The 56441-nt window shown below is 72.4% G+C and carries 50 protein-coding genes and 1 tRNA gene (1 of these 51 running past the window's edge); 32 read left to right on the top strand and 19 right to left on the bottom strand.

The genetic code is table 11. The features are described 5' to 3' along the window. The 3 genes in view from ACWCP2_RS29840 to ACWCP2_RS29830 are tightly spaced (each overlapping or abutting the next) and all read right to left on the bottom strand, a layout consistent with a single transcriptional unit that may run on beyond the window. Positions 1–361 carry the 5' end (the start) of an ABC transporter substrate-binding protein gene (locus ACWCP2_RS29840; protein WP_450911662.1) on the bottom strand. It extends 476 nt beyond the left edge of the window, so 361 of the gene's 837 nt are visible here — the first part of the coding sequence; the start codon lies at positions 359–361; its stop codon lies off the left edge, out of view. Continuing rightward, positions 298–1206, bottom strand: a complete 909-nt coding sequence (locus tag ACWCP2_RS29835) for a metal ABC transporter permease (RefSeq protein WP_450911661.1) — start codon at positions 1204–1206, stop codon at positions 298–300. The genes ACWCP2_RS29840 and ACWCP2_RS29835 overlap by 64 nt, the downstream gene beginning before the upstream one ends. Next, positions 1203–1826 carry a metal ABC transporter ATP-binding protein gene (locus ACWCP2_RS29830; protein WP_450911660.1) on the bottom strand — a complete coding sequence of 208 codons (624 nt, stop codon included), beginning with the start codon at positions 1824–1826 and terminating at the stop codon, positions 1203–1205. Before ACWCP2_RS29830 ends, ACWCP2_RS29835 begins: the two co-directional genes overlap by 4 nt. A gap of 268 nt (positions 1827–2094) precedes the next feature. Here ACWCP2_RS29830 and ACWCP2_RS29825 point away from each other — a divergent pair, with 268 nt between their 5' ends. The 6 genes from ACWCP2_RS29825 (at position 2095) to ACWCP2_RS29800 (ending at position 8238) form a co-directional block, all read left to right on the top strand. Further along, on the top strand, positions 2095–3588 hold the full coding sequence (locus ACWCP2_RS29825) for a vanadium-dependent haloperoxidase (protein WP_450911659.1): 1494 nt from the start codon (positions 2095–2097) through the stop codon (positions 3586–3588). A 218-nt stretch (positions 3589–3806) separates the two neighbouring features. Further along, positions 3807–4337, top strand: a complete 531-nt coding sequence (locus tag ACWCP2_RS29820) for a DM13 domain-containing protein (protein ID WP_450911670.1) — start codon at positions 3807–3809, stop codon at positions 4335–4337. Positions 4338–4395: 58 nt separating this feature from the next. Next, positions 4396–5448, top strand: coding sequence for a PucR family transcriptional regulator (locus ACWCP2_RS29815; RefSeq protein WP_450911658.1), 1053 nt, complete (start codon positions 4396–4398; stop codon positions 5446–5448). A gap of 125 nt (positions 5449–5573) precedes the next feature. After that, the gene (locus tag ACWCP2_RS29810; protein WP_450911657.1) at positions 5574–6083 is read left to right on the top strand and encodes a hypothetical protein; all 510 of its coding nucleotides are present in this window, start codon (positions 5574–5576) and stop codon (positions 6081–6083) included. Positions 6084–6177: 94 nt separating this feature from the next. Further along, complete coding sequence (locus ACWCP2_RS29805) at positions 6178–7689, top strand: flotillin family protein (RefSeq protein WP_450911656.1); 1512 nt, start codon at positions 6178–6180, stop codon at positions 7687–7689. A gap of 78 nt (positions 7690–7767) precedes the next feature. After that, positions 7768–8238 (top strand): SRPBCC family protein, encoded by a 471-nt coding sequence (locus tag ACWCP2_RS29800; protein ID WP_450911655.1) that lies wholly within the window; start codon positions 7768–7770, stop codon positions 8236–8238. Positions 8239–8282: 44 nt separating this feature from the next. On the opposite strand, the gene ACWCP2_RS29795 is transcribed toward ACWCP2_RS29800, so the two are convergent. The 3 genes from ACWCP2_RS29795 to ACWCP2_RS29785 form a co-directional block, all read right to left on the bottom strand. Beyond that, positions 8283–8356, bottom strand: a tRNA-Pro gene (locus ACWCP2_RS29795). Between the two features lie 40 nt (positions 8357–8396). After that, on the bottom strand, positions 8397–9110 hold the full coding sequence (locus ACWCP2_RS29790) for a Pr6Pr family membrane protein (RefSeq protein WP_450911654.1): 714 nt from the start codon (positions 9108–9110) through the stop codon (positions 8397–8399). Positions 9111–9141: 31 nt separating this feature from the next. After that, the gene (locus ACWCP2_RS29785; RefSeq protein WP_450911653.1) at positions 9142–10080 is read right to left on the bottom strand and encodes a metallophosphoesterase; all 939 of its coding nucleotides are present in this window, start codon (positions 10078–10080) and stop codon (positions 9142–9144) included. A gap of 79 nt (positions 10081–10159) precedes the next feature. On the opposite strand from ACWCP2_RS29785, the gene ACWCP2_RS29780 reads away from it, so the two are divergent. Next, entirely contained in the window at positions 10160–10621 is a 462-nt protein-coding gene (locus ACWCP2_RS29780) for a GatB/YqeY domain-containing protein (RefSeq protein WP_399381154.1), read from the top strand. Positions 10622–10795: 174 nt separating this feature from the next. On the opposite strand, the gene ACWCP2_RS29775 is transcribed toward ACWCP2_RS29780, so the two are convergent. Beyond that, on the bottom strand, positions 10796–13075 hold the full coding sequence (locus tag ACWCP2_RS29775) for a transglycosylase domain-containing protein (protein ID WP_450911652.1): 2280 nt from the start codon (positions 13073–13075) through the stop codon (positions 10796–10798). 386 nt (positions 13076–13461) lie between these two features. On the opposite strand from ACWCP2_RS29775, the gene ACWCP2_RS29770 reads away from it, so the two are divergent. Then, positions 13462–13812, top strand: a complete 351-nt coding sequence (locus ACWCP2_RS29770; RefSeq protein ID WP_450911669.1) for a WhiB family transcriptional regulator — start codon at positions 13462–13464, stop codon at positions 13810–13812. A gap of 29 nt (positions 13813–13841) precedes the next feature. Here ACWCP2_RS29770 and ACWCP2_RS29765 read toward each other — a convergent pair whose 3' ends face one another. After that, a complete protein-coding gene (locus ACWCP2_RS29765) occupies positions 13842–15149 on the bottom strand; it encodes an ArsA family ATPase (RefSeq protein WP_450911651.1) in 1308 nt (435 codons plus the stop codon). A gap of 26 nt (positions 15150–15175) precedes the next feature. After that, the gene (locus tag ACWCP2_RS29760) at positions 15176–16156 is read right to left on the bottom strand and encodes an ArsA family ATPase (RefSeq protein WP_450911650.1); all 981 of its coding nucleotides are present in this window, start codon (positions 16154–16156) and stop codon (positions 15176–15178) included. A gap of 76 nt (positions 16157–16232) precedes the next feature. Between ACWCP2_RS29760 and ACWCP2_RS29755 the strand changes: the two genes are divergently transcribed. The 5 genes from ACWCP2_RS29755 to ACWCP2_RS29735 all read left to right on the top strand — a co-directional run bounded on the left by ACWCP2_RS29755 (position 16233) and on the right by ACWCP2_RS29735 (position 19153). Next, positions 16233–16397, top strand: a complete 165-nt coding sequence (locus ACWCP2_RS29755) for a DUF4177 domain-containing protein (protein ID WP_112447450.1) — start codon at positions 16233–16235, stop codon at positions 16395–16397. Further along, positions 16394–16867: a RidA family protein gene (locus ACWCP2_RS29750; protein WP_450911649.1), complete on the top strand. Its 474-nt coding sequence runs from the start codon at positions 16394–16396 to the stop codon at positions 16865–16867. The genes ACWCP2_RS29755 and ACWCP2_RS29750 overlap by 4 nt, the downstream gene beginning before the upstream one ends. Before the next feature lie 173 nt (positions 16868–17040). Then, positions 17041–18036: an NUDIX hydrolase gene (locus ACWCP2_RS29745; protein WP_450911648.1), complete on the top strand. Its 996-nt coding sequence runs from the start codon at positions 17041–17043 to the stop codon at positions 18034–18036. Further along, on the top strand, positions 18033–18878 hold the full coding sequence (locus tag ACWCP2_RS29740; protein WP_450911647.1) for an MBL fold metallo-hydrolase: 846 nt from the start codon (positions 18033–18035) through the stop codon (positions 18876–18878). Before ACWCP2_RS29745 ends, ACWCP2_RS29740 begins: the two co-directional genes overlap by 4 nt. After that, a complete protein-coding gene (locus ACWCP2_RS29735) occupies positions 18875–19153 on the top strand; it encodes a hypothetical protein (protein ID WP_450911646.1) in 279 nt (92 codons plus the stop codon). Before ACWCP2_RS29740 ends, ACWCP2_RS29735 begins: the two co-directional genes overlap by 4 nt. Here ACWCP2_RS29735 and ACWCP2_RS29730 read toward each other — a convergent pair. After that, positions 19150–19968: a nucleotidyltransferase domain-containing protein gene (locus ACWCP2_RS29730; RefSeq protein ID WP_450911645.1), complete on the bottom strand. Its 819-nt coding sequence runs from the start codon at positions 19966–19968 to the stop codon at positions 19150–19152. The two genes, ACWCP2_RS29735 and ACWCP2_RS29730, sit on opposite strands and share 4 nt — an antisense overlap. A 192-nt stretch (positions 19969–20160) precedes the next feature. Continuing rightward, entirely contained in the window at positions 20161–20835 is a 675-nt protein-coding gene (locus tag ACWCP2_RS29725) for a Crp/Fnr family transcriptional regulator (protein ID WP_003981529.1), read from the bottom strand. 397 nt (positions 20836–21232) lie between these two features. Between ACWCP2_RS29725 and nth the strand changes: the two genes are divergently transcribed. From nth to ACWCP2_RS29710, 3 genes are all read left to right on the top strand, one after another. Further along, entirely contained in the window at positions 21233–22042 is an 810-nt protein-coding gene (gene nth, locus ACWCP2_RS29720; RefSeq protein ID WP_450911644.1) for an endonuclease III, read from the top strand. 227 nt (positions 22043–22269) lie between these two features. Then, positions 22270–22968 carry an NUDIX hydrolase gene (locus ACWCP2_RS29715; RefSeq protein ID WP_450911643.1) on the top strand — a complete coding sequence of 233 codons (699 nt, stop codon included), beginning with the start codon at positions 22270–22272 and terminating at the stop codon, positions 22966–22968. Between the two features lie 13 nt (positions 22969–22981). Then, positions 22982–24184 (top strand): MarP family serine protease, encoded by a 1203-nt coding sequence (locus ACWCP2_RS29710; RefSeq protein ID WP_450911642.1) that lies wholly within the window; start codon positions 22982–22984, stop codon positions 24182–24184. Between the two features lie 414 nt (positions 24185–24598). Here ACWCP2_RS29710 and ACWCP2_RS29705 read toward each other — a convergent pair whose 3' ends face one another. The 5 genes from ACWCP2_RS29705 to ACWCP2_RS29685 all read right to left on the bottom strand — a co-directional run bounded on the left by ACWCP2_RS29705 (position 24599) and on the right by ACWCP2_RS29685 (position 32501). Next, positions 24599–25567 carry an alpha/beta fold hydrolase gene (locus ACWCP2_RS29705; RefSeq protein ID WP_450911641.1) on the bottom strand — a complete coding sequence of 323 codons (969 nt, stop codon included), beginning with the start codon at positions 25565–25567 and terminating at the stop codon, positions 24599–24601. Beyond that, a complete protein-coding gene (locus ACWCP2_RS29700; protein ID WP_450911640.1) occupies positions 25564–26022 on the bottom strand; it encodes a phage holin family protein in 459 nt (152 codons plus the stop codon). The genes ACWCP2_RS29705 and ACWCP2_RS29700 overlap by 4 nt, the downstream gene beginning before the upstream one ends. 59 nt (positions 26023–26081) lie before the next feature. Continuing rightward, positions 26082–27563, bottom strand: coding sequence for a Na+/H+ antiporter NhaA (gene nhaA, locus ACWCP2_RS29695; RefSeq protein ID WP_450911639.1), 1482 nt, complete (start codon positions 27561–27563; stop codon positions 26082–26084). 218 nt (positions 27564–27781) lie between these two features. Continuing rightward, on the bottom strand, positions 27782–29737 hold the full coding sequence (gene acs / locus ACWCP2_RS29690; protein ID WP_450911638.1) for an acetate--CoA ligase: 1956 nt from the start codon (positions 29735–29737) through the stop codon (positions 27782–27784). A 310-nt stretch (positions 29738–30047) separates the two neighbouring features. Then, positions 30048–32501 carry a SulP family inorganic anion transporter gene (locus ACWCP2_RS29685; protein ID WP_450911637.1) on the bottom strand — a complete coding sequence of 818 codons (2454 nt, stop codon included), beginning with the start codon at positions 32499–32501 and terminating at the stop codon, positions 30048–30050. A gap of 236 nt (positions 32502–32737) precedes the next feature. Between ACWCP2_RS29685 and ACWCP2_RS29680 the strand changes: the two genes are divergently transcribed. Next, positions 32738–34087: a hypothetical protein gene (locus ACWCP2_RS29680; protein ID WP_450911636.1), complete on the top strand. Its 1350-nt coding sequence runs from the start codon at positions 32738–32740 to the stop codon at positions 34085–34087. On the opposite strand, the gene ACWCP2_RS29675 is transcribed toward ACWCP2_RS29680, so the two are convergent. Continuing rightward, positions 34041–35051, bottom strand: a complete 1011-nt coding sequence (locus ACWCP2_RS29675; RefSeq protein ID WP_450911635.1) for an ATP-binding protein — start codon at positions 35049–35051, stop codon at positions 34041–34043. The two genes, ACWCP2_RS29680 and ACWCP2_RS29675, sit on opposite strands and share 47 nt — an antisense overlap. A 109-nt stretch (positions 35052–35160) precedes the next feature. Between ACWCP2_RS29675 and ACWCP2_RS29670 the strand changes: the two genes are divergently transcribed. Further along, complete coding sequence (locus ACWCP2_RS29670) at positions 35161–36033, top strand: oxidoreductase (RefSeq protein ID WP_450911634.1); 873 nt, start codon at positions 35161–35163, stop codon at positions 36031–36033. Between the two features lie 434 nt (positions 36034–36467). Here the strand turns inward: ACWCP2_RS29670 and ACWCP2_RS29665 are convergent, their stop codons facing one another. Next, entirely contained in the window at positions 36468–37337 is an 870-nt protein-coding gene (locus ACWCP2_RS29665) for an HAD family hydrolase (RefSeq protein ID WP_450911633.1), read from the bottom strand. A 491-nt stretch (positions 37338–37828) separates the two neighbouring features. On the opposite strand from ACWCP2_RS29665, the gene ssd reads away from it, so the two are divergent. From ssd to ACWCP2_RS29630, 7 genes are all read left to right on the top strand, one after another. Beyond that, on the top strand, positions 37829–39082 hold the full coding sequence (gene ssd / locus ACWCP2_RS29660) for a septum site-determining protein Ssd (protein ID WP_450911668.1): 1254 nt from the start codon (positions 37829–37831) through the stop codon (positions 39080–39082). Continuing rightward, positions 39079–40227 carry a TadA family conjugal transfer-associated ATPase gene (locus ACWCP2_RS29655; RefSeq protein WP_450911632.1) on the top strand — a complete coding sequence of 383 codons (1149 nt, stop codon included), beginning with the start codon at positions 39079–39081 and terminating at the stop codon, positions 40225–40227. The genes ssd and ACWCP2_RS29655 overlap by 4 nt, the downstream gene beginning before the upstream one ends. Continuing rightward, positions 40224–41108 carry a type II secretion system F family protein gene (locus ACWCP2_RS29650; protein ID WP_450911631.1) on the top strand — a complete coding sequence of 295 codons (885 nt, stop codon included), beginning with the start codon at positions 40224–40226 and terminating at the stop codon, positions 41106–41108. The genes ACWCP2_RS29655 and ACWCP2_RS29650 overlap by 4 nt, the downstream gene beginning before the upstream one ends. Further along, positions 41108–41884 (top strand): type II secretion system F family protein, encoded by a 777-nt coding sequence (locus tag ACWCP2_RS29645; RefSeq protein ID WP_450911630.1) that lies wholly within the window; start codon positions 41108–41110, stop codon positions 41882–41884. The genes ACWCP2_RS29650 and ACWCP2_RS29645 overlap by 1 nt, the downstream gene beginning before the upstream one ends. A gap of 252 nt (positions 41885–42136) precedes the next feature. After that, complete coding sequence (locus ACWCP2_RS29640; RefSeq protein WP_450911629.1) at positions 42137–42352, top strand: DUF4244 domain-containing protein; 216 nt, start codon at positions 42137–42139, stop codon at positions 42350–42352. Beyond that, positions 42339–42692: a TadE family type IV pilus minor pilin gene (locus ACWCP2_RS29635; protein WP_450911628.1), complete on the top strand. Its 354-nt coding sequence runs from the start codon at positions 42339–42341 to the stop codon at positions 42690–42692. Before ACWCP2_RS29640 ends, ACWCP2_RS29635 begins: the two co-directional genes overlap by 14 nt. 59 nt (positions 42693–42751) lie before the next feature. Beyond that, the gene (locus ACWCP2_RS29630) at positions 42752–43051 is read left to right on the top strand and encodes an Rv3654c family TadE-like protein (protein WP_450911627.1); all 300 of its coding nucleotides are present in this window, start codon (positions 42752–42754) and stop codon (positions 43049–43051) included. Between the two features lie 216 nt (positions 43052–43267). Here the strand turns inward: ACWCP2_RS29630 and ACWCP2_RS29625 are convergent, their stop codons facing one another. Continuing rightward, positions 43268–45739, bottom strand: a complete 2472-nt coding sequence (locus ACWCP2_RS29625) for a DEAD/DEAH box helicase (protein ID WP_450911626.1) — start codon at positions 45737–45739, stop codon at positions 43268–43270. 81 nt (positions 45740–45820) lie between these two features. On the opposite strand from ACWCP2_RS29625, the gene bldG reads away from it, so the two are divergent. The 7 genes from bldG (at position 45821) to topA (ending at position 56326) form a co-directional block, all read left to right on the top strand. Further along, positions 45821–46162 (top strand): anti-sigma factor antagonist BldG, encoded by a 342-nt coding sequence (bldG, locus tag ACWCP2_RS29620; protein ID WP_069920854.1) that lies wholly within the window; start codon positions 45821–45823, stop codon positions 46160–46162. A 101-nt stretch (positions 46163–46263) separates the two neighbouring features. Then, the gene (locus ACWCP2_RS29615) at positions 46264–46704 is read left to right on the top strand and encodes an ATP-binding protein (protein ID WP_450911625.1); all 441 of its coding nucleotides are present in this window, start codon (positions 46264–46266) and stop codon (positions 46702–46704) included. Between the two features lie 776 nt (positions 46705–47480). Then, positions 47481–49898: a sodium-translocating pyrophosphatase gene (locus tag ACWCP2_RS29610; RefSeq protein WP_450911624.1), complete on the top strand. Its 2418-nt coding sequence runs from the start codon at positions 47481–47483 to the stop codon at positions 49896–49898. Positions 49899–50171: 273 nt separating this feature from the next. Further along, positions 50172–50738, top strand: coding sequence for a small secreted protein (locus ACWCP2_RS29605; RefSeq protein WP_450911623.1), 567 nt, complete (start codon positions 50172–50174; stop codon positions 50736–50738). A gap of 294 nt (positions 50739–51032) precedes the next feature. Continuing rightward, positions 51033–52586, top strand: a complete 1554-nt coding sequence (locus ACWCP2_RS29600; RefSeq protein WP_450911622.1) for a DUF7059 domain-containing protein — start codon at positions 51033–51035, stop codon at positions 52584–52586. A 191-nt stretch (positions 52587–52777) separates the two neighbouring features. Further along, entirely contained in the window at positions 52778–52975 is a 198-nt protein-coding gene (locus ACWCP2_RS29595; RefSeq protein ID WP_450911621.1) for a hypothetical protein, read from the top strand. Positions 52976–53503: 528 nt separating this feature from the next. Beyond that, on the top strand, positions 53504–56326 hold the full coding sequence (topA, locus tag ACWCP2_RS29590; protein WP_450911620.1) for a type I DNA topoisomerase: 2823 nt from the start codon (positions 53504–53506) through the stop codon (positions 56324–56326). Positions 56327–56441 lie beyond the last annotated feature (115 nt).

Here is a 56441-nt window from a genome sequence, read left to right as displayed (position 1 = left end):
CGGCGGCCTCCTTGATCTTCGCGGCGTACGGCTCGAACGGCGCGTAGAGCACGAAGTCGGCCCCGGCGACCGCGGCGAGGTCGGAGGGCTTGGGGTCGTAGTCCGGGGCGTGGTGCACGGACTGCGGCACGATCACCTTGACGTCCTGCGCGCCCGCGGCCTTGGCGAAGGCGCCCTCCCAGGTGGTGGTCACGACGACGGCCGTCCGCGAGGGCGCGCCGCCCCCGGCGGAGGCGCCACCGCCCCCGGCCCTCCCGTCCTCGGTGCCGCAGCCGGCCACCAGGGCCAGTGCCGGGGTCAGTGCGAGGAGGAGGGCGATGCGGGCCGGGCTGCTGCTGCGGACGCGGGTTCGGGGCGCCATGAGCGGATTCTCCGTTCGGGTACGAGGTGCACCGCGAGGACGAGCGCCCCCGCGGTCAGGACGAGGACGGGCCCGGGGGGCCAGTCCAGCCGGAGGGCGATGAGGAAGCCGGTCAGGTTCACGAAGACGCCGATCCCCACCGCCCAGCCGGTGATCGATTTCAGTGAGGTGCCCAGCCGGCGCGCGGCCAGGGCGGGCAGCAGGGTCAGCGCGTCGACCAGCAGGGCGCCGGTGAGCTTGATGGCCCCGGCGACGGCGACCGCGACGAGCACCAGCAGGACCGTGGTCAGCGCCCGCACCGGCACGCCCGAGCACTGCGCGAGCTCGCGGTCGTACAGCAGCAGCGCCACCTCGCGCCGCCGCCACCAGAACAGGCCGGGTACGAGGACGGCCAGGACGCCGAGCACGACGAGATCGGCGGAGCCGACGGACAGGATCGAACCCCACAGCAGCGCGAACGCGCCCGAGGCGTTCACCCCGGACACTGCGAGGAGCAGCAGCGCGGCGGCGATCGCCAGGCTCATCAGCAGCCCCATCGCCCCGGACAGCCCGTCCGGGGTCCGGGCCAGCGGGGCGACCCCGGCTCCGGCCAGGGCGCAGGCCACCAGCGCGCACAGCATGGGGTCCAGCCCGGTGAGCAGTCCGACGGCGATGCCCAGCAGCGCCACGTGCATCATCGCGAAGCGCACCGGCATGATGTCCAGCCCGACGATGACCACACCGATCACGGGCAGCCCGACGGCGGCCAGCAGCAGCGCGAAGCCGGCCCGCTGCACGGGGGCCAGCTGCAGCAGGGTGCCGAGGTCGGCGCTCGCGAGGGAGGCGGCCGCGAGGGTGGCGCTCACCGGACCTCCCGCAGGTGTCCGGCGGCCATCTCCAGGACCCGGTCGCAGCGTTCCGCGAGCGCCCGGTCGTGCGTGACGACGACCAGCGTCACGGGCAGGGCCGCCAGGACGTCGGCGGCCTCGTCCTGCCCGGCGAAGTCCAGCGCGGCGGTCGGCTCGTCGGCGAGCAGTACGCCGGCCCCCGCGGCCACGCAGCCGATCGCCCGGGCCAGGTACATCCGCTGCAACTGCCCGCCCGACAGGGTGTGCAGCGGCCGCCCGGTCAGCGGCCCCACCCCCAGCCGGCCCGCGGCCTCGGCGGCTGCGCGCGGGTCGCCGCTGCTGGCGAGGAGTTCGCCGCCCAGCAGCGGGAAGCGCCCGGCGGCGGGCTTCTGCGGGATCCACGCGCACGCCCGGCGCCGCCAGGCCGGGTCGCCCGCGCGGCCGCCGACCAGGATCTTCCCGCTGACCTGCGGGTGCAGTCCGAGCACGGCGCGCAGCAGGGTGGTCTTGCCCGATCCGTTGGTGCCGGTCAGTGCGACGCGTTCGCCCGCGGCGATCTCCAGGTCGACGCCGGACACGGCCTCGACCCGCCCGTGCCGGCAGCCCACCCCCTCCATGCGCACGTCCAGCCCGCCCATCCCACGCCCTTCCGCTGTCACCGGTGGTCCCTCCGCGTGGAGTTGGTCGGGCGGAGGGGCCCCGCGGTTCCGGCGATCGGCGAGTTCTGCCGGCCGCGGCCGTCCACAGGTGCCGGAGCGGTGGCGGGTTCGCGCCGTCCAGCCGGGCGGGACCGGCCATTCCGCACGGCCCTTCCGATTTCTACAAGCGCCGCGGCCCACCTGCGGCCATGATCACGCCGCCACCTACGTGGTGATCAACTCGCCTGTGAATCATGGGAGTCGAGCCATGCACGAGCACGTCCGCACCTCTCGTCGCACCCCTCTCAGCACTCCTCTGCGCACCGTGCGCGGCGCCACCCGCCGGGGCGTGCTCTGGCACCGGGCCCTGGCGAGCGCCGTGGTCCTGGCCGCGACCGGAACCGTTCTCGCCGCCTCCCCGCAGCCCGCCCACGCCGCGCTGCCGGCGCAGTCGATAGCCGACCCCGTGCACTACTGGAACGACGTGCTGCAGAACGTCTTCCGCCGGGTCGGCGGCGGGCCCGTCCCGATGGCCAGATCGGCCGCGATGATGAACGCCGCGATCTACGACGCGGAGTCCTCGTACCAGCTGAAGTGGAAGGGCAGGATCACCTCGGAGCCGTACATCAAGGCGGAGAACTACGCGGGCTGGGTCGAGGGCCCGGACGAGGAGGAGCGCGTCATCGGCCGCACGGCCTACAACATCCTCCTGAACCTCTACGGCAACAAGCAGAGCCGCTACGCGGACCAGACGCAGTACCTCGACGCGCGTTTCCGCGAGCGGTTCGGCACCGAGCCCACCGCCGGCGACTTCCTCGACCTCTCCGTGGTCGGCGCGATGGTCAAGCAGATGACCGACGCCCGCACCGGCGACGGCTCCGACAACCCGCAGGTCTACGTGGGGGACAACAAGCCGGGCGCCTGGCGGCCCACGAGCTACCCGGACATGCCCGACTCCTCCTGCGACGAGGACAGCGACGCGGTCAGCCCGTTCTACGGCCAGGTCAAGCCGTTCTCGCTGGCCTCCGGCTCCCAGTTCCGCCCCACCACCCTGACCCAGTACGGCTCGTACGAGGCCCTGGTGGCGAGCGACGAGTACAAGCGGCAGGTCGCGGCGGTCCGTACGGCCGGCGCCGACAAGCCCACGGCCGCCACCCCGGTCGTCAACCGGACCCCGGACCAGCTCGCGGCGGCCTGGTTCTGGGCCAACGACAACAACGGCACCTACAAGCCGCCGGGCCACATGCTCCAGGCCACCCGCGAGGTCTCCAAGGCCCGGGGTCTCGGCGTCTACGCGAACGCCCGCCTCTTCGCCCTGGTCTCCCTCGCCATGGCCGACACCGGGATCGCGGTCCGCGACGCCAAGTTCGCCACGCCCATCGACCTGTGGCGGCCCGTCTCGGCGATCCGCGAGGGCGGCCTCGACCCCCAGTGGAAGCCGCTGCTGAAGAGCCCGACGGGCGTCAACGTCAGCCCGTGCTTCCCCGCGTACGTCTCCGGGCACGCCTCCTTCGGCGGCGCCTGGGCCGGGGTGATGAAGCGCTACTTCGGCAGCGACAACATCTCCTTCGACCTCACCACCGACGAACCGCAGGCCCTGGTGAAGACCCGTCACTTCACCAGCTTCAGCGCGGCCGGCAAGGAGGACGCCGACAGCCGGATCTGGCTCGGCGTCCACTACCCGTGGGACGCCGCGGACGGCCTCGTCCTGGGCGACAAGGTCGCCAACCAGGTCTTCACCTCGAAGCTCCGCACCCTCTGAGCCACCCTCACCGGCCGACCCGCGGGCCCGATACGACGGGCCCGGCCTGACGGGTACGGCCCCACCCGGCCGGATGACGTAAGCCTTTCGTCATCCGGCCGGGCCTGGTCCGGCCCCGCGCCCGCGCGTTGAATGTCCACGACGGCCGGCCGGCCGTCCGTACGCGGAGAAGGGCCCGACGAGTGACGCAGAACCCGAAGCGCGGGGCAGGCAGGCTCCTGAAGGTCCTCGCCCTCCCGGTGGCCCTCCTCCTGGGCCTCGGCCTGTACTGGTTCCAGCCGTGGAAGCTCTGGCAGGACGCCACGGTCAACGAATCCCTCCCGGTGGCGGCCCCGGCCGCACCCGCACCGCCGGCCACGCTGCAGGCCACCCCGCCGGCCACGCCGCCGCCCGCACCCCGGACCCTCGCCCAGGGCACGCTGATCAGCCACGAGCACACCACGACGGGCACCGCGAAACTCATCCGGCTCCCCGACGGCTCCCACACCCTGCGCCTGGAGAACCTCGACACCAGCAACGGCCCCGACCTGCGGGTCTGGCTGACGGACGCCCCGGTGAAGGAGGGCACGGCGGGCTGGCGGGTCTTCGACGACGGCGCGTACGTCAGCCTGGGCAAGCTGAAGGGCAACAAGGGCGACCAGAACTACGCGCTCCCGGCCGGCGTGAACCCCTCCGCGTACACCAGCGTCACCATCTGGTGCGACCGCTTCGACGTCTCCTTCGGAGCGGCGGCCCTCACGAGCGTGTGACCCTTGTCCCCGCACCAAGGACGCGACAGCACGGGCGCGCCGGGAACGGGGGAAGAACGTGGCGGAACCGCAAGCACCGCAGGACCACCTCTCGGGGTACGCCGACGTGCTCGTCGCCGCCTGCGCCACCGGGCGCCGGCTGACCCGCGACGAGCTGGAGTCACGCCGTGCGGAGGGGGAGCGGGCGGCGGAGGCCGGGCTGGCCCTGCGCTCCCTGATACGCGATCACCTGGCCGCGGCGCAGCACGTACGGCCCCTGCCCGCGCCGGGCCCGCTCCTGTCGGCCGTCGAACAGGCGGTGGACGCCTTCGTCGAGGGCTACGAGCGCGCCCAGCAGCAGGCGGTGCGCCAGGAGGAGGCGGCCCGCCGGGAGTTCATCGACGACCTCCTCTACGGCGGCAGCGACCTGGGCCGGCTGGCCGAGCGCGCCGAGCGCTTCGGGCTGCGCCTCTCGCAGTCGCACGGGGTCGCCGTGGCCACCGGCCCCGAGCCGTACGGCGACGGCTACCCCGTGGCGCGCGGGATCGAGTCGGCGGTCCTCACCCGGTTCCCGGGCCGGCAGATCCTGCTGACCACCAAGGACGGACGGCTGATCTGCGTGGCCCCCGGGGACCAGCCCGAGGTCCTGGCGTACTTCGCGAAGCAGGCGCACGCGGCCACCGACGGCGGCCGGGTCGGGATCGGCCGCTCGCACCCGGGCCCGGGCGGGGTCGTCCACTCCTACGAGGAGGCCTTGAACGCCCTCGACCTGGCCCGGCGGATGGACCTGGACGGCCCGGTGCTGCACGCCGCCGACCTGCTCGTCTTTCCCGTCCTGACCCGGGACCGGCAGGCCATGGCCGACCTGGTCGGGAGCACCCTCGGCCCCCTGCGCGGGGCCCGCGGCGGCGCGCGGCCGCTCCTCGACACGCTCACCGCGTACTTCGACAGCGGCTGCGTCTCCACCGAGGCCGCCCGGCGCCTCTCGCTCAGCGTGCGCGCGCTGACGTACCGGCTGGACCGCATCCACACCCTCACCGGGGCCGATCCGGCCGATCCCCTGAACCGCTACACGCTCCAGACCGCCGTGATCGGAGCCCGCCTGCTGGGCTGGCCGGACGGCGACGCGTGACGTAGACCCGTGCGCTGCGTCAAAGAGGCGTAAAAACTGCCGACATCAGGCAATGTGCGCGGCCCCCCTCCGGTGACACGATGCCGGTGTCCGGCGCAAATGCCGCGCGGGCGGGAGGTGTGTTCATGGGTTTGTTTCTCGGTCTCGGCATGGCGGGGATCGTGCTGCTGGCCCTCTCCCTGCTCCTGGACGGCGTGCTGGAAGGCCTCTTCCACGGCGCGCTCGCAGCGCTGTCCGACGGCTGGCTGTCCCTTCCGGTGCTCGCGGGGTTCGTCTCGATGTTCGGGTTCACCGGGGCGATCGTGCTCGGGACCACGGGTTCCGGCCCGGTCCCGGCGACCGCCGCGGGCACGCTCGCAGGGGCCTGCGCGGGCTGGGCGACGTACCGCCTGAGCCGCGCCCTGATGCGGGACCGCAGCGGGGCCGCCCCGCACCAGGACTCCCTCGTCGGCTCGACCGGGACGGTGGTCACCGCGATCCCGTTCCCCGGCTACGGCGAGGTCCTCCTGCGCCTGGCCGGCCAGCCCGTGAAGTACGCGGCGACCGCCGAGGGCCCACTGGCCCGCGGCGCGGAGGTATGGGTGACGGCGGCCCCGTCGTCCACCTCCGTCACCGTCTGCCCGGTGGACCACTGAGCCGGCCACCCCCACCCCACCCCACTCCACCCCACCCCACCCCCACTCCCACCATCACCGATCTGCTCCCACGGGGAGGCAGGGAGGATCCGCCATGAGTCCAGTCGTCACCGCGGTCGTCGGAGTCGCCGTACTCCTCGTCCTGCTCGCCCTGGTCGTCGTCACGCGCTACAAGGTCGCGGGGCCCAGCGAGGCGTTCATCATCACCGGCCGGCGCGGCAAGCGTTCCACCGACCCGGAGACCGGCCGGATATCCACCGACACCACCGGCCAGAAGGTCGTGGTCGGCGGTGGGGTCTTCGTCGTCCCCTTCGTGCAGCAGCGCTACACCCTCGACCTCTCCAGCCGGCACATCCCCATCGCCGTACGCGGCGCCGTCACCCTGCGCGGCATCAAGGCGAACCTCGAAGGCGTCGCGATCGTCAAGGTCGGCGGCAACGAGGACGCCATCCGGGCCGCCGCGCAGCGCTTCCTGCAGCAGCAGGACGGCATCGTCGGCTTCACCCAGGAGGTGCTCTCCGGCGCCCTGCGCGCCATCGTGGGCCGCATGTCGGTGGAGGACATCATCCGCGACCGGGCCGCCTTCGCGGGGCAGGTCGCCGAGGAGGCGGAGGCCAGCCTGTCCGGGCAGGGCCTGGTCCTGGACGCCTTCCAGATCCAGGACATCACCACCGAGGGCTCCTACCTCGAAGACCTCGGCCGTCCCGAAGCCGCCCGCGCGAAGCAGGAGGCCGACATCGCCGAGGCCAACTCCCGCCGTGCCGCCGAGCAGGCCCGCCTGAAGGCGGAGGAGGAGATAGCGGTCGCCGAGCGCACCCTCTACCTCCGCCAGGCGGAGATCAAGGCCGAGACCGACGCGGCGGCGGCCCAGGCCAACGCCGCCGGCCCGCTGGCCGAGGCCGACCGTCAGCAGCAGATCCTCGGTGAGCAGGAGAAGGTGGCCGAGCGCCAGGCCGCCCTGACCGACCGCCAGCTCGACACCCAGGTCCGCAAGCCCGCCGACGCCCGCCGCTACGAGGCCGAACAGGAGGCGGAGGCCAAGCGGGTGGCCCGCGTCAAGCAGTCCGAGGCCGAGCGCCTCGCGGCCATCGCCGCCGCCCAGGGCGAGGCGGAGCGCGCCCGCCTCACGGGCGAGGGCGAGAAGCAGCGCCGCTCCGCCCTGGCCGAGGCCGAGGCCATCGAGGGCGCCAAGCGGGGCGAGGCGGAACGCGCCCGCCGAGCGGCGATCGCGGAAGCGGTCCGCCTGGAGGGCGACGCGGAGGCCGCGGCGATCCTGGCCCGTGGTTCGGCCGAGGCGGAGGCCATGCAGAAGAAGGCGGAGGCCTTCGAGACGTACGGCGACGCGGCCATGATCCAGATGATGGTCGAGGCCCTGCCGCAGGTCGTGGCCAAGGCCGCGGAGCCCCTCTCGGCCATCGACAAGATGACCGTGATCTCCACCGACGGCGCGAGCAAGCTCTCCCGCACGGTCACCGACAACGTCGCCCAGGGCATGGAGCTCCTGAGCTCCACCACCGGCGTGGACCTGCCCCAGCTCCTGAAGTCCTTGACCACCTCGCCCCCGGAGACCCCCGCCCGCAACGGCAAGATAGAAATCACCGGCTGACCCAAGAATCTGCAGCGGGCCGAGCCACCGCCGAGCCACCGCAGTGCCGCCGCATCGCCGTCGCGGGAGACTGGCCCCATGACCACTCCCGCGACCCCGATGGACACCGTCACGCTGGAGCGCCGCATCGCGGCCCGCCCGGAAGCCGTCTTCGGCTTCTTCACCGACCGGGACCGGTGGCTGTCCTGGATGGGCGACGCCGAGGCCACGTTCTCCTTCGAGCCCGGTGGCCCGTACCGCACACGGGTCAGCGGCGAGAACGTGGCATCCGGCCGCTTCCTCACGCTCGACCCGCCGGAGCGGCTCGTCCTCACCTGGAACTGGGAGGGATCCCCACCCCTGACGCCGGCCGGCCCCACCCGGCTGGAGATCACCCTCGCCCCCACACCCGCGGGCACGGTGCTCCACCTGACCCACAGCGGCCTGCCCACAACAGAGTCGTGCGAGGCACACGCGGAACTGTGGCAGCACTACATCGACCGCCTGGCCCAACGCGCCGAAAACACCGACCCGGGCCCGGACCCCTGGTCCCCCCACACAAACAGGTGAGGGACCTACCGAAAACGGTAGGTCCCTCACCTGATGCCACGAAGTCGGGGTGGCGGGATTTGAACCCACGACCTCTTCGTCCCGAACGAAGCGCGCTGCCAAGCTGCGCTACACCCCGATGTCCACCCTTGCAGCGCTTGCTGCCCTGGCGACATCGATTACTTTAGCGGACCCTCGGCCGGAGACGAAATCCGGTTTTCGCGTGGTGGGCGGTAGCGGTCCGCCGTGACCAGGGCGAGGCCGAGGGCGTAGAAGGCGAGGCCCAGGACCACGGCGTTCAGCGCGACCCGGGCGTAGCCGTACTGGGCGGCGTCGATGAAGGGGTACGTGTACCGCGTCGGGACGTCGGGGGAGAGCAGGGCGCCGCGGATCAGCGCGAAGGCCACGTAGAGCAGGGGGTACGCCAGCCACTGCGCGGCGTAGCGCGGGCGCAGGGTGCGGGGGGCCGTCAGGAAGAGGAAGTCCAGGACGGCGCCGATGGGGGTGACCGTGTGGAGGAGCTGGTTGGAGACGGCCTTCGCGCCGGTCAGCTTGTCGAGGTCGTCGAGCACGTTGAAGGGGCTCGACGGGTTGGCCAGGACCAGGTGGAAGACCAGGCCGGTGACCAGGATGAAGAGGAGGACCCCGCCCCGCCAGAAGGGGGCCACGTCCGGCTCGCGCCGGTGGACGCGGTGGGCGGAGAGCCCGAAGGTGATCGCGACCAGGATGTTCGTCCAGATCGTGAAGAAGCTCAGGACGACCGGGACGCTGCCGTACGCGCACTCGATGACCAGGCCGGTGACGGCCGCGGCGGCGATCAGCGCGCGGAAGGCGACGGTCGGGAGGCGGAGCGCGCCGGGTGCGCCTGCGCCGGGTGCGCCGGGTGTGATCATCCTGTCAACGTACCCGGCGCGAGCGCCCGGGCTAGGCCTTCGGAGTGAGTGTCAGCAGTGTCGCTTCGGGCGGGCACGCGAAGCGCACCGGGGTGAAGCGGTTCGTCCCGCAGCCCGCCGAGACGTGGAGGTACGCGCGCTGCCCCTGCGTCTCGTGCGTGGAGAGCCCCTTCACCCGCTGGGTGTCCAGGTCGCAGTTGGTGACGAGCGCCCCGTAGAAGGGGATGCACAGCTGCCCGCCGTGCGTGTGGCCGGCCAGGATCAGCGGGTACCGGTCGGCGGTGAAGGATTCGAGGACGCGCAGGTACGGGGCGTGCACGACGGCCATCGAGAAGTCCGCGTCCGCCTCCGGGCCGCCCGCGACCTTCGCGTACCGGTCGCGCTTGATGTGCGGGTCGTCCAGGCCGGTGAAGGCCAGCTCCAGCCCGTCGAGCTTGAGCCGGCCCCGGGTGTTGGTGAGGTTCAGCCAGCCGGCCGCGTCGAAGGCGTCCCGCATCCCCTCCCACGGGTTGTGGACGGCGCCGACGACCGGCTTGTTGCCGTTCAGCCCGTGCCGGCCCTGCGCCTTCTCCAGCAGGTAGCGGCCGGGATTGCGCAGCCGGGGGCCGTAGTAGTCGTTCGACCCGAAGACGTACACGCCGGGGAACTCCATCAGCGGGCCGAGCGCGTCGAGCACCTCCGGCACGCCCTCCGTGTCGGAGAGGTTGTCGCCCGTGTTCACCACGAAGTCGGGGCGCAGCCCGGCGAGGGACTGCAGCCAGGCGCGCTTCTTGCGCTGCCCGCCGACCATGTGGATGTCCGAGACCTGCAGGACGCGCAACGGGCGCATCCCCTGCGGGAGCACGGGGACCGTGACCCGGCGCAGGCGGAAGGACCGGGCTTCGAAACCGGCGGCATAGGCCAGACCGGCGGCCCCCGCCGCGGCGATCCCGGCGGTGACCTTCAGAGGTACTCCGTAACGCGCACGCATGCCCATATGTTCGCAGACCCGGCAACCCCGCCGGGAAACCGGCGGGCGCCGGGGCCCCCGTACCTGGCAGACTCGGGGCATGACCACGCTCAAGGCCAAGCTCCAGGAAGACCTCACCACCGCCATCCGCGCGCGCAACGAGCTCGCCTCGTCCACGCTGCGCCTGACCCTCTCGGCCATCACCAACCAGGAAGTCGCGGGCAAGGAAGCCCGGGTGCTCTCCGACGAGGAAGTCCTCAAGGTGATCGCCAAGGAGGCGAAGAAGCGCCGCGAGGCCGCCGACGCCTTCGCGCAGGGTGGCCGTCCCGAGCAGGCCGCGCGGGAGACCGCCGAGGGCGAGTTCCTCGACACCTACCTGCCCAAGCAGCTCGGCGAGGCGGAGCTCGACGCGATCGTGGCGCAGGCCGTGGAGGAGGCCCGGGCGGCGGGAGCCGAGGGGCCGCGGGCCATGGGCGCCGTGATGAAGATCGTGAACCCGAAGGTCGCGGGTCTGGCGGAGGGCGGGCGCGTCGCCGCCGCCGTCAAGAAGCACCTGTCGTAGCGCCGGGCCTCAGTACGCAGGCGCGTACGTGCGCCGTTCCCGTCAGGGAAAACGGGAGGGCCCCCACCAGATCCGGATGCGGATCTGGTGGGGGCCCTCCCGTGTTCTTCGCCGCGGACTTCAAGGGCCCTACGGGTCCTACGGGTCCTACGGGTCCTACGGGTCCTACGGCGTCTAGTCGCGGCCGCCGATGATGCCCGGCGGGAGCGTGATCCCGCCGAGCGGGTCGTCCCCGCCCCTGCCGCCCGTGTCCCCGCCGGTGGTTCCGCCGGTCTGCCCGGCGGTCCGGCCGTTGCCCGGCTTGCCGTCACCGGGCTTGCCGTCGCCGCGGCCCGGCTTGCCTGGCTTGTTGGGCTTGCCGCTGGGCTTGCCGCCGGGGGACGGGCTCGGGGTGTCGGGGATGTTCACCGTGGTGAAGCTCGGGGCCTCGCGGCCGGAGAGCGCGCCGGAGACGGCCTGCTTCCAGATCGGGCCGGGCAGGCCACCGCCGAAGACCTTGTCGTAGTACTGGCCGCCGATGGTGATGTTCTCCATCGACACCTGCTTGGCGCCGCCGGAGCCGACCCAGGTCGCGCCGGCCATGTTCGGGGTGTAGCCGACGAACCAGGCGTTGTACCGGCTGTCGGTGGTACCCGTCTTGCCGGCGCTCTCCCGGTCCTTCAGGCCCGACTGCTGGCCCGTACCGGAGTCGACCACGCCGAGCAGCAGCGTGTTGATGGTGTCGGCGGTCCGTTCGCTCATCGCGCGGCCGCACTTGGACTTCGGGACCGTCAGCGCCTTGCCGTGCGAGTCGGTGATCGACTCGATGGTGACCGGGGTGCAGTACACGCCGCGGTTGGCGAAGGTGGCGTAGGCGTTGGCCATGGTCAGCGGGGACATGCCCTCACTGCCGAGCGCGATGGCGGGGACCTCGGGGAGCTTGGCGCCGTTGGCCGGGATCACACCGAGCTTGGTGGTCATCTCGGTCACGGGGCACAGTCCCACCTCGGAGATCATTTCCACGAAGTAGGTGTTGACCGACTTGGCCATCGCCTCCTTCATCCCGTACGGGCCGACCTCGGACTCGGTCTCGTTCTCCACCTTCGCGTGGTCGGTGTTGACCCAGGGCTTGTCGCCACAGGTCCGCACCGGGCTCGGGTAGTCCATGTCGTACGGGGACTGGTACATCTTCGTCGGAGGCAGCCCGCCCTCCAGGGCCGCGGCCGCGACGAACGCCTTGAAGGTGGAGCCGGTCGGGAAGCCGAAGTTCGAGCCGCCCATCTTCTTGTCCACCGAGAAGTTGATCTGGGTCTCGTTCTTGCCGAAGCCGTACGGCTTGGACTGGCCCATGGCGAGGACCCGCCCGGTGCCGGGCTGGACGAGGGTGACGGCCGTCGCGACCTTGTCGTCCTGGTCCACGTGGTCCTTGATGGACTCGTTGACGGAGTCCTGCGACTGCGGGTCCAGGGTCGTGCGGACGGTGAGGCCGCCCTGGTTCCAGACCTTCGCCCGCTCCTCGCGGGTCTTCCCGAAGGCGGTGTCGTCGAGGAAGGTGTTGCGCACGAAGTCGCAGAAGAAGCCCGCGCCCTTGACCGCGGTGATGCAGCCGTTCTTCGGCTTGGTCACCTTCAGCTTGAGCGGCTTCGCCTTCGCCGCGTCCGCCTCGGCCTGGGAGATGTTCTTCACGTCGGCCATGCGCTGGAGGACGATGTTGCGGCGCTTCGTCGCCTCCTGCGAGTCGTTCACCGGGTCGTACCGGCTCGGCGACTGCACCACGCCGGCCAGCATCGCTGCCTCGTCCAGGGTCAGGTCCTTGGCGGGCTTGCTGAAGTAGCGCTGGGCCGCGGATTCGATTCCGTAGGCCTGCTGCCCGAAGTACGTGATGTTGAGGTAGTTCTCGAGGATCTTGTTCTTCCCGAGCTCCTCCTCGACCTGGATCGAGTACTTCAGCTCGCGGATCTTGCGCCCGAGGCTCTTCTCCTGGGCCTCGCGCACCTTCGTCTCGTCGTCGCCGGCTTCCTCGACGAAGACGTTCTTCACGTACTGCTGCGTCAGCGTCGACGCGCCCTGCGCCGCGCCGCCCTCCTGGGCATTGCGGTTGACCGCACGCAGGATGCCCTTGAGGTCGACCGCGCCGTGCTCGTAGAACCGGGAGTCCTCGATCGCGACGATGGCCTTCTGCATGTACGGGGAGATGGCCGTGATGGGGACCACCTGCCGGTCACGCGAATAGACCGTGGCGATCAGGCCACCCTCTGCGTCCAGAATCGTGGTGCGCTGGCTCAACGGCGGTGTCTTGAGATTGGCCGGGATCTCATCGAATCCTTCGACCGTGCCCTTGGCCGCGAGTCCGAGGGCGCCGGCGCCCGGGATCGCGATGCCCGCAAGTACAACTCCGGAGAGAACGGACACACCGAGGAACTTGGCGGCCTGCTGTGGCCCCGTGAGCCCGCCGCCCGAGCGCTTCTTTCCCATGGAGGGCAGCCTACGTTCTCATTCGCCGGACACGCGCGAATGCCTTGGCCTAAGCTGTCCTCAACTGTCACAGCAGTGCGGTGGGACATCAACCCCTCGGCTTGTTTTTCACCCTTCCCGAATGGGGTGGACGCATGTCCGAATCCCGCCCCCTGTGATCAGCATGCCCCGCCGATTTCACCCAAATCGCCGGAATGGTCGGGCATGTCGCAGGATCACTCCGTCGGGTGATCTGCCGCTTACCCATAGTCCGTTCGGACCATTCAAGATTGGGCCCGTCGGGGGTGTTGCACTGTGCCCGCCTTCCGTAACGTCCTCAACTGGCAGCGGTGAATATGCCGCTACCGCCGTGGGGGAGCCTCGATTCGGGAGAGGACGGCGCCGGGATGGGCTGGGTTACCGACTGGAGTGCGCAGGCAGCCTGCCGCACTACCGATCCGGATGAACTGTTCGTTCAAGGAGCGGCACAGAACAGGGCCAAGGCGGTGTGCACCGGATGTCCGGTGCGGACCGAGTGCCTGGCCGACGCGCTCGACAATCGTGTCGAGTTCGGCGTGTGGGGCGGAATGACCGAGCGGGAACGACGTGCGCTGTTGCGCCGGCGTCCCACCGTCACCTCGTGGCGGCGCCTGCTCGAAACCGCACGCACGGAGTACGAGCGCAGTACGGGCATCCTCACCATGGATGACGAGGACGAGATCGGCGTTCCGTACGAAACGTACGCGGCAGCCGGGTAGACCACCCGGGCACCACGTCGTAGGAACGCCTACGCTCCGGCCGGAACCCCGGTCGCGAGCCGCTCTCCGATGGCCCGCAGCCCGGCGAGGTCGTGTACGTCGCCGGGCAGGGCGGCCACTTGGGCCACCGCCACCTCGGGGTGCAGAGAGGTGAAGCGGTCACGCGTGCGCTGTTCGCGCGCGATGACCTGCATGCGCTCCGCATGCAGGCGGAGCAGTCCTGCCGTGATCACGTCCACGTCGGCGTCCGCGCCGGCGTTCACGGGGTCGGCGCCGGTCTCTCGCCCTGTGCGGGTGTCGGTGTCAGGGTCGGTGTCGGGGTCGGCCTCCGGGCCGGTCTCCGGGTCGGTTTCCGTCGCGTCACGAAGTCCAGCTTTCCCGGACTCCTGATCCACAATGCCGCCTTCTTCAAGATTCTCCGCGGCGGCCAACGCCCGCTCCGCGGAGAGCTGTTCGGCGTCGCTGCCGTGCACCCGGTTCAGTACGAGCCCGGCCAGCGGCATCCGCTCGGCGGCCAGCCGTTCCACGAAGTACGCGGCCTCGCGCAGCGCGTCCGGCTCGGGCGCGGAGACCACGAGGAACGCCGTACCGGGAGCCTGCAGGAGCTGGAAGGTCGCGTCCGCGCGGGTGCGGAAGCCGCCGAACATCGTGTCCATGGCGGCCACGAAGGTCTGTACGTCCTTCAGCAGCGAGGCACCCATCAGCTTGCTCAGCGTGCCCGTCATCATCGACATGCCGACATTGAGGAACTTCATCCCCGCCCGGCCGCCCACCTTCGCCGGAGCCATCAGCACCCGGATGAACTTCCCGTCCAGGAAGGACCCCAGGCGGCCCGGCGCGTCCAGGAAGTCCAGCGCGGAGCGGCTCGGCGGGGTGTCCACCACGATCAGGTCCCAGTCGTCCCGGGCCCGCAGCTGCCCCAGCTTCTCCATCGCCATGTACTCCTGCGTGCCCGCGAAGCCGGCCGACAGGGACTGGTAGAAGGGGTTGGCGAGGATGGCCTGCGCCCGCTCGGGGTCGGAGTGGCCCTCGACGATCTCGTCGAAGGTCCGCTTCATGTCGAGCATCATGGCGTGCAGTTCGCCGCCCGCGGGGCCCTTGACGCCCTTCACCTCGCGCGGGGTGTTGTCGAGCGAGTCGATCCCCATCGACTGGGCCAGCCTGCGCGCCGGGTCGATGGTCAGGACGACCACCTTGCGGCCCCGCTCGGCCGCCCGTACCCCGAGCGCCGCGGCCGTCGTGGTCTTGCCGACCCCGCCCGCGCCGCAGCACACGATGATCCGGGTCTGCCGGTCGTCCAGCAGCCGGTCGACGTCCAGCCGCGGGGGAGCGTCCATCCTGGCCTCCACCGTCCCGCCCTCGCTCATTCCTCGCCCACCTGCTTCCGCAGCTCCGCGGCGAGCCCGTACAGCCCGGCCAGGTCCATCCCCGCGCCGAGCAGGGGGAGTTCGTACGTCGGCACGCCCAGCCCCGTCAGGACGGTGCGCTGGGCCCGCTCCAGCTCCACGCGGCTCGCGTGCTCCGAAGCCTGGGTGAGCAGCGGGTCCACCAGCCGTTCGGCGGGCCCGCCGTGCCGGGCGCTGCCGAGGCCGGCCCGGGACAGGGCCCGGGAGACCTCGGAGCGCCGCTCGCCGGCGGCGGCGCGCAGGGCGCCCTCGTCGAGGTGGTGCGGCCGGACCATGTTGACGACGACCCGCCCCACCGGCAGGCCCGCCTGCCGCAGTTCGGCGATCCCGTCGGCGGTCTCCTGCACGGGCATCTCCTCCAGCAGGGTGACCAGGTGCACGGCCGTATCGGGGGACTTGAGGACCTTCATGACGGCCTGCGCCTGGTTGTGGATCGGCCCGAACCGGGCCAGGCCCGCCACCTCGTCGTTGACGTTCAGGAAGCGGGTGATCCGCCCGGTCGGCGGAGCGTCCATGATCACGTGGTCGTAGACGAACCGGCCGGCCTTGTCCTTGCGGCGGACCGCCTCGCAGGCCTTGCCCGTCAGCAGCACGTCCCGCAGCCCCGGCGCGATGGTCGTCGCGAAGTCGATGGCGCCGAGCTTCTTCAGGGCGCGGCCGGCCGAGCCGAGCTTGTAGAACATCTGGAGGTAGTCCAGGAGGGCCCGCTCCGCGTCGATGGCGAGCGCGTAGACCTCCCCGCCGCCCGAGGCGACGGCGATCTTCCGGTCCTCGTAGGGGAGCGCCTCCGCCCCGAAGACCTGGGCGAGGCCCTGCCTGCCCTCGACCTCCACCAGAAGAGTCCGCCTGCCCTCGCGTGCGAGGGCGAGCGCGAGTGCCGCGGCGACCGTGGTCTTGCCGGTGCCGCCCTTGCCGCTGACCACCTGGAGCCTGCTCACAGGGCCCGAGCCTAATTCCTCCCGGGCGGCGGCGGTGGTGGCGGGGCCCCGCACGGCAGGCACTACGCTCGCTCCCATGACCAAGAAGTTCGAATACGCGACCGTCCCGCTGCTGGTCCACGCCACCAAGCAGATCCTGGACACCTGGGGCGAGGACGGCTGGGAGCTCGTCCAGGTCGTCCCCGGGCCGAACAACCCCGAGCAGCTCGTGGCCTACCTGAAGCGGGAGAAGGCGGCATGAGCGGAGTCGTCGAGGCGAGGCTGGCGGAACTCGGCCTGACCCTGCCCGAGGTCGTCCCGCCGCTGGCCACGTACCAGCCGGCCGTGCGGTCGGGCGCCTACGTGTACACCGCGGGCCAGCTCCCGATGGTCAAGGGCAACCTGCCGCTCACCGGCAAGGTCGGCGCCGAGGTCTCGGCGGAGCAGGCCAAGGAGCTGGCCGCGACCTGCGCGCTGAACGCGCTCGCCGCGGTGAAGTCCGTGGTCGGCGACCTCGACAAGATCGCGCGTGTCGTGAAGGTGGTGGGCTTCGTCGCCTCCGCCCCCGACTTCACGGCCCAGCCGGGCGTGTTGAACGGCGCGAGCGAGCTGCTGGGCGCCGTCCTCGGCGACAAGGGCGTGCACGCCCGCAGCGCGGTCGGCGTGGCGGTCCTCCCGCTGGACGCCCCGGTCGAGATCGAGATCCAGGTCGAACTGGTCCCGGGAGCCTGACCCGCCTCAGTGCCCGCCCCGGAGGGGCTGGATCGCCCCAGGGTGATCCAGCCCCTCCGGCGCAGGGGACCCCGCCCCGCGCAGCGGCACATCCGCGGCGGGCCACGGCCCCGCGCGGCGGTGTGCGGAGGCCACCCCTCGAACATCGGCCCGGATGCCCGTAGCATCCCGCCATGCCGAATGGTCAGTACGGTCAGCAAGAGACCTCCGCCGGAGGTCAGTGGTACCCGCCGGAGTGGCCCGACCGGATCCGCGCCCTCGCGGACGGCGCCCTCACCCCGGTGGAACCCAGGCGCGCCGCCACCGTGATGCTGCTGCGCGACACCCCCGACGGCCCCGCCGTGCACATGCTGCGCCGCCGCGTCGAGATGGCCTTCGCGGGAGGCGCGTACGCGTATCCCGGCGGCGGAGTGGACCCGCGCGACGAGGACCACCTCATCGGCTGGGCCGGCCCGAGCCGCGCCGCGTGGGCGGAGCGGCTGGGCACCGACCCCGCCACCGCCCAGGCGATCGTCTGCGGAGCCGTCCGCGAGACCTTCGAGGAGGCCGGGGTGCTGCTCGCGGGCGAGTCCGCGGACACCGTCGTCGGCGACACCACCGGTGAGGACTGGGAGGCCGCCCGCGCGGCGCTGGTCGCCCGTGAGCTGTCCTTCGCGGAGTTCCTCGACCGCCGGGGCCTGGTCCTGCGCTCCGACCTGCTCGGCGCGTGGGCCCGCTGGATCACCCCGGAGTTCGAGCCGCGCCGGTACGACACCTGGTTCTTCGTCGCGGCCCTCCCCGAAGGCCAGCGCACCCGCAACGCCTCCACCGAGGCCGACCGCACGGTGTGGATCCGCCCCGCCGACGCCGCAGCCGGCTACGACAAGGGCGAGCTGCTGATGATGCCGCCCACCATCACCACCCTGCGCTCCCTGGAGCCGTACGGGAGCCCCGCCGAGGCGCTGGCCGCGGCCGGCGCCCAGGACCTGACCCCGGTCCTGGCCCAGGCCACCCTCGCGGACGGGGAGCTCGTGCTCAGCTGGCCGGGCCACGACGAGTTCACCAAGCGCGTCCGCCTCACGGCCCCCGCGGCCGCCACGGCCCCCGCGGCCGCCACGGACCCCGCGGCCGCCACGGCCCCCGTGGAGCCGGGCTCCGGCCCCGCGCGCCCGGGAGGAGCCCCCGCATGACCGACGCCGCCGCCCTGCCCGGCCAGCCCCGCGGGATGGTCGTCTCCGGGCCCGCCACCGCCCGCGCGGTGAACGTCCTGGCCCCGAACGCCTCCGCGATGACCCTCGACGGCACCAACACCTGGCTCGTCTCCGAGCCCGGCTCCGACCTGGCCGTGGTGATCGACCCCGGCCCGCTGGACGACGTACACCTGCGCGCGGTGATCGCCGCCGCCGAGAAGCAGGGCAAGCGGGTCGCGCTCACCCTCCTGACCCACGGCCACCCCGACCACGCGGAGGGCGCGGCCCGCTTCGCCGAGCTGACCCGGACGAAGGTCCGCGCTCTGGACCCGGCCCTGCGCCTGGGTGACGAGGGCCTGGCCGCCGGGGAGGTCGTCCGCACGGGCGGTCTGGAACTGCGCGTGGTCCCCACGCCCGGCCACACCGCGGACTCGCTCTGCTTCCACCTGCCCGCCGACCGGGCGGTCCTGACCGGCGACACGATCCTGGGACGCGGCACCACGGTCGTCGCGCACCCCGACGGGCGCCTGGGCGACTACCTGGACTCGCTGCGCCGGCTGCGCTCGCTGACGGTCGACGACGGGGTCCGCACGGTGCTCCCGGGGCACGGGCCGGTCCTGGACGACGCGCAGGGCGCGGTGGAGTTCTACCTCGCCCACCGGGCCCACCGCCTGGCGCAGATCGAGACGGCGGTCGAGAACGGCCTGACCACCCCCGAGGCGGTCGTCGCCCACGTCTACGCGGACGTGGACCGGTCGCTGTGGCCGGCCGCGGAATGGTCCGTCCGGGCGCAGCTGGAGTACCTTCAAGATCACGGACTGATTCCCGGGGGCCCCGAATGATGCTCATCCTGATCCTCGCGCTGATCGCCACCGCGAGCTGGATCGTTTCGTCGGTGACGCTGCGGATCCGGGAGGTGGAACGCAAGACGGACCGGCTGGAGCGACGCCTCGGGCTGCTCCTGGACCACTTCGCCATCGTGGAGCCGGAGCCGGACGGGATGGACGGCATACGGGCCCTGGCCGCGGAGGGCCGCACGGTGGCGGCGATCAAGGCCTACCGCGAGGCCACCGGAGCGGGCCTGGCGGAGGCCAAGCGGGCGGTCGAAGCCCTCTAGGGAGTGTCCGCTTGGGGCCGGGGCGTCTTCGTCCCGTGCCGGGCGGCGTACTCGTCCGCGAGCCACGGCCAGAGGTCCTCGACGTAGGCGCGCAGGACGGCCGGGTCCGCGACCGGTTCCAGCGCGGCGGCGGCCGCGGCGCGCATCTGCTCGGCGCGCTCGGGGTAGTACTGGCCGAACACCTCCGCCGACTCGGTGAGGTCGCTGGTCCAGCCGCCCCACCGGGGCATGACGAGGGTGAACCCGGTCCGCACGAGGTGCCGTGAGACGGCCCGGCACAGCGTGCGGTGGGCCTCCGGCGTGGCCGCCTGCCGGATCCGCTCGCGCACGCGGGGCAGCAGTTCGGCGAGGTCGCCGTTGGTCTCGCGGGCGAGCAGGCTGTCCGGGCGGTAGCGGGGCAGGTGCTCGGCCAGGTCCGCGCCGAGCAGCGGGGTGCACAGGCAGGCGAGGAACCAGCCCAGGTCGTCACGTTCCTGCTCGCTCAGCAGCCGGTCCTTGCCGTAGAGCAGGACCCCGACCCCGTCGATCTGCGGGAACTCCTCGTCGAGGCCGCGCGCCAGCGCGTCGGTGGTGTCGCGGTCCTGCTCGCCGGGCGCGTGGTGCAGGGCGATGAGCAGGTCGAGGTCGGACCGCCCGGGCCGGGCCGTCCCGCGCGGCACGGACCCGTAAAGGTAGGCGCTGTGCAGCCGTCGCCCGTACGCGTCCCCGATCCGCTCCCGCGCGGCGGCGACGACCGCGCGGAACTCGGCCTGCACCTGCCCGAGCGAGCCTTCGCGCTCGAAGTACCCGTACGCGTCGAGGCCTCTGTGCTCCATGGGTCCACTGTGGCAGCTGATGCGGCCCCGGCGGCATGCCGGGTGCGGGGCGCGGGGCGGAGCCCCCGGAACGGAGCTGCGCGGGACCGCGCAAAGGGCCGGGGCCGGGAACGCGGAAAGGGGTCGGGAGCGCGGAAAGGGGCCCCGCCCGACCGGGCAGGACCCCTCAACCGGAACGGACCGGGGTGGGCGTCAGCGCGAGCGCTTCGCGAGCCGCTCCACGTCCAGCAGGATCACCGCGCGCGCCTCCAGGCGGAGCCATCCGCGTCCCGCGAAGTCGGCCAGGGCCTTGTTCACGGTCTCGCGCGACGCGCCGACGAGCTGGGCCAGCTCCTCCTGCGTGAGGTCGTGCACGACGTGGATGCCCTCCTCGGACTGCACGCCGAAGCGGCGCGACAGGTCGAGGAGCGCGCGGGCCACGCGGCCCGGAACGTCGGAGAAGACCAGGTCGGACATCTGGTCGTTGGTCTTGCGCAGGCGCCGCGCGACGGCGCGCAGCAGCGCGGTCGCCACCTCGGGCCGGGCGTTCAGCCAGGGCTGGAGGTCTCCGTGACCCAGACCCAGCAGCTTGACCTCGGTCAGCGCGGTGGCGGTGGCGGTGCGCGGGCCCGGGTCGAACAGCGACAGCTCGCCGATCAGCTCTCCGGGGCCGAGGACGGCCAGCATGTTCTCGCGGCCGTCGGGGGAGGTGCGGTGCAGCTTCACCTTGCCCTCGGTGACGACGTAGAGCCGGTCACCGGGGTCGCCCTCGTGGAACAGGGCGTCACCACGTGCGAGGGTCACCTCGCCCATGGAGGCGCGGAGCTCCGCGGCCTGCTCGTCATCGAGCGCCGCGAAGAGCGGGGCACGCCGCAGTACGTCGTCCACGAGTCTCTCTCCTATGTCGACCAGCCGGGGGATCGCTCCCCCATTTTGCCGGACGGCTCAAACAGTGCGATCAATCACGCTCATCACAAGGATGCCGGACGTACGGGTGTGCTGTGCGGCGAGAGGCCGATCGGGGTGGTGTTACCTGAGGTCCGGGATGGTCGTCGCGGCTCCGTGCCGGACCGGCCGGGTGTCCAACAGGCCGGTGAGAGCACAGGCCAAGGGGTCCGGGGGAGTGACGACCACAGTAAATTCAGCCGTGGGCGAACATGGCCCGGTGGGAGCCCTCCCGGCGCAGTCACCCCCGTCCCAGGGCAAAACTTCGGCCAAGAAACCCCTTCCGGGCGGAGGTCACGTCCGGCCACGGGCGGAGGGCCGCTCGGCGTAGCCTTCGGGGATGGCAGAGAGCAAGGTCAAGAAGGCCGGTACGAAGCCGGAGAGCCATCTGGCGATGGTGCGTCGGGCGCGCAGGATCAACCGCGAGCTGGCGGAGGTCTACCCGTACGCGCACCCGGAGCTCGACTTCCGCAACCCCTTCGAGCTGCTGGTCGCCACCGTCCTGTCCGCGCAGACCACCGACCTGCGCGTGAACCAGACGACCCCGGCGCTCTTCGCCGCGTACCCGACCCCCGAGGACATGGCCGGAGCCGATCCGGAGGCCCTGGAGGAGATCATCCGGCCGACCGGGTTCTTCCGGGCGAAGGCGAAGTCCCTCCTCGGCCTCTCCGCCGCCCTGCGCGACAACTTCGACGGTGAGGTGCCGGGCCGGATCGAGGACCTGGTGACGCTCCCCGGCGTGGGCCGCAAGACGGCGAACGTGGTCCTCGGCAATGCCTTCGGAGTCCCCGGGATCACCGTCGACACCCACTTCGGCCGGCTGGTGCGGCGCTGGAAGTGGACCGAGCAGGAGGACCCGGAGAAGGTCGAGGCGGAGATCTGCGCGATCTTCCCGAAGAGCGAGTGGACGATGCTCTCGCACCGCGTCGTCTTCCACGGCCGCCGGATCTGCCACTCCCGCAAGCCCGCCTGCGGCGCCTGCCCGATCGCACCGCTCTGTCCGGCCTACGGGGAGGGCGAGACCGACCCGGAGAAGGCGGCGAAGCTCCTGAAGTACGAGAAGGGCGGCCAGCCCGGCCAGCGCCTGAGCCCGCCCCCGGACTACCCGGGCCTCCCGGCGCCGGCCAGGCCCGGCCCGGCGGACGCCTGAGCCCCGCGGCGCGGCCGCACCCGCAAGGAACGAATCGGTACCCGCCCCGCGTTTTGCGGAACGCGGGACCCGCAGCAGCAGCGCACAACCGCAGGACCCGCAGCAGCAGCGCACAGCCGCAGGACCCGCAGCAGCAGCGCACAACCGCAGGACCCGCAGCAGCGCACAACCGCAGCAGCGCACAACCGCAGAACCGCAGCAGCGCAGAAGCACGGACAGGGGTGCCCATGAGTGAGGCCACGCAGAACCGCCGGCGCGGAAGCACCGACCTGCGTACCGAGGGCCTGCCCGACTGGCTGGACCCCGTCGTCGAGGCGGCCCGCACGGTCCGGCCCACCCAGCTGAGCCGGTTCCTGCCGCCGGAGGACGGCCGCGGCCGCCAGTCCGCCGTACTGATCCTCTTCGGCGAGGGTCCCCGGGGCCCCGAGCTGCTGCTGATGGAGCGCGCCGGCACGCTGCGCTCGCACCCCGGCCAGCCCTCGTTCCCCGGCGGCGCCCTCGACCCCGAGGACGGCGACCCGCGCACCACCGGCCCGCTGCGGGCCGCGCTGCGCGAGGCGGAGGAGGAGACCGGGCTGGATCCGGCCGGGGTCCAGCTCTTCGGGGTGCTGCCCCCGCTCTACATCCCGGTCAGCGAGTTCGTCGTGACCCCGGTGCTCGGCTGGTGGCGCGCCCCCAGCCCGGTCGGCGTGGTCGACCCGGCCGAGACCGCCCGCGTCTTCACGGTGCCCGTGGCCGATCTCACGGACCCCGGGCACCGGGTCACCGTCGTGCACCCCGGAGGCTTCCAGGGGCCGGCCTTCACCGTGGAATCGGCTCTGGTCTGGGGTTTCACCGCCGGCGTGATCGACCGGATCCTGCACTTCGCCGGGTGGGAGCGCCCCTGGGACCGGTCCCGGGAAGTCCCGCTCGACTGGCGCGCATGAGACGGTGAGCCCTGTGAACGTGCTGGACATCCTGTTGCTGCTCGCCGCCGTATGGTTCGCGATCGTCGGCTACCGCCAGGGGTTCGTCGTCGGCATCCTGTCGGTGATCGGCTTCCTCGGCGGTGGTCTCGTCGCCGTGTCCCTGCTGCCCCTGATCTGGGACCGGGTCACCGACAACGGCACCCAGGTGTCCACCACGGTCGTCGTCATCGCCGTGGTCGTGATCATCATCTGTGCCTCGATCGGCCAGGCGCTGACCACGCACCTGGGCAACAAGCTCCGGCGCCACATCACCTGGTCCCCGGCCCGCGCGCTCGACGCGACGGGCGGCGCCCTGGTGAACGTGGTCGCGATGCTGCTGGTGGCGTGGCTGATCGGCTCCATGGTCGCGGGCACGTCCATTCCGACGCTGGGCAAGGAAGTCCGCAACTCCAAGGTGCTCTTCGGCGTCTCGCGGGTCCTTCCCGCGCAGGCGAACACCTGGTTCACGGACTTCAGCTCCACCCTCGCCCGCAACGGCTTCCCGCAGGTCTTCAGCCCGTTCTCCAACGAGCCGATCACCGAGGTCCAGCCGCCCGATCCGCTGCTCGCGCGCAGCTCCGTGGCCGAGTACGCCAAGCAGTCGATCGTGAAGGTCGTCGGTACGGCGCCCGCGTGCAGCAAGGTGCTGGAGGGCACCGGCTTCGTCTTCGCGCCGGGCAAGGTGATGACCAACGCGCACGTCGTCGGCGGGGTCGGCGAACCGACCGTGCAGGTCGGCGGCGAGGGCAAGCTCTACGACGGCAAGGTCGTGCTCTACGACTGGGAGCGCGACATCGCCGTCCTGGACGTGCCCCGGCTGAAGGCGCCCGCGCTGGAGTTCGCCGACAAGGACGCGACGAGCGGCAGCGACGCCATCGTCGCCGGCTTCCCGGAGAACGGCTCGTACGACGTCCGCGCGGCGCGCGTGCGCGGCCGGATCAACGCCACCGGCCCGGACATCTACCACCGGGGAACGGTGCGACGAGACGTTTACTCCCTGTACGCGACGGTCCGTCAGGGCAACTCCGGCGGCCCGCTGCTGACGCCCGAGGGCAAGGTGTACGGGGTCGTCTTCGCGAAGTCCCTCGACGACGCCAACACCGGTTACGCCCTGACCGCGGACGAGATCCGCGAGGACATCGCTTCCGGTGCGACGGCGGACCGGCGGGTCGGCAGCCAGGGCTGCGCCCTCTGAGCCCTACGGGGGCCCTGCCTGAGCCCTACGGGGGCCCTGTGGGGCTCCCGTAGCGCCGTCCGGTCCGGTGGGTGGCCCTGCCGGCTTCCCGGCCCCTGCCTGGGTGTGTCTACGTACGTTGGTGCCTGAGCCGGGCGGAGACCCAGCGGGCCCGCCGGCGCAGGATGCGCGGAATCCCGAGTCGGGGGTCGTCGTGGCCTTCGCGGCCCTGCCCCCTGTGCGTGCCCGGCGTGACCGTCGAGCGCCGTTCGTGTGCGGTGTCACCGTAGTCGTGCGTCCAGCTCATACTCCGAGCTGTGCCCGGGGCCCAAGGTCCGTAATCGCGTTGAGGGCGGCCAATTGGCCTATGCGCGAGGCAATTGAATGCTTGTCATATAAGCGACTGGCGACGCGGCTGTCGGTTCGACTGCCGGCTCAGCGGTCGGGCTCGGGATCCTTCAGCCAGTTGACCAGCTCCGTCGAGAACGCCGCCGGGTCCTCCTCGTGCGGGAAGTGCCCGAGCCCGTCGAAGAGCCGCCAGCGGTACGGGGCTTCGACGTACTGCCCGGATCCCGCCGCGCTGCGGGTGCGCATCACCGGATCGAGCGAGCCGTGCAGGTGCAGCGTGGGCACCCGCACCGGCCGCTTCATGCGCCGGTTGAACTGCAGGCCGTCGGGCCGGGCCATGGACCGCATCATCCAGCGGTACGGCTCGACCGAGCAGTGTGCCGTGGAGGGGATGCACATCGCGCGCCGGTACACCGCGACGTCCTCCTCCTCGGGGAGCCGCGGCCCCGACCAGTCACGGATCAGCTCCCCGACGAGCGCACCGTCGTCGGCGACGAGCTGCCGCTCGGGCACGAACGGCCGCTGGAAGCCCCAGATGTGCGAGCTGGCGCGGGTCTGCCCGAAGTCGGACAGCATCGCGGACCGCCAGCGCCGCGGATGCGGCATCGAGGAGACCACCAGCCGGCGCACCAGCTTCGGCCGCATCACCGCCGCCGTCCAGGCGAGGTAGCCGCCCAGGTCGTGCCCGACGAGGGCGGCGTCGGGCTCGCCGAGGGACCGTACGACCCCGGTGATGTCGAGCGCCAGGTTGGCCGGGTCGTAGCCGCGGGGGGTGCGGTCGCTGCCGCCCACCCCGCGCAGGTCCATCGCCACCGCCCGGTAGCCCGCGTCGGCCAGCGCGGTCATCTGGTGCCGCCACGTCCACCAGAACTGCGGGAACCCGTGCAGGAGCAGCACCAGCGGTCCGTCACCCAGCTCGGCGACGTGGAACCGCGCCCCATTGGCCGCGACGTCCCGGTGCGTGACGTCCCGCCCGCCGGGGAGGGCGATCCGGACCGCCGTGGCGGCCGTGGGGGGCGTACCGGACGTGCCGGAATCCGACGAGGGGGAGGTCATGAGGACGAGCGTGCCACACCCACGGCGTTGTCACTGACCGACCGGGCGTGGGGCTTGACGGTGCCGACGAGGGCCGCCGTCTCCTTGACGGAGGCGATGGTCTTCACCGGCGGCTTGATCTTCTTGAACTTTGCCATGGCGATCAGTCCGATCACGCCCGCGAGCAGCCAGAACGCCACGCCGACGATCAGGAAGGACCAGGCCAGCCCGAGTCCGAGGTTGTGGATCCCGTAGGCCGCCGCGAAGCTCAGCACCGGCAGCGAGAAGAGGAGGAGCACGCCCGCGACGACGGCGGCGCCGCTGCCGATGCCCGCGCGCTTGACGTCCTGCTTGATCTCCACCTTGGCGAGGGCGATCTCGTCGTGCACCAGGGCGGACATCTCGGCGGTGGCCGAGGCGACCAGCTGGCCGAGTGTGCGCTCGGCTCCCGGTGCCCCTTGGTCCACTGTGCTCATCGCTCTCTCCCTTGTCGTCCGTGATCCGACTGCGACGGCTGTCCTGTCGTCAGGTCAGATCATGCCGGACGGCCGCCGTCGGCGCTGGACCCGCCCGCCGCTTCGGCCGCCGCTTCGGCCGCCGCTTCGGCCGCCGCACCGGCCGGCGTTTCCCGCGCGCCGGCCGCGGCCTCCTCGGCCCTGCGCAGGTGCTCCGCCGCCTTGGCCTCGTAGATCTTCGCCATCCGCAGGTGGTACTCCGGCTTGTCCTGCTCGTAGATGTCGGGGATGCCGTCGAGGTCCTCGTCGCGCTCCTCGTCCTCGATGAGCGCCTTGTACTTGCGGTTGCGCAGCTTCAGCAGGACGCACGCGAGGACCGCGGCGATCAGCGAGCCGATCAGGACGGCGGCCTTGATCTCGTCGGTGAGGACGGGGTCGTCGGTGAAGGCGAGCTCGCCGATCAGGAGCGAGACGGTGAAGCCGATGCCGGCGAGCGAGGCGACCGCGAAGACGTCCGGCCAGGCGAGGTCGTCGTTCAGCTCGGCCTTGGTGAAGCGGGCGGCGAGCCAGGTGCCGCCGAAGATGCCGAGCGTCTTGCCGACGACGAGGCCGAGCACCACGCCGAGGGTCTCCGGCCGGGTGAAGACCTGGCCGATGGCCTCGTCGGACAGGGAGACGCCGGCCGAGAACAGGGCGAACAGCGGGACGGCCAGACCGGCGGAGAGGGGCCGGACCAGGTGCTCGATGTGCTCGCCGGGGGAGTGCTCCTCGCCCTCCTTGCGGTGGCAGCGCAGCATCAGGCCCATGGCGACACCGGCGATGGTGGCGTGGACGCCGCTGTTGTACATCAGGCCCCAGATGACCAGGGCGAGCGGGACGTAGACGTACCAGCCGCGCACGCCCGCGCGGAGCAGGAACCAGAAGAGGACCAGGCCGGCGACCGCCCCGCCGAGCGCCAGGAAGTTGATCTCGCTGGTGAAGAACACCGCGATGATCATGATGGCGAACAGGTCGTCGACGACGGCCAGGGTCAGCAGGAACGCGCGCAGGGCCGACGGCAGCGAGGTGCCGATGACGGCGAGGACGGCCAGGGCGAAGGCGATGTCGGTGGCGGTCGGGACCGCCCAGCCGTCCGTCGAGCCGTTGCCGAGCACGTTGGTCAGTACGTAGACCAGCGCGGGCACGGCCATGCCGCAGATCGCGGCGATCACGGGGAGCGCGGCCGCCTTGGCATCGCGCAGGTCGCCCGCGACGAGCTCGCGCTTGAGCTCGATGCCGGCGACGAAGAAGAAGACGGCGAGCAGCCCGTCGGCCGCCCAGTGCTGGAGCGAGAGGTCCAGGCCGAGGGAGGCGGGGCCGATGTGGAAGGAGCGGACGCTGTCGTAGCTCGCCGAGATGGCGGGCACGTTCGCCCAGATGAGGGCGGCGATCGCGGCCACGAGGAGGAGGACGCCGCCGACCGTCTCGGCGCGCAGGGCGTCGGCCACGAAGCGGCGCTCCGGCAGCGAGAGGCGGCCGAGGAGCTTGCGGCTCTGGTGGTCGGTGGGGCTGGGCGCGGCCACGGGGGGCACCTCCGGGGTGGGTTGGACGGCATGGCGAAACACGTTGCCGACCAGACTTCCCGGCGCACCCTGTGGAGTAGTTCTTTAACCGTCTAATACTTTACAGGGTGTACGCGTGGGCGTATCCGGTGATCGTCACTTTATGTGCGAAAGGGGCATCCGGCGCGCCGCGCCGGATGCCCCTTTCGTCGTGTCGTAGGGCCCTGACGGGCCCCGGCTCAGTCCTCGCTGCCCGCGGCCGGCAGCTTGCTCTGGATCAGGTCCATGACGGAGGAGTCCGCGAGCGTGGTGACGTCGCCCACCGCGCGGTTCTCGGCCACGTCGCGCAGCAGACGGCGCATGATCTTGCCCGAGCGGGTCTTCGGCAGCTCCTGCACGGGCAGGATCCGCTTCGGCTTGGCGATCGGGCCGAGCGTGGCACCCACGTGGTTGCGCAGCTCGCCGACCAGCGTGTCCGTCTCGGAGGCGCTGCCGCGCAGGATGACGAAGGCCACGATGGCCTGGCCGGTGGTCTCGTCGTTCGCGCCGACGACCGCCGCCTCGGCGACCGAGGGGTGCGAGACGAGCGCCGACTCCACCTCGGTGGTCGAGATGTTGTGGCCGGAGACCAGCATCACGTCGTCCACCCGGCCGAGCAGCCAGATGTCGCCGTCCTCGTCCTTCTTGGCGCCGTCGCCCGCGAAGTACTTGCCCGCGAAGCGGGACCAGTAGGTGTCGATGAACCGCTGGTCGTCGCCCCAGATGGTGCGCAGCATCGAGGGCCACGGCTCGGTGAGGACCAGGTAGCCGCCCCCGCCGTTCGGGACCTCGTTCGCCTCGTCGTCCACGACGGTGGCGGAGATTCCGGGCAGTGCGCGCTGGGCCGAACCGGGCTTGGTCTCGGTGACACCGGGCAGCGGGGAGATCATCATCGCGCCGGTCTCGGTCTGCCACCACGTGTCCACGATCGGGCAGCGGTCGCCGCCGATGTGCTTGCGGTACCAGATCCAGGCCTCGGGGTTGATCGGCTCGCCGACCGAGCCCAGGACGCGCAGGCTCGAGAGGTCGAACTTCGCGGGGATGTCGTCGCCCCACTTCATGAACGTACGGATCGCGGTGGGCGCGGTGTAGAGGATGGTGACGCCGTACTTCTGCACGACCTCCCAGAACCGGCCCTGGTGCGGGGTGTCCGGTGTGCCCTCGTACATCACCTGGGTCGCGCCGTTGGCGAGCGGCCCGTAGACGATGTAGGAGTGCCCGGTCACCCAGCCGATGTCGGCGGTGCACCAGTAGACGTCGCTCTCCGGCTTCAGGTCGAACACCGCGTGGTGGGTGTACGAGGCCTGCGTGAGGTAGCCGCCGGAGGTGTGCAGGATGCCCTTCGGCTTACCCGTGGTCCCCGAGGTGTACAGGATGAAGAGCGGGTGCTCCGCGTCGAAGGCCTGCGGCGCGTGCTCGGCGGACTGCCGCTCGACGATCTCGTGCCACCAGACGTCCCGGCCCTCGGTGAAGGCGGTGTCCTGGCCGGTGCGGCGCACCACGAGGACGTGCTCGACCTGCGGACACTTGGCGACGGCCTCGTCGATGGCGGGCTTCAGGGCCGAGGGCTTGCCGCGGCGGTAGCCGCCGTCGGAGGTGATGACCAGCTTCGCGTCGGCGTCCTGGATGCGGGAGGCGACGGCGTCGGCGGAGAAACCGCCGAAGACGACCGAGTGCGCGGCGCCGACGCGGGCGCACGCGAGCATCGCGACGACCGCCTCGGGGATCATCGGCAGGTAGACGGCGACCCGGTCGCCGGCCTGTACGCCCAGCTCGGTCAGGGCGTTCGCGGCCCTGGAGACCTCGTCCTTGAGCTCGGCGTAGGTGATCGAGCGGCTGTCGCCGGGCTCGCCCTCGAAGTGGATGGCCACCCGGTCGCCGTTGCCGGCCTCGACGTGGCGGTCCACGCAGTTGTACGCGACGTTCAGCTTGCCGTCCGCGAACCACTTCGCGAAGGGCGGGTTGGTCCAGTCGAGCGTCTCGGTGGGCTCGGTGGCCCAGCTCAGGCGGCGCGCCTGCTCGGCCCAGAAGCCCAGCCGGTCCGCATCGGCCTGTGCGTACGCAGCCTCGGTCACATTGGCGGCGGCGGCCAGATCGGCGGGCGGTGCGAACCGCCGCTCCTCCTTGAGCAGATTGGCCAGGCTTTCATTGCTCACGACGCATCTCCCTTTCCCAGGGTGTCCGTTGTGTCCCCGGTTGTGTCCCCGGGCATAGCTCATCAGTCAATGGCCCGGGTGACAAGAGGTTGCCGGGAATTGGTGTAGACCTATTACCCGCCCGTGCCCACGCACGAGTGGCCCCCTCCCGCTGCAGGGAGCGGAAGGGGGCCACCCAGTGGCACGGATACGGGAGGGTATCGGTTCAAAGATCCCGCGGAACACCCCGCGGACGGTCCCGCGGGCGGGTGCTACCCGTTCAGCCGCGCGGCCCGTTCAGCCGGGCAGTCCGTTCAGCCGCGCGGCCCGTTCAGCCGCGCACCGCGCCCGCGCCCACGGTGTCGAAGACCCGGCAGTCGAAGAAGTCCTGCCCCTCCGACAGCAGGTAGGCCTGGGCCTCCCCGACGTGGAAGTACATCCCGTGCAGCTCCAGCGTGCCTTCGGCGAGCCGCCGGGCCACCGATTCGTGGGCCTTCAGGTGCTCCAGCTGCTGTACGACATTGGTCAGGCAGAGCTGCTCCACGGCGTCCGCCGGGAGCCTCCCGGAGATCCGCGCCCAGGCGTGATGACGGCTGGCCATCCGCTCCAGGCTCGGCAGCCCGTGCCGCAGCCACCTGCGCAGCGGGGTCATGGGCGCCCCGGGCGCGGAGTTGAGCAGCGCCTGCATGGCCCCGCACCCCGAATGCCCGCACACCGTGATGCTGTCCACCTGCAGGACGTCCACGGCGTACTCGATGGCCGCCGCGACGGAGTCGTCCGTGGACTCGGCCCCCGGGAGCGGGACGAGGTTGCCGACGTTGCGGACCGTGAACAGGTCACCGGGGCCGCTGGCCGTGATCATGCTGGTCACCAGGCGGGAGTCCGCGCAGGTGAGGAAGAGCTGCGAGGGCCGCTGCCCCTCCCGGGCCAGCCGGGCCAGTTCCTCGCGCACGTGCGGGGCGGTGTCCCGCTGGAAGGCGCTGATCCCGTTGGCCAGTTGACCGGCGCCGCGCCCGCGGGGCCCGGCCTGCGCGGCGGGGACCGGGGCCGGGACGGAGGGTGTGGCCGGGCTCGCGTCCGCCGCGTCCGCTGCGTCCACCGCGTGCGTGGTGTCCGTGGTGTCCGTACGGGCCGCCGTGCCGCGGTGGTCGCAGTGGTTCTGCCAGGGGGTCCAGGGCCGGCAGCACTGGTGGTCCCCGCGCTGTGCACCCCGATCGGCACCCCGCTCGGCGCGCTCGGCCCGCTGGGCCTGCTCCGCCTCGGCGATCCGTGCTCCCGACCGGCCGGTGACCTCCAGCGAGCCCCCGTGGGCCAGGTGGGCGTCCTGCCAGTCCTGGAGGGTCTCGTAGGCGGCGTGGTCCATGAACGAGCCGTCCAGCTCGATCACGGCGTGCGCGTGGTGCGGGATCTGGTTCAGCACCCGGCTCAGCCGCGGCACCGCCAGGAAGGTCAACTGCCCGCGGGCCCATACCCGGTGGACCCCGCTGTCGAGCTGCTCGACGGTGATCCGGGTCCGGGCCAGGCGGTGCAGTGCCAGGGCGACGGCCATCGCGATGCCGATGGCGACGCCCTCCAGGACCCCGCCGAGGACCACGGCCACGATGGTCGTGGCGTAGACGAGGATCTCGCGGTGCCGGGTGACGGTGCGCAGGTGCGTGGCATTCACCATCTGCACGCCCACCGCCATCACCAGCGCGGCGAGCGCGGCGAGCGGGATCAGGTCGAGGGCCGGGACGAGCAGCCCGGCGGCGAGCAGGATCCACAGCCCGTGCAGCATGGCCGAACGGCGGCTGACGGCACCGGCTTTGACGTTCGCCATGCTGCGGACGGCGCCGCCCGCGACGGGCAGACCGCCCAGCGCCCCGGAGACGATGTTCGCGGCGCCCTGGCCGCGCAGTTCGCGGTTGAGGTCGGCCCGTGCGGGGCGCCTCCCGGTGCCCCGCTGGGTGGCGGTCAGCTTGTCCGTGGCCACGGCCGAGAGCAGGGACTCCACACTGCCGACCAGGGTGATGGTCAGGACGGCGGCGATGATGCCGAGGACCGGGCCCTCCGGCAGTTCGGGCAGCGCGTGGCTGCGCCAGGACGGCAGGTCCACGCGGGGCAGGCTGAGCCCGGCGAGGGCGGCGACGGCCGTGGCGACGGCGACGGCGGCCAGCGCGGCGGGCACCTTGCGCAGGTTCCGCCCGGCGCGGCCCGGCAGCCGCGGCCAGCACAGCAGGACGGCCAGGGTGAGCACGCTGACACCGAGCGCGGCGGGATGCAGATCGGCCAACTGGTCGGGAAGTCCGCGGACATTGGCCAGGGCGGAGCTCTGCGGGGTGCCGCCGAGCACGATGTGCAGCTGCGCCAGCGCGATGGTCACGCCGACACCGGCGAGCATCCCGTGGACGATCGCCGGGCTGACCATCAGCGCGGACCGGGCGGTCCGCAGTGCGGCGAGGCCGAGCTGGCACAGGCCGGCGAGCACGGTGATGGCACAGGTGGTGCGCCAGCCGTAGTGCTGGATCAACTCGGCGGTGACCACGGTGAGTCCGGTCGCGGGGCCGCTCACCTGGAGCGGTGTTCCGCCGAGCCGTGCGGCCACGATCCCGCCGGCCGCGGCGGCGACGAGCCCCGCCTGGAGCGGGGCGCCGGTGGCCAGGGCGATGCCGAGGGAGAGCGGCAGGGCGATCAGGAAGACGGCGACGGAGGCGGAGAGGTCGGCGTGGAGGCCGCCCGGGAGGCCCTTGGCGGCGGGCGGGGAGGGCGCGGAGGGAGGGGAAGTGGGGGAGGTGGTGGCTGTCATGGGTCCCGTCTCCTCGGGGGGAGGGATGAAGCGGCGGGATTCTCAACACTCGGTAAACGAACGGTAATGGAGAGTAAAGCTCTGTGGGGGGCAATGCGGGCAAACGGCCTAGGAATTAGCGCTCACGAGTGATTAGGCATTTAGTCCGGCTTGTCACACCTTCCTAAAAACGGACCGCATGGGACGTTGCGGCGCGGAAGTCCTGCGATGGAACTGCGAGGGAAGAGGTGCGGCGGATGACTGCCACCACGAAGAGGCCCGCCACGAGGAAAACCGCCGGGAAGAAGATCGCCGGCGGCCTGGTCGCCACGGCGCTGGTCCTGGGGGTGGCCGGGTGCAGCACCTCGGAGCCCGCCGGCCGCCCGGCCCCCGGAGGTCAGGCGGCCAAGAAGGGCGCGCCCGCGCCGGAGGGCCCGGCCCCGGGCAGCGTCAAGCGGCTCATCGGGGACGGCTCGACCGCGTACACGGGGCTGCAGCCGAACGTACAGAAGGCGCAGAAGCTGAAGCCCGGCGAGAAGCCGCCGCAGTTCGTCGTGTATTCGTGGGACGGCGCGGGAGAGGACAGCCAGAAGCTCTTCTCGCATTTCCGTGAGGTGGGCAAGAAGTACAACGCCCGTATGACGTACTTCCTCAGCGGCGTGTACATGCTCCCGGAGGAGAAGCGTTCCCTCTACACGGCGCCCCAGCACTCCGCGGGCCGCTCCGACATCGGCTTCGGCGACCCCCAGGGCATCAAGGACACCGCCGAGCAGGTGCGCGGGGCCTGGCTGGAGGGCAACGAGATCGGCACCCACTTCAACGGCCACTTCTGCGGACCCGAGGGCGGCGTCGGGACCTGGTCGGTCGAGGAGTGGAAGAGCGAGATCAACCAGGCGAAGTCGTTCGTCAAGAACTGGAAGACGAACTCGCCCGCGCTGGCGGGCATGGAGGCGCTCCCGTTCGACTACGACAAGGAGATGATCGGGGCCCGCACCCCCTGCCTCGAAGGCCAGAAGAACTTCATGCTGGCGGCCAAGGAGATGGGCGGCTTCCGCTACGACTCCAGCGGCATCAGCAAGCAGATCTGGCCGAAGAAGACGGACGGCCTCTGGGACATCCCGCTCCAGCTGGTCCCCATGCCGGGCCGCGCCTTCGAGACGCTCAGCATGGACTACAACTACCTGGTCAACCAGTCCGGTACGACCACGCAGGGCGACCCCTCCCAGCACGCGTACTGGGGCGAGCAGATGCGCGACGGCCTGGCCAAGGCCTTCGAGCGGACCTACCAGGGCAACCGCGCGCCGCTGATCATCGGCAACCACTTCGAGTCCTGGAACGGCGGCACCTACATGCACGCCGTCGAGGACTCCATCAAGACCATGTGCACGCAGAAGGACGTCCGCTGCGTGCCCTTCCGCGAGCTGGTGGACTGGCTCGACGCCCAGGACCCGAAGACCCTGGAGTGGATGCGCACCCTCGACGTCGGCGAGGCGCCGAAGGAGGGCTGGAACAAGTTCCTGACGGCGGGGCCGCCGGCCAAGCCGGCCGCCCCCGCCGGGGTCAAGCCGGCTGCGGAGCCGGCTGGAGCGAGTCAGAACGAGGAGTGAGCAGTTCCCGTAGGACGAAACCGGGGTCGACCTGCTCCGCCAGGTCGATCCCGGTCTTCGCGTTGCCCCAGCTCTCGGCGTTGCGCAGGTGGAAGTGGACCATCTGCTCGGTGTACCGCTCCCAGTCGCGGTGCGCGTAGGAGTCGTCCGCGGCGTCCTGCAGCGCCTGCAGGGCCAGCCGGTTGGTGGCCTCCAGCAGCTCGAAGGCGGCCGGGCGGCCCTTCTCCATCGCCCGTACCCAGTCCGACTGCCCGACGGTGACCAGCAGGTCCTCACCGGCCTCGTCCTGGAGGAACTCGATGTCCTCCGGGCCCTGCACCTTGTTGCCGACGACCTTGAGCGTGATCCCGAAGTCCCGCGCGTACTCCTTGTACTGGCGGTAGACGGAGACGCCCTTGCGGGTCGGTTCCGCGACGAGGAAGGTCACGTCGAAGCGGGTGAACATGCCGGAGGCGAAGGAGTCGGAGCCGGCCGTCATGTCGACCACGACGTACTCGTCCGGGCCGTCGGCGAGGTGGTTGAGGCACAGCTCGACCGCGCCGACCTTGGAGTGGTAGCAGGCCACGCCCAGGTCGGACTCGGTGAACGGCCCCGTCGCCATCAGCCGTACGGGCTCCCCGTCGAGGGTCAGCGTGCGCGCGCAGGCGTCGTAGACGGGGTTGTCCTCGTCGACCCGCAGCAGGCGGGAGCCGGTGCCGGGCGGAGTCGTCTTGATCATCGTGTCGGCGGAGGCGATGCGCGGGTTGGAGCCCCGCAGGTACTCCTTGATGAGGGGCAGGTGCGCGCCCAGCGCCGGCAGCGATGCCGCGTCGGCCTCGCTGAGGCCGAGCGCGGTGCCCAGGTGCTGGTTGATGTCGGCGTCCACCGCGACGACACGGGCTTCATTGGAGGCGAGGTGGCGGATGAAAAGGGAGGACAGCGTGGTCTTGCCGCTGCCGCCCTTCCCCACGAAAGCGATCTTCATGTTCACGAAGGGTAGTGGGTCGGTGGCTGTGGGTGGTGCGCCTGAGTGAAGAAGACCACTCCAAGGAGGGGTCGGTGCTATGGGGGAGCAGTGCGTAGGCTCCTTACTTATGAGTAGCGCCTCTGCTTCCGCCGCCTCTTCGGCCGCCTCTTCCGCCGCCTCTTCCGCTCCCGCCGACCCGCTCGCCCCGCTCGGGGGTCTACCGGGGGTGGCCGAGTCCGTGGAATCCGTACGCAAGGCCGTGGACCGGGTCTACGGCCACCGCGTCATGCGCCGCCGCGCCGTGGCGGTCGCCTCGGAGGCCGCGCTGCGCGGAGCGCGCGGGAGCGCGGCGCTGTCGGGGGCCGACTGGGCGCTGGAGGAGGTCCGGCGCCGGAGCGATTTCGGCTCGGAGCCGGAGGCCCGCACGGTGGGCGCCGCCCTGCGCCTGACGGCGGAGGCGGGCCAGCTGCTGAGCATCTGGCGCCAGTCGCCCCTACGGGTCCTGGCGCGGCTCCACCTGGTGGCCTCGGGCTCCACGGCCGACGGCGATGTCGTCGGCCGGCCGCGGCTGGCCGGTGAGCCGGTGGAGGAGCCGCTGATCGACCTGCCCCTGCCCGACGCGCAGGAGGTGGCGGGCCGGCTGGACGGGCTCTCCCGGCTGATCATCGCGGGCGGCTCCGCTCCGGCGCTGATCACGGCGGCGGTGGTGCACGGCGAGCTGTTGGCGCTGCGTCCGTTCGGTTCGTACAACGGCCTGGTGGCGCGGACGGCGGAGCGGATCGTGCTCATCAACAGCGGCCTGGACCCGAAGGCGATCTGTCCTGCGGAGGTCGGCCACGCGGAACAGGGCCGGGATGCCTACCTGGAGGCCTTCAAGGGCTACGTTTCCGGCACCGCGGAGGGGATGGCGGCGTGGATCGCGCACTGCGGCCGCGCGATCGAGCTCGGGGTCCGGGAGTCCACCGCGGTGTGCGAGGCGCTCCAGCGCGGCGCGGCCTGAGGGGTTCCGGGGCCGGACATGGGTTGCGGCGACACCGTACTGCTCTGGTGTCGCCGCTGGCATTCACGCCCAGTTACCAAGCGTCCTCGATGATTGCCCATCAGGTCGGGAGCTTTGCCCGTCACCTGGTGCGGCTGGCCCGTAATCGACGGGTCGACGTCGCGTGGGTGCTCGGCGTTCATGCTTAGGTCCGTGGGCCATACTGCGTTTTAAAGATGATCCTCTCGGATGTTCTTTGGTCTCGCGGGCCTTGACTCCTTTGTACTCCGCTTCGGAGTGGAGCGAAACCCCTGGCCACATTTCTTTGCTTTCCGGTGCGAAGTCGGGTGTATCGGACACCTGGTGTTCGCGCAGGTCAGCGGGGCGGCAGTCGGGTCGGCGGCCCGGCCGGCGGGGCGGCCGGCGGGGCGGTCAGCGGGGCGTTCGGCGGGCGGTCAGCGGGTCGCGGCGGCGGCCAGTGCGCGGCGTCGGCTCGCGTACCAGACCAGTCCGGCGGTGGCTGCGGCCGCGCCCACCGCGGCGGCGGCGACCAGCGCCGGCCGCGCCGGCATCGACAGTCCCGGCAGCCGCTGCTTGAGCCGTACCGGCCGGTTGAACACCAGCACCGGCCACTCGCGCGCCACGGCCTCACGCCGCAGGGCCCGGTCGGGGTTGACCGCGTGCGGGTGCCCGACCGCCTCCAGCATCGGAATGTCGGTGACCGAGTCGCTGTACGCGTAGCAGCGCGCGAGATCGTACCCCTCGGACTCCGCGAGTTCCCGTACGGCCTCCGCCTTGGTGGGGCCGTAGGCGTAGTACTCGATCTCTCCGGTGAAGCAGCCGTCCTCGCCCACGACCATGCGGGTGGCGACGACCCGGTCGGCGCCCAGCATCTCGCCGATGGGCTCGACGACTTCGGCTCCGGAGGTGGACACGATCACCACGTCGCGGCCCGCGGTGTGGTGGGCCTCGATGAGGGAGGCGGCCTCGTCGTAGATCAGCGGGTCGATGAGGTCGTGCAGGGTCTCGGCGACGATCTCCCGGACCTGCTGCACGTTCCACCCCTTGCAGAGGGCGGACAGGTACTCCCGCATCCGCTCCATCTGATCGTGGTCGGCGCCGCCGGCCAGATAGATGAACTGCGTGTAGGCGGTGCGCAGCACGGCCCTTCGGTTGATCAGGCCGCCCTGGTAGAAGGACTTGCTGAACGTCAGAGTGCTCGACTTCGCAATGACCGTCTTGTCCAGGTCGAAGAAGGCTGCGGTGCGAGGCAAGGAGTGCGGCAAGGGCTGATTTTCCACGACCCGAGCATATGCGCCCACCATTCGGCGTAAGGTGCGGCGCGTGGGTTTGCCTGAGAAGCCTCTCGGGTACACCATGGAAGTCACGGATCGTTCGCGACCGTGCTAACCCGGTCTGGCTCCTCCCCCCCCGAGTCGGACCGTGGGGACGACCCCCGCTCTCCCCCCCGGCGGGGGTCGTCGCATGTCCGGACGCGGTTCGCGTCCCTGCTTTCGACCCCAAGTGATCACTCCTCAGGCCTCCTTCCCTTCGAGGGGCCTGCGCGTCGAAGGCCCTCACCCTCCTGAACTCGTCACGGTGCGTAGTCGTTCCGGCGCGCTCCGGAACTCACCTGTTGGGGTGAGCGAGTTATTCACAATGGGGCGGGCGTCCACGGTTTTCGAGCAAGATCCACTTCTTTTTCCCGATCCCGTCACGGTGATTCCGGCCGCGAAGTCCGCGGCGCTGGATTTGCGGTGAGAAGGAGTCGGAGATCGTGGCTGGATCTAAGTCGTGTGAAGTCCGGGATCTGGTGGTGGACGGCGGGGGCGGGCCGAATCCCCGGGCCGGCGGGCCTGTGGCCGCCGGTGGACGGCCGCTGATCATCACCGAGGACCCCCTGCTGCTCGACGACCTGCTGCGGCTGTGCGCCGCCGCGGGGGCCGAACCCCATGTGCACCACGCGGTGCCCGAGCAAAGCGGAGCCGGCCGTGAGGGCGGCGACGCGCGGGGGGACGGGAGGGGCGGGGGAGCCGCCGGGATCTCGGGGGCCGCGGAGGCCGCGGGGGCAGCGGGCGTCGCGGGGGTCTCCGGCGGAGCGGGCGTCGCGGGTGTCGCGGGTGTCGGCTGGGAGACGGCGCCGCTCGTCCTCGTCGGCGACGATGCCGCCCGCCGGGTGCGCGGTGCGCCCCGGCGGCCCGGGGTCTTCCTCGTCGGCCGGGACCTCGACGATCCCCACGTGTGGCAGCGGGCGGTGGAGATCGGCGCCGAGGAGGTGCTGACCCTCCCCGACGCCGAGGGCCTGCTCGTCGACCGGATCGCCGATGTGGTGGAGGGGGCCGGGCGGCCCGCCCTCACCGTCGGGGTGATCGGGGGCAGCGGCGGGGCCGGAGCCTCCACCCTCGCCTGCGCCCTGGCCCTGCGGGCCGCCCGCGCCGGGGAGCGGACCATCCTCATCGACGGCGACCCCCTCGGCGGCGGCATGGACGTCCTCCTCGGAGGGGAAGCCGCCGAAGGACTGCGCTGGCCCGACTTCGCCGCCTCGCGCGGCCGCGTCGGCGCCGGAGCACTGGCCGAGTCCCTGCCCGAGCTGCACGCCCTGCGGGTGCTCAGCTGGGACCGAGGGGACCGCGTGGTGGTGCCGCCCGCCGCGATGCGCTCGGTGGTGGCCGCCGCGCGGCGCCGGGGCGGGGTCGTCGTGGTCGACCTGCCGCGCCGGGTCGACGAAGCCGTCGCCGAAGTGCTCGCGCAGCTGGACCTGGTGCTGATGGTGGTCCGGGGCGAGCTGCGGGCGGTGGCCGCGGCCGGCCGGGTGGCCGCCGGAGTCCGCATGGTGGCCCGGGACGTCCGCGTGGTCGTACGGGGCCCCGCCCCCGGCGGGCTCGACGCGGAGGCCGTCGCCGGACTGCTGGGGGTGCCGCTGGCCGGCGAGGTGCCGGTCGAGGTGGGGCTCCCGGGCAGGGTCGCCGAGGGCGAGCCCCCGGGGTCGCACGGGCGGGGCGCCCTCGCCCGCTTCTGCGACGGCTTCTGGCAGCGCGCGCTCGGCGCCGCCCAGGGGGTGTCGGCATGAGCGCCGTCCTCCTCGACGCGGTGCGCCAGCGGCTCGCCGAGAGCGGGGCGGATCCCACCCCGGCACGGGTCGCGGCGGCCCTGCGGGCGCAGGGCCGGCTGCTGGGCGACGCGGAAGTGCTCGGTGTCGCCGCCGAGCTGAGGTCCGAACTGGTCGGCGCGGGCCCGCTGGAGGCGCTGCTCGCCGACCCCGAGGTCACCGACGTCCTCGTCGCGGCCCCCGACCGGGTGTGGGTGGACCGCGGCGGCGGCCTGGAGCTGACCGGGGTGACCTTCGCCGACGCCGCCGCCGTGCGCAGGCTCGCCCAGCGGCTCGCCGCCGTCGCCGGGCGCCGCCTCGACGACGCCCGGCCCTGGGTGGACGCCCGCATGCCCGACGGCACCCGGCTGCACGCCGTACTGCCGCCGGTGGCCGTCGGATCGGCGTGCCTGTCCCTGCGGGTGGTCCGGCCACGCGCCTTCACCCTGGAGGAGCTGGTCGCGGCGGGAACGCTGCCGCCCGGCGGGCAACGGCTGCTGCGGGACATGGTGCGGGCCCGGCTGTCCTTCATGATCTCGGGCGGCACGGGCACCGGTAAGACCACCCTGCTCAGCGCCCTGCTCGGGCTCGTCGGGCCCGGGGAGCGGATCGTGCTCGCCGAGGACTCGGCCGAGCTACGGCCCGACCATCCGCACGTGGTGCGGCTGGAGACCCGGCCGGCCAACCAGGAGGGCGCCGGCCAGGTCACCCTCGCCGACCTGGTCCGCCAGGCGCTGCGGATGAGGCCGGACCGCCTTGTCGTCGGCGAAGTCCGGGGCGCCGAGGTAGCCGACCTGCTGGCCGCCCTCAACACGGGTCACGAGGGAGGCTGCGGCACGGTCCACGCGAATGCCGCCGCCCATGTGCCGGCCCGCCTGGAGGCCCTCGGGACGGCCGCCGGGCTCGACCGGGCCGCCCTGCACAGCCAGTTGGCGGCCGCACTGACCCTGGTGGTCCACCTCGTACGGGACCGGGCCGGCCGGCGCCGGGTCGCCGAGGTGCACGTCCTGGAGCGGGACCCGGCCGGGCTCGTGGTCACCGTGCCGGCGCTGCGCTGGGGCGCCCGCGGGTTCGTACGGGACCGGGGCTGGGAGCGGCTGCGCCCGCTGCTGGCGGGTGCCCGGTGAGCGCCGGGGCGGTGGCGGCGCCGGCTGCGGTCGCCGGCGTGCTGTGCGCCGCGGTGGCGGCCCGGGCGCTGGCCGGGGCAGACGGCCCGGCCCGTCGCGCCAGGGCGGTGCTCACCGCGGCCGGGCCGCCGGTACCGGTGGCTCCGGCGCCCTGGGAGCGGCTGCTGGCCGCGGTCCGGGTCCGGGCGGCGCGCGGCCCGGAGTGGGCCTGCCTCGGGGCGGGTCTGGCGCTCGCGCTGCTCGGCCGGTCGGTGATCCCGCTGCTCGTGGGGGCGGCGGCGGTGCCGCTGGTGCGCCGCCGGCTCCGCGCCCGGCAGCGGGAGCGCGCCCGGACGGCGCGCGCCGCCGAGGTGGTGGCCCTGTGCGGCGCGGTGGTGGGCGAGCTGCGGGCCGGTGCGCAGCCGGGCCGGGCACTGACCGAGGCGATGCGCCGCACCGTGTCGGGCCCCGGCGGGCCGGGAGCCGCGGAGACCGGGCTCCTGGCGGCCGCGGCCTTCGGCGGGGACGTTCCCGCGGCACTGCGGCAGGCGGCTCGGGAGCCCGGAGCCGAGGGGCTGGCGGCGATGGCGGCCTGCTGGCGGGTCTCGGTGGACGGGGGCGCCGGGCTGGCCGCCGGACTGGACCGGCTGGAGGGAGCCCTGCGGGCCGAGCGGGACCGGGAGGAATCACTGCGCGCCCAGCTCACAGGAGCGAGATCGACGACGGCGGTCCTGGCCCTGCTGCCGGGAGTCGGCCTGCTGATCGGTACCGGGCTGGGGGCCGATCCGCTGCGGGTGCTCCTGCACACGCCGGTGGGGTGGGGCTGCCTGCTCACGGGCGCGGCGCTGGAAACCGTGGGGCTGCTGTGGTGCGGGCGGATCGTACGGACGGGGGAGCGGTGATGGACGGCCTCGCCGTCCACAGGCTGGGGACGGCCCTGTGCCTCGCGGCGGCGGTACTGACCGCGGGGTCGGTGGTGGCCGCCCGCATCAGGGCGCGGGCGGCCCGGCGCCGGCTCACCCGCCTGCTCGCGGTGGAGGCGGCGCGCAGGCGGCCGCTCCCCGGGCCCCGGCTGCGCGCGGCATCGGCGGCCTGGGCCGGGGCGGCCGGGGCGCTGGCGGTGGCCTGGGTGCTGATCGGCGGGCTCGCGGGCGTGGCGGCCGGCTGCGCGGCGGGGTTCGCGGTCCGCAGGTGGCTCGCGCGGCGACGGCCGGCCGCGGGGGTGGACCCCGGGGAGGTGGAGCGCCAGCTCCCCTTCGCCGCCGACCTGTTGGCCGCATGCCTGACGGCCGGAGCCGGACCGGTGGACGCCGCCGAGGCGGTGGGGGAGTCGCTGGGCGGCCCGGTGGGCGACCGCCTGGCGGTGGCCGGGGCGGAGCTGCGGCTCGGCGGGGAACCCGGCGCCGCGTGGGGGAGGTTGGCGGAGATACCGGGAGCCCGCGCCCTGGCCGAGTGCCTGGAACGCTCCGCGCGTACGGGTGCGCCCGCCGCGGAACCCGTCTCCCGGCTCGCGTCGGCGCTCCGGGCGGACCGGGCGCGCCGGGCGGGGGCCCGGGCGCAGCGGGCGGCGGTCCTCGTCACGGCGCCGGTGGGCCTGTGCTTCCTCCCCGCCTTCCTCGCGCTGGGAGTGGCGCCGGTGGTGATCGGCATGGCCTCCGGTCTCCTCGGCGGGAGTTGAGGGCGGAGGGGAGAGGTGCCTGAGCGGCCGGGCGCACGGCGGAACGGCCACCTGGACGACCACCTGGACAGCCACCTGGACGGCCAGGTGAACGGCCAGGCGAATGGCCGGGCGAAAAGCGGGTGATTGGCCGGACCCAAAGGCCGGACCCAAAGGCCGGACCGATTGGCCGGACCGATTGGCCGGCTGCATTCGCCACCTGAAATGACCATCTGAGTTCACGTCAAAAAGCTGAATCAACGGGAGGTTGTCATGTCGATCAACTGGTTTCGGATGCGGGCGGTACGCACGGGACTGGCGGGACTGAGGCGGCGTGCGGGTGACGCGGGAATGTCCACGTCCGAATACGCCATGGGCACGATCGCGGCGTGTGCGTTCGCGGCCGTTCTGTACAAGGTGGTGACGAGTGAACTGGTCTCGACGGCACTCCAGTCGACCATCGGGAAGGCACTCGATGCGCCGTTCTGACCACGGATTCGTGACGGCGGAGACGGCCCTGGTGATTCCGGCGCTGGTGCTGTTCGCGGCGCTGCTGGTGTGGGCGCTGATGGCGGCCTCCGCACAGATCCGGTGCGTGGACGCCGCGCGGGCCGGTGCCCGGGCGGCGGCCCGGTCGGAGCCGGCGGACACGGCGGTGGCGGCGGCCGTGGCGGCCGCCCCGCCCGGGGCCCGGGTTGAGCTCTCGCGGACGGGTGACCTGTGGCGGGTCAGCGTCTCGGCTCCCGCCCCCGGCCCGGCCGCGCTGCCGGTGCGGCTCACCGCCCGGGCCGCGGCCCTGGCCGAGGACACCGTGGGGCCGCCGCCGTGACCGGGGTCCGTGCGGATGCGCGGGACCGGGGGTCGGCCACCGTGTGGGGAGTCGTGGTGGTGACCGTGCTGATGGCGGTGTTCGGCGGGGTGCTCCTGCTCGGGCAGGCGGTGGTCTCGCGGCACCGGGCCGCGGCCGCCGCCGACCTGGCCGCCCTGGCCGCGGCGGCGAGCTGGGCCCACGGACCGGAGGCCGCCTGTGCCGCGGCGCTGCGGGTGGCGGTGGCTCAGGGCGCGCAGGTCACCGCGTGCGTGGTGACGGGCGAGGTCGCGGACGTCACCGCCCGCGCCCCGACGGGCCCCTTCGCACCCGGGCTGCGCTCCCGCGCGGGCCCGCCACTGCCCGAGGCGCCCCGGTGAGGGCCTGCGCAGGGCCCGGAGCCGCCGCCGGGACCCGGGGCCGGCATGGGGCCGGGCCCCTCCGGATCCGCGGCCGTGGGGGTCGTGCGGGCCCCGTACGGGGGTGGGGCGCGGGTTCGGGCCGGCTGGGTCGGTTCGGGGGCCGCAGGGGCGATATTCAGCCAATCGTCGACCGGTCCGTGAGGCCTGAGGTGCCCGCGGGCGGCACGCCGGGGCTCAGGGGGTCGCCGGCGGGACGGGGGGCGGGGATTCCGAGAGGAGGTGGGTCAGGAGGCGGACGGCGCCGCGCTTGTGCAGGGGGTCGTTGCCGTTGCCGCACTTGGGGGACTGGATGCACGAGGGGCAGCCGGCCTCGCACTCGCAGGCGGCGATCGCGTCACGGGTCGCGGTCAGCCAGGCACGGGCCGTGTGGAAGGCGCGCTCCGCGAAGCCGGCTCCGCCCGGGTGGCCGTCGTAGACGAAGACCGTCGGGAGGAGGGTGTCGGGATGCAGCGGGACGGAGACCCCGCCGATGTCCCAGCGGTCGCAGGTGGCGAAGAGCGGGAGCAGCCCGATGGAGGCGTGCTCGGCGGCGTGCAGGGCGCCGCCGAGGATCTCCGGGTTGATCCGGGCCTCGTCGAGCTGGTCCTCGGTCACCGTCCACCACACGGCCCGCGTGCGCAGGGTGCGGGGCGGCAGGTCCAGCTTGGCTTCGCCGAGCACCTCGCCGGTGATCAGCTTGCGGCGCAGGTAGGAGACCACCTGGTTGGTGACCTCCACCGAGCCGAAGCAGAGCCGGCCCCGGCCCCAGGGGATCTCCGTCTCGGTCTCCAGGACGGAGATGGCGGTCGTGTCGCGGGCCGTCGTGGAGAACGGCGGGTTCGCCTCCTCGACCAGCGCGACGGAATCCTCCAGGTCCAGGTGCTTCACCAGGTACGTGCGGCCCTGGTGGAGGTGGACCGCCCCGTCGTGGACGGCGGTGTGGGAGGCCTCCTCGTCGACCGTGCCCAGCAGGCGGCCCGTGGCGGCCTCGACGATCTGGACCGGGCGTCCGCCGCCGCCCCGGATGTCGGTGAGGTCCGAGGCCCGTTCCCGGCGGGTCCAGTGCCAGGCCGTGGCCCGGCGGCGCAGCAGCTTCGCCGCTTCGAGCTGGGGCAGGAGCTCGCGCGCCGCCGGCCCGAAGAGGTCGAGGTCGGGCTCCGTCAGCGGCAGCTCGGCGGCCGCCGCGCACAGGTGCGGGGCCAGGACGTACGGGTTGTCGGGGTCCAGGACCGTGGCCTCCACCGGCTGGCGGAACAGGGCCTCGGGGTGGTGGACCAGGTAGGTGTCCAGCGGGTCGTCGCGGGCGACCAGGACGGCCAGTGCGCCCCGGCCCGAGCGCCCGGCCCGGCCGGCCTGCTGCCACAGGGAGGCCCGCGTGCCCGGGTAGCCGGTGATCAGGACGGCGTCCAGCCCGGAGACGTCCACGCCCAGCTCCAGGGCGGTCGTCGCGGCCAGGCCGAGCAGCTCGCCGGAGTGCAGGGCGCGCTCCAGGGCCCGGCGCTCCTCGGGCAGGTAGCCGCCGCGGTAGGCCGCGACCCGCCGGGGCAGCGAGCGGTCCACGGCGGCGAGCTTCTCCTGGGCGATCACCGCGATCAGCTCCGCGCCGCGCCGGGAGCGGACGAAGGCGACCGTACGGACGCCCTGGACGACCAGGTCGGTGAGGAGGTCGGCTGTCTCGGCGGTGGCCGTGCGGCGTACGGGTGCGCCCCGCTCGCCCTTGAGGTCGGTCAGGGGCGGCTCCCACAGGGCGAAGACGACCTCGCCGCGCGGGGAGGCGTCGTCGGACACCTCCACCACCGGCAGCCCCGTCAGCCGGGACGCGGCGGTCGCCGGGTCGCTCGCGGTGGCGGAGGCCAGCAGGAACACGGGATCGGAGCCGTAGCGGGCGCACAGCCGGCGCAGCCGCCGCAGCACCTGGGCGACGTGGGAGCCGAAGACGCCCCGGTAGGTGTGGCACTCGTCGATGACCACGTAGCGCAGGGCCCGCAGGAAGGAGGCCCAGCGGGGGTGGGCCGGGAGGATCCCGCGGTGCAGCATGTCGGGGTTGGTCAGGACGTAGTTGGCGTACTGGCGCACCCACTCGCGTTCCTCGAGGGGGGTGTCCCCGTCGTAAACCGCGGGCCGGACGGCGTTGCCGAGGGGAGCGGCCAGTTCCCGTACGGCGCGGCGCTGGTCGGCGGCCAGGGCCTTGGTCGGGGCCAGGTACAGGGCGGTCGCGCCCCTGCCGTTGGGCGCCTCGGCGCCTTCGGCGAGGGCCGAGAGCACCGGCGCGAGGTAGGCCAGCGACTTGCCCGAGGCGGTGCCCGTCGCCACGACCACGGACTCCCCGTCGAGGGCGTGCTCGGCGGCAGCGGCCTGGTGTTCCCACGGATGGTCGATTCCGGCGGCCTGAATCGCGGCTTCGACATCCGTTCGGATGCGATCGGGCCAGACCGCATGACGACCCTCCCGAGGGGGCAAGTGCTCCGTATGGGTGATGCGCGCAGCCCGGGAAGGCCCCCGTGACAGCCGGTCCAGGACCGTGCCGGGGGTGGGTCTGATGTCCTCGGGTGCCGTGGGCGGACCGGGACGGTGAGTGTTGGCCATTGGAACCGAGTGTGTCACCGGCGTGCGGGACAATGGACCGAAGGCGTCGTGCGCGCCTGCCGGTAAGTGATTGAATGCCATCGCGGCAGCCAATCCCTCTTCCACCTCCGGGTGGGGAGGCCCCTGGGGGGCGCCGCTCGATAGCAAGGTGCTGGAGGATCCGTGGACCTGTCCCTGTCGACTCGCACTGTCGGCGACCGTACGGTCGTGGAGGTCGGTGGCGAGATTGATGTGTATACCGCGCCCAAGCTGCGCGAGCAGTTGGTCGAGTTGGTGAACGACGGCAGCTACCACCTGGTTGTCGACATGGAGCGAGTGGACTTCCTCGACTCCACCGGGCTTGGTGTGCTCGTGGGAGGCCTCAAGCGCGTCCGCGCGCACGAGGGCTCGCTGCGTCTGGTCTGCAACCAGGAGCGCATCCTGAAGATCTTCCGCATCACCGGCCTGACCAAGGTGTTTCCGATCCACACCTCGGTGGAAGACGCCGTCAACGCCACCGACTGACGGCGCTCGGCGGCGAAACGGCCGATGATGGAGCGGGGGGTACCGGGCCATGAGCGGTCCGGGCCCCTGTAAGGCACGCCCGTAGTCCGAGGGGGACGCGCATGGCCACCGTTGAACTGCGCTTCAGCGCCCAGCCCGAACACGTCCGGACGGCCCGCCTGGTCGCGGCCGCCGTGGCGCGGCGGGCCGGTGTGGAGGAAGCCGTCCTCGACGAGGTCCGCCTCGCCGTGGGTGAGGCCTGTTCGCGTGCCGTCGGACTGCATCGCAGCAACGGGCTCACCGCGCCCGTCCGGGTGGTGCTGACCGAGGAGGAGAAGGTGTTCTCCATCGAGGTCAGCGACGAAGTGCCCGGACCGGCCGGCGGCCCGGAAGCCGCCGTGCCCGGAATCGACGCCGTGCTGGACCCCGACGCCGATGGCGAGGACGAGATGGGCCTTGCCGTGATCAGCGGCCTGGTCGACGACGTCGACGTCATCAGCGGCGAGGCCGGCGGGACCATCCGGATGAGCTGGCCCGTCTCGGGGAACTCCGAGCTGCCGTAGTCGGCCGTTGCCCGGCCACGGCCGGGCCACGGTCGGGCCCTGGCGGCCACGGCCGGGCCCTGCGGACACTGACGGGCCCTTTTCCCGCTCCTGGTCGGCCGCGCCAACGCTTCGTGCCCGCCGGGTCGCCTTCGGGCGCCCGGCGGGTTTTCGTGCTGGCCGGGGGCTTTTCGTGCTGGCCGGGTGAGCTGCTCCGCTGCCTGGGCGCGCCGCCCCGCTGCCTGGGCGCGCCGCCCCGCAGCCCGGGCGCGCCGTGTCGCCGCCCGGGGAGCAGCCGCCCGCGCGCCCGCGTGGAGGGGTGGTCTGGCGGGTTCTGCTGGTGCCCGGCGGGTTCTCGTCCCGCCGCGCGGGTTTGCCGCTTCCCCGTCGGTTTCTTGCCCCGGCCGGGCTCTGCCGCGGGGCGTTCCCGGAGGTCGGCCGTCTGGCGGCGGGGGACCGGGCGGGTGCCGGTAAGGCGTGGAAGGCGGCCTCGAGCGGGCGCCGATGATGTTCCGCCGCGGGTGCCGACGTATCTTCCGATCTTATTCAATGCCCTGTCGAGCAGGGCCTTTCGGGTGAGCGTAGATCAATTCCGTGATCCTTCTCCGCCGGGTTTATTGATCGCTGATCAAGCGTCAATGCTTTTGCCCCGTTACCGCTTTCGAGGGTAATGGAGTGACCAGATCTATTGGTGAGGAGCAAGTGCGGGCCAATTCCGTTTCCCGCGTACTGTTTTGATCGGGTCGCGCTCCCTACAATCCGTCCACATCTTGAGCTCATCACGTCAAGGAGGACGAATGACGGGGCTCTTCACCCCTATCGCGCCGGGTCGCACCACTGACCTGGCATCCGCAGTACTCACGGATGACAATCGGCTCATCGTGATCATCATTGCGGCCGTGGCCATCGCCGCACTCGTCGTCGCGCAGATCCTGGTCCGCCAGGTCCTCGCCGCCGACGAGGGAACCGACTCCATGAAGGAGATCGCCGCCGCCGTCCAGGAAGGCGCCAACGCCTACCTCGGCCGGCAGCTCCGCACGCTCGGCGTTTTCGCCGTCGTCGTGTTCTTCCTGCTCTTCCTGCTCCCCGCCGACGACTGGACGCAGCGGGCGGGACGTTCCGCCTTCTTCCTCGTCGGCGCCCTCTTCTCCGCCGCCACCGGCTACATCGGCATGCGGCTCGCGGTCCGCGCCAACGTCCGCGTCGCCGCCGCCGCCCGTGAGGCCACCCCCGCCGAGGGCGAGCCGGCCAAGGACCTCACCGAGGTCTCCCACAAGGCCATGCGGATCGCGTTCCGCACCGGCGGCGTGGTGGGCATGTTCACCGTCGGCCTCGGCCTGCTCGGCGCGTCCTGCGTCGTGCTCGTCTACGCCGCCGACGCGCCCAAGGTCCTGGAGGGCTTCGGCCTCGGCGCCGCGCTCATCGCGATGTTCATGCGTGTCGGAGGCGGCATCTTCACCAAGGCCGCCGACGTCGGCGCCGACCTGGTCGGCAAGGTCGAGCAGGGCATTCCGGAGGACGACCCGCGCAATGCCGCGACCATCGCCGACAATGTGGGCGACAACGTCGGAGACTGCGCGGGAATGGCCGCCGACCTCTTCGAGTCGTACGCCGTCACCCTCGTGGCGGCCCTCATCCTCGGCAAGGCCGCCTTCGGCGACCTGGGCCTGGCCTTCCCGCTGATCGTCCCCGCCATCGGGGTCGTCACCGCGATGATCGGCATCTTCGCGGTCTCCCCGCGCCGGACCGACCGCAGCGGAATGACCGCCATCAACCGCGGCTTCTTCATCTCCGCCGCCATCTCGATGGTCCTCGTCGCGATCGCCGTCTACGCGTACCTGCCGGGCACCTACAAGGAGCTCGTCGGCGTCGACGACGCCGCGATCTCCGGGCACTCCGGCGACCCGCGGATCCTGGCGCTGGTCGCCGTCGCCATCGGCATCGTGCTCGCGGCCCTGATCCAGCAGCTCACCGGCTACTTCACCGAAACCAACCGCCGCCCCGTCCGGGACATCGGCAAGTCCTCCCTGACGGGCGCCGCCACGGTCGTGCTCGCCGGCATCTCGGTCGGTCTGGAGTCCGCCGTCTACACGGCGCTGCTCATCGGGCTCGGCGTGTACGGGGCGTTCCTGCTCGGCGGCACCTCCATCATGCTGGCGCTCTTCGCGGTGGCGCTGGCCGGCACCGGTCTGCTCACCACCGTCGGCGTCATCGTCGCCATGGACACCTTCGGTCCGGTCTCCGACAACGCCCAGGGCATCGCGGAGATGTCCGGGGACGTCGAGGGCGCCGGCGCGCAGGTGCTGACCGACCTGGACGCGGTGGGCAACACCACCAAGGCCATCACCAAGGGCATCGCCATCGCCACGGCCGTGCTCGCCGCGGCCGCGCTCTTCGGCTCGTACAACGACGCCATCGCGAACGCGGTCAAGGAGGTCGGCGTCAAGGTCGACGGGGAGATGAACCTCAGCCTGGACATCGCGCAGCCCAACAACCTGGTCGGGCTGATCCTGGGCGCGGCCGTCGTGTTCCTGTTCTCCGGTCTCGCCATCAACGCCGTGTCCCGCTCGGCGGGCGCGGTGGTCTACGAGGTGCGCCGGCAGTTCCGGGAGCACCCCGGGATCATGGACTACACCGAGAAGCCCGAGTACGGGCGCGTCGTGGACATCTGCACGAAGGACGCGCTGCGCGAACTCGCCACGCCCGGCCTGCTCGCCGTCCTCACCCCGATCGCCGTCGGGTTCACGCTCGGCGTCGGAGCGCTCGGCTCCTTCCTCGCCGGCGCGATCGGCACCGGCACCCTGATGGCGGTCTTCCTCGCCAACTCCGGTGGCGCGTGGGACAACGCGAAGAAGCTCGTCGAGGACGGGCACCACGGAGGCAAGGGCAGCGCGGCCCACGAGGCGGTCGTCATCGGCGACACCGTCGGCGACCCGTTCAAGGACACCGCGGGTCCCGCCATCAACCCGCTGCTCAAGGTCATGAACCTGGTGGCGCTGCTGATCGCCCCCGCGATCGTGCAGTTCAGCTACGGCGACGACGCCAGCCCGACCGTACGGGCGATCGTCGCGGTCCTCGCGATCGGCGTCATCGTCGGCGCGGTGTACGTCTCCAAGCGCCGCGGCATCGCCGTGGGCGACGACGGGGCGGACGAGGGCGCGACCGCGGAGCGGGTGGGCCAGCAGGGCGACCCGGCGGCGGCCGTCTCCTCCTGAGAGGGATCGGCCCGGTTCGAGTCGGCCCGGTTCGACTCGGCCCGGTTCGAGTCGACCTGCTTCGAGTCGGCCTGCTTCGGCTCGGCCTGCTTCGGCTCGGCCTGCTTCGACTCGGCCGGGGCCGACTCGACGCGGCTCGAGCCGAGTCGACTTGACCGTACGCCCGAACGGCGGACGGGGGGCGCGGACTGACGCGCCGTCCGTCCGCCTTTGCGTTTCCCGGATGGTGGACGTGTATCTTCCGGGCCGAGAGCCTTCGAAGGGACCAATCCGGTGAACAAGAAGCTTGCGGCCGCGGTATCGGGCGCTGCGGTGCTGATGCTCGTCCTGTCCGGCTGCGGCGGGGACGACGGCGACAAGAAGACCGACGCCTGGGCCAAGAAGGTCTGCGACAGCTGGCAGCCCGAGCTCGAGAAGATCGAGCAGGCGAACGCCGACATCAAGCGGGTGGCGACCGAGAGCAGCAAGCCCGAGGAGGTCCAGTCGACCGACTCGGCCGCCTTCGGGACCATGTCCCAGTCGTACAAGGCGATGGGTACGGCCCTGACGGACGCGGGAGTTCCGCCCGTCAAGGACGGCGAGAAGACCTCGGCCGCCGCGGTCATGGGCTTCGAATCGACGTCGGCGGGCTACACGGCCCTGAAGACGAAGATGGACGCCCTCGACGCCAAGGACCAGGGCAAGTTCGCCGAGGGCCTCAAGGAGGTGGCGGGCGGCCTGGAGGAAGCGACCAAGGGTGGCAAGGAAGCCCTCGACCAGCTCAAGGCGGGCGGGCTGGACAAGGCGATGAACGGTCAGAAGGGCTGCCAGGTGACGACTCCGTCGCCGGCGAAGTCCTAGAAGTTCCAGCGCCGTCGGCCGGCTTGCCGGCGGCGTCGCGCACACCGGGGCGGCCGGGATCCTTCGGGACCCCGGCCGCCCCGGCGCATGTCCGGCGCACGCCCCGGCGCACACCCCGCGGCAGGATCGCGGACAGGGCGGCGCCCCCACCGGGCGCAGGCCGTACGGAGCTGCGCCCGGTCGGTGCCCGTCCCGGGCCGGCGCCCCCGGCCGGGAGCTCGCGGGGGCGACGGCCACCCGCGCCGAAGGCCGTGTGACGCGGGCATCGGCGGCGGCAGCGGCCACAATGGGCGGGTGAGTACCACCAGCCTTCCCCCCGGTCTGCCCGCCCACCTCCCCTCGTCGGCCCGCGCGGCCGAGCTCCGCGCCGCGTTGCTCGCCGCGGGCTTCACCGCCGACGGGCTGCTCGACCTGCTCGGCGCCCCGGCGTACGCCGCGCTGGCCCGCAGCGAGACGGTCCCCGCCCTGCGCGCCACGCGGAGCCACGGCGACGGGCCGCTCGCGACCCTGACCCGGCTGTTCCTGCTGCGCCAGCCGGTGCCGTACGTGCACGCGGCCGCCGCCCTGCCCGTCGACGCTGCGCTGGCCGACGGCTGGCTGCGGCGCGAGGGCGATGAGCTGCACGCCACCGTGGACGTGCGCCCGTACGGCGGTCCGGACGGCGAGGACTGGTTCATCGTGTCCGACCTCGGCTGCGCCGTCGGCGGGGCCGGCGGCATCGGCAGCCGGGAGGAGGGCGTGGTCCTCGGGGTCGGCGGCGCCTCCACCACCCTGGCCGGGATCACCATCCGCACGCCGGTCGGTTCGGCCCTCGACGTCGGCACCGGATCGGGGATCCAGGCGCTGCACGCCGCCCAGCACGCGACCCGGGTCACGGCGACCGATGTCAACCCGCGGGCCCTGGAATTCACCCGGTTGACGCTGGCACTGTCGGGCGCCCCCGAGGCGGAACTGCTCGCCGGGTCGCTGTTCGAGCCGGTGGGCGAGGCCACGTACGACCTGATCGTGTCGAATCCGCCCTTCGTGATCTCCCCCGGAGCCCGGCTGACGTACCGGGACGGCGGGATGGGCGGCGACGACCTGTGCCGGACGCTGGTCCAGGAGGCCGGGGCCCGGCTCAACCCGGGCGGGTTCGCGCAGTTCCTGGGCAACTGGCAGCACGTGGACGGCGAGGACTGGCACGACCGGGTCCGGGCCTGGGTGCCGCGCGGCTGCGACGCCTGGATCGTGCAGCGCGACGTGCAGGACGTGACGCAGTACGCCGAGCTGTGGCTGCGCGACGCCGGGGACCACCGCACCGACCCCGCCGCGTACGAACAGCGGTACGAGGACTGGCTGGACGAGTTCGAGGCCCGCAAGACCAAGGCGGTCGGCTTCGGCTGGATCACGCTGCGGCGCAGCGACGCGGCGGAGCCTTCGATCGTGGTCGAGGAGTGGCCGCACTCGGTGGAGCAGCCGCTGGGTGAGGCCGTCCTGGAGCACTTCGCCCGCCAGGACTACCTGCGCGACCACGACGACGCGGCCCTGCTCGCCGGCTACTTCCGGCTGACCGCGGAGGTCGTGCAGGAGCAGGTCGGCGCGCCCGGAGCGGAGGATCCGGAACACGTCGTGCTCCGGCAGAACCGTGGCATGCGGCGTGCCACCAAGGTCGACACGGTCGGCGCCGGCTTCGCCGGGGTGTGTGACGGATCACTGAGCGCGGGGCGGATTCTGGACGCCATCGCCCAGTTGGTGGAGGAGGACCCGGTGGTCCTGCGGGACCGGACGCCCGAGGCGATCCGGATGCTCGTGGAGCAGGGATTCCTGGAGCCGCTGACCGCGGCGGAAGCGGAAGCCGCGGCGGAGTAGACGAGGTGGGCGCGGGAGTCGTGGGCGCGGGAGGCGCGCCACGCGGAGAGCGCGGCGTGGGCGGAGTGCCCGCGGGAGGCGGAGCCGGGATGTCACCTCGGGTTCGCCTGCTGTCCGCCCCCGGCTGACATCCTCCGGGCAGCGGGATCCGGGGGGATCCCGGGAGCGGCCCGGGGGATGAGGGGAACGGCATGGAGCACGGTCCGGCGATCTTCGCGGCGGTCGTGTTCCTGCTATTCGGGGCCGCTCTGCTGGCCTGGACGGGGGCGCGCGCCGCACGTGGTGCGCCGGTGGCCGAGGGCGTGCGCCCCGTCGTGGCCGTACCGCTGGCGCTGATCGCCGGCGGGGTCTCGCTGGCCCTCGGGGTCTGGTGCCTCGGACGACTGTAACGGCCGGGGTGAGGGCCGCGGTGAGGGCCGCCGTGAGAGCCCCCGTGAGAGCTGCCGTGAGGGCCGCCGTGACGTCGCGGGCCCGCTGAGGCGAAGCTCACGGGACGGGGGCTCGGCGGGTCCGCGGCATGCGGGCCACCGGAGCCGTCTGCGCAGGCGCCCGCTGGTGGTGGGTGCCTCGCTCCGGCCGGGGTGGGGTCCGGGGGCGCAGCCGGGGAGGTGGCGGCCGGATGTCGCTCACGTCTCGCGGCGCGCCGGGTTTCCTCCGCTCGTCCGGACCGCGCGCAGGATCGTAAAGAACGACGTGAAGCGGGGTCCCGGGGCGGGGCCAGACGGCCCTTCGGCCACTCTGCCCGGTGAGTGCGCAGGGCCTGGCGCGGCATCCGGGCGGCAGAAATGGCACTTGTCGGGTTACCGTTCGAGTGGCCGTTGCGGGCTTCTGCCGTTTGACACGGGGGCGGGTTGTACCGTCACACTCCGCAGCGTCGCCGTACCGCGACCGAGTGCCGACCGGAGAGAAGAGCCAAGTTGTCCCCGACTAGCGAGACCGCAAAGGGCGGCCGCCGACTCGTCATCGTCGAGTCCCCTGCCAAGGCGAAGACGATCAAGGGCTATCTCGGCCCCGGATACGTCGTCGAGGCGAGCGTCGGGCACATCCGCGACCTCCCGAGTGGCGCGGCCGAGGTTCCCGACAAGTACACCGGTGAGGTCCGCCGCCTCGGAGTGGACGTCGAACACGACTTCGCGCCGATCTACGTCGTCAACGCGGATAAGAAGGCCCAGGTCAGGAAGCTCAAGGAGCTGCTGGCCGAGTCCGACGAACTCTTCCTCGCCACCGATGAGGACCGCGAGGGCGAAGCCATCGCGTGGCACCTGCAGGAAGTCCTCAAGCCCAAGGTCCCCGTCCACCGGATGGTCTTCCACGAGATCACCAAGGACGCGATCCGCGACGCCGTCGCCAACCCGCGCGAGCTGAACCAGCGCATGGTCGACGCCCAGGAGACCCGCCGCATCCTCGACCGCCTCTACGGCTACGAGGTCTCGCCGGTCCTGTGGAAGAAGGTCATGCCGAAGCTGTCGGCGGGCCGCGTCCAGTCGGTGGCCACCCGCATGGTCGTCGAGAAGGAGCGCGAGCGCATCGCCTTCCGCTCGGCCGAGTACTGGGACCTGACCGGCACCTTCGCCACCGGCCGCGCCGGTGACGCCTCCGACCCCTCCACGCTGGTCGCCCGCCTGAACACGGTGGACGGCAAGCGCGTCGCCCAGGGCCGCGACTTCGGTTCGACCGGGCAGCTCAAGAGCGAGGTGCTGCACCTCGACGAGGCGAACGCACGGGCGCTGGCCGCCGCGCTCGCGGAGACCTCCTTCGCCGTCCGGTCGGTCGAGTCCAAGCCGTACCGCCGCTCCCCGTACGCCCCGTTCCGTACGACGACGCTCCAGCAGGAGGCCTCGCGCAAGCTCGGCTTCGGTGCGAAGGCGACGATGCAGGTGGCGCAGAAGCTGTACGAGAACGGCTTCATCACCTACATGCGTACCGACTCCACGACGCTCTCCGACACCGCGGTGTCGGCGGCGCGGGCGCAGGTCACGCAGCTCTACGGCGCCGAGTACCTGCCGGAGAAGCCCCGCGTCTACGCGGGCAAGGTCAAGAACGCGCAGGAGGCGCACGAGGCGATCCGTCCTTCGGGTGATCGTTTCCGCACCCCGGCCGAGACCGGTCTGACCGGCGACCAGTTCCGCCTGTACGAGCTCATCTGGAAGCGCACCGTCGCCTCCCAGATGAAGGACGCGGTCGGCAACTCGGTCACCGTGAAGATCGGGGGCCGGTCGGCCGACGGGCGCGACGCCGAGTTCAGCGCGTCCGGCAAGACGATCACCTTCCACGGGTTCATGAAGGCCTACGTCGAGGGCGCGGACGACCCGAACGCCGAGCTCGACGACCGTGAGAAGCGCCTCCCGCAGGTCGCCGAGGGCGACGCGCTGTCGGCCGAGGACATCACGGTCGACGGTCACTCGACCAAGCCGCCGGCCCGCTACACCGAGGCCTCGCTGGTCAAGGAGCTGGAAGAGCGCGAGATCGGCCGCCCGTCGACGTACGCGTCGATCATCGGCACGATCCTGGACCGCGGCTATGTCTTCAAGAAGGGCACGGCGCTCGTGCCGTCCTTCCTGTCGTTCGCCGTGGTCAACCTGCTGGAGACGCACTTCGGCCGGCTCGTCGACTACGACTTCACCGCGAAGATGGAGGACGACCTCGACCGCATCGCGCGGGGCGAGGCCCAGTCCGTGCCGTGGCTCAAGCGCTTCTACTTCGGCGCGGAGGACGCGACCGAGGTCGTGCCGGCCGACGGTGACGCGCTCGGCGGCCTGAAGGAGCTGGTGACCGACCTGGGCGCGATCGACGCCCGGGAGATCTCCTCCTTCCCCGTCGGCGAGGGCATCGTGCTGCGGGTCGGCCGCTACGGGCCGTACGTGGAGCGCGGTGAGAAGGACGCGGAGGGCCACCAGCGGGCGGACGTCCCGGAGGAGCTGGCTCCCGACGAGCTGACGGTCGAGTACGCGGAGGAGCTCTTCGCGAAGCCGAGCGGCGAGTTCGCGCTGGGCAAGGACCCGGTCAGCGGGAACGAAATCGTCGCGAAGGACGGTCGCTACGGGCCGTACGTGACGGAGATCCTGCCCGAGGGCACGCCCAAGACGGGCAAGAACGCGGTGAAGCCGCGGACGGCCTCGCTGTTCCAGTCGATGAGCCTGGACACGGTCACCCTCGACGACGCGCTGCGTCTGATGTCCCTTCCGCGGGTCGTCGGCGTGGACGCGGAGGGCGCGGAGATCACCGCGCAGAACGGCCGCTACGGCCCGTACCTGAAGAAGGGCACGGACTCGCGGTCGCTGGAGACCGAGGACCAGCTCTTCGCCATCACCCTGGAGCAGGCGCTCGCGATCTACGCGCAGCCCAAGCAGCGGGGGCGCGCGGCGGCGAAGCCGCCGCTGAAGGAGCTCGGTACGGACCCGGTGAGCGAGAAGCCGGTGGTCGTCAAGGACGGCCGGTTCGGCCCGTACGTGACGGACGGCGAGACGAACGCGACGCTGCGGCGGGACGACGACGTCGAGACGATCACGCCGGAGCGGGGCTACGAGCTGCTCGCGGAGAAGCGCGCCAAGGGTCCGGTGAAGAAGACGGCCAAGAAGGCGCCCGCGAAGAAGGCCCCGGCGAAGAAGGCGACGGCGACGAAGACCGCCGCCGCCGCCGCGAAGAAGACGACGACGGCCAAGAAGGCGACGGCCAAGAAGACGGTCGCCAAGAAGACGACCGCCAAGAAGACGGCGGCGGCCGCTCCGGCGGACGAGTAGTCCGGACGAGCAGTCCGGACCAGCAGCCGTCGAACCCCGGCCTCCGGACACCGACCCGGCCTGGTGGGAAGCCCACCGCGCCCGCCTGGAGCAGGCGGCACGGGAGGCCTGAGCC

The organism is Streptomyces sp. NPDC002104 (genome assembly GCF_053593795.1).
The sequence above is the reverse complement of the archived record's forward strand: the minus strand, read 5'-3'. Positions and strand labels throughout refer to the sequence as shown.

Excerpts from the sequence above, each read along its gene's own strand:
- ACWCP2_RS29830 (WP_450911660.1), bottom strand. The coding sequence starts at position 1,826 with ATGGGCGGGCTGGACGTGCGCATGGAGGGGGTGGGCTGCCGGCACGGG.
- ACWCP2_RS29825 (WP_450911659.1), top strand. The coding sequence starts at position 2,095 with ATGCACGAGCACGTCCGCACCTCTCGTCGCACCCCTCTCAGCACTCCT.
- ACWCP2_RS29810 (WP_450911657.1), top strand. The coding sequence starts at position 5,574 with ATGGGTTTGTTTCTCGGTCTCGGCATGGCGGGGATCGTGCTGCTGGCC.
- ACWCP2_RS29805 (WP_450911656.1), top strand. The coding sequence starts at position 6,178 with ATGAGTCCAGTCGTCACCGCGGTCGTCGGAGTCGCCGTACTCCTCGTC.
- ACWCP2_RS29800 (WP_450911655.1), top strand. The coding sequence starts at position 7,768 with ATGACCACTCCCGCGACCCCGATGGACACCGTCACGCTGGAGCGCCGC.
- ACWCP2_RS29790 (WP_450911654.1), bottom strand. The coding sequence starts at position 9,110 with ATGATCACACCCGGCGCACCCGGCGCAGGCGCACCCGGCGCGCTCCGC.
- ACWCP2_RS29785 (WP_450911653.1), bottom strand. The coding sequence starts at position 10,080 with ATGCGTGCGCGTTACGGAGTACCTCTGAAGGTCACCGCCGGGATCGCC.
- ACWCP2_RS29780 (WP_399381154.1), top strand. The coding sequence starts at position 10,160 with ATGACCACGCTCAAGGCCAAGCTCCAGGAAGACCTCACCACCGCCATC.
- ACWCP2_RS29775 (WP_450911652.1), bottom strand. The coding sequence starts at position 13,075 with ATGGGAAAGAAGCGCTCGGGCGGCGGGCTCACGGGGCCACAGCAGGCC.
- ACWCP2_RS29770 (WP_450911669.1), top strand. The coding sequence starts at position 13,462 with ATGGGCTGGGTTACCGACTGGAGTGCGCAGGCAGCCTGCCGCACTACC.
- ACWCP2_RS29765 (WP_450911651.1), bottom strand. The coding sequence starts at position 15,149 with ATGGACGCTCCCCCGCGGCTGGACGTCGACCGGCTGCTGGACGACCGG.
- ACWCP2_RS29755 (WP_112447450.1), top strand. The coding sequence starts at position 16,233 with ATGACCAAGAAGTTCGAATACGCGACCGTCCCGCTGCTGGTCCACGCC.
- ACWCP2_RS29750 (WP_450911649.1), top strand. The coding sequence starts at position 16,394 with ATGAGCGGAGTCGTCGAGGCGAGGCTGGCGGAACTCGGCCTGACCCTG.
- ACWCP2_RS29745 (WP_450911648.1), top strand. The coding sequence starts at position 17,041 with ATGCCGAATGGTCAGTACGGTCAGCAAGAGACCTCCGCCGGAGGTCAG.
- ACWCP2_RS29740 (WP_450911647.1), top strand. The coding sequence starts at position 18,033 with ATGACCGACGCCGCCGCCCTGCCCGGCCAGCCCCGCGGGATGGTCGTC.
- ACWCP2_RS29735 (WP_450911646.1), top strand. The coding sequence starts at position 18,875 with ATGATGCTCATCCTGATCCTCGCGCTGATCGCCACCGCGAGCTGGATC.
- ACWCP2_RS29730 (WP_450911645.1), bottom strand. The coding sequence starts at position 19,968 with ATGGAGCACAGAGGCCTCGACGCGTACGGGTACTTCGAGCGCGAAGGC.
- nth (WP_450911644.1), top strand. The coding sequence starts at position 21,233 with ATGGCAGAGAGCAAGGTCAAGAAGGCCGGTACGAAGCCGGAGAGCCAT.
- ACWCP2_RS29715 (WP_450911643.1), top strand. The coding sequence starts at position 22,270 with ATGAGTGAGGCCACGCAGAACCGCCGGCGCGGAAGCACCGACCTGCGT.
- ACWCP2_RS29705 (WP_450911641.1), bottom strand. The coding sequence starts at position 25,567 with ATGACCTCCCCCTCGTCGGATTCCGGCACGTCCGGTACGCCCCCCACG.
- ACWCP2_RS29700 (WP_450911640.1), bottom strand. The coding sequence starts at position 26,022 with ATGAGCACAGTGGACCAAGGGGCACCGGGAGCCGAGCGCACACTCGGC.
- ACWCP2_RS29685 (WP_450911637.1), bottom strand. The coding sequence starts at position 32,501 with ATGACAGCCACCACCTCCCCCACTTCCCCTCCCTCCGCGCCCTCCCCG.
- ACWCP2_RS29680 (WP_450911636.1), top strand. The coding sequence starts at position 32,738 with ATGACTGCCACCACGAAGAGGCCCGCCACGAGGAAAACCGCCGGGAAG.
- ACWCP2_RS29675 (WP_450911635.1), bottom strand. The coding sequence starts at position 35,051 with ATGAAGATCGCTTTCGTGGGGAAGGGCGGCAGCGGCAAGACCACGCTG.
- ACWCP2_RS29670 (WP_450911634.1), top strand. The coding sequence starts at position 35,161 with ATGAGTAGCGCCTCTGCTTCCGCCGCCTCTTCGGCCGCCTCTTCCGCC.
- ACWCP2_RS29665 (WP_450911633.1), bottom strand. The coding sequence starts at position 37,337 with ATGGTGGGCGCATATGCTCGGGTCGTGGAAAATCAGCCCTTGCCGCAC.
- ACWCP2_RS29655 (WP_450911632.1), top strand. The coding sequence starts at position 39,079 with ATGAGCGCCGTCCTCCTCGACGCGGTGCGCCAGCGGCTCGCCGAGAGC.
- ACWCP2_RS29645 (WP_450911630.1), top strand. The coding sequence starts at position 41,108 with ATGGACGGCCTCGCCGTCCACAGGCTGGGGACGGCCCTGTGCCTCGCG.
- ACWCP2_RS29640 (WP_450911629.1), top strand. The coding sequence starts at position 42,137 with ATGTCGATCAACTGGTTTCGGATGCGGGCGGTACGCACGGGACTGGCG.
- ACWCP2_RS29635 (WP_450911628.1), top strand. The coding sequence starts at position 42,339 with ATGCGCCGTTCTGACCACGGATTCGTGACGGCGGAGACGGCCCTGGTG.
- ACWCP2_RS29625 (WP_450911626.1), bottom strand. The coding sequence starts at position 45,739 with ATGGCATTCAATCACTTACCGGCAGGCGCGCACGACGCCTTCGGTCCA.
- ACWCP2_RS29615 (WP_450911625.1), top strand. The coding sequence starts at position 46,264 with ATGGCCACCGTTGAACTGCGCTTCAGCGCCCAGCCCGAACACGTCCGG.
- ACWCP2_RS29610 (WP_450911624.1), top strand. The coding sequence starts at position 47,481 with ATGACGGGGCTCTTCACCCCTATCGCGCCGGGTCGCACCACTGACCTG.
- ACWCP2_RS29595 (WP_450911621.1), top strand. The coding sequence starts at position 52,778 with ATGGAGCACGGTCCGGCGATCTTCGCGGCGGTCGTGTTCCTGCTATTC.